Genomic DNA, 57,671 nt, shown 5'->3' with positions numbered 1-57,671 from the left:
ATTTGTCTTTCTCGTCCCCTGCCTTCTGGCGGCGTAGCCAGTCACGTACGTCGTTGTAGGTCGAGCGGTAGTCCTGAATTTTCCGCTCTGGCGGGAGCTTGATCGCTTGCAGTGCGGTCAGATCTTCATCGTTCAAGTAATGCTTGGCCTTGAACGCTTCTACTGCGGCGGGGTCCGTCAGATCGACGCTCTGCAACGCCTTCAGACTGGCAAATTCGTCATAGTTCTGCAGCACGTTCTCGACGCGCAGATACTCGCCGAACAGTTTGACGAAGGCCTTCTTGTCCGCCTCCTTCTCAATGGCAGCAGGGTCGGGGAAGCGTTCTTCCAGTTCCCGCACCACATCCATGAAGCCCCGGCGCGCCTCTCCGGTGGCCGCATCGGTGAAGCCTTCCATGTACTCCTTGTAGCTCTTCTCCAGCACCACATTCCTGGTGTTCTTGTCACCAAACAGGGTGATGGCATCGATGGTCGCCTGCTCCAGGTCGCGGAAGGTGACGATGTTGCCGAAGGTCTTGGTGGCGTCATAAATGCGGTTGGTGCGCGAATAGGCCTGCATCAGCCCGTGGTAGCGCAGGTTCTTGTCGACAAACAAGGTGTTCAGCGTGGGCGCATCAAAACCGGTCAGGAACATGCCGACCACAATCAGCAGATCGACATCCTGTTCTTTGACGCGCTTGGCCAGGTCGCGGTAATAGTTCTGGAAGCCATTGCTGTCCACACTGAAGTTGGTCTTGAACAGCGCGTTGTAGTCGGCGATGGCCGCGCTCAGGAACTCCTTGGCGCTGCTGTTCATGGCCGACACATCAAAGCTCTCGTCCTGGATATCGCCAATCGCATCCTGCTCCTCGTTGGCAGCAAACGAGAAGATGGTGGCCACCTTCAGCGGCTTGTCGCTGTTCTTCTGCAACTCCCGGAAGCACTCGTAATACAGCTTGGCCGCATCCACGCTGCTGACGGCGAACATGGCATTGAAGCCCTTGTTGCCCGGTTGCAGGCGGTGGGTCTTCTGCCGGAAGTTGTTCAGGATGTACTGGGTGATCTCGCGGATGCGATCCGGGTGCAGCAGGGCTTGCCGGTTCTCCGCCGCACTCAGCTTCTTCTCGTCCTGTTCGGTCTCGATGGCCTTGAATTGCGGGCGCACATCGTTGTAGTCCACCTTGAACTTGAGCACCTTTTCGTCGCGGATCGCATCGGTGATCACGTACGCGTGCAGCTCACGGCCAAACACGCTGGCCGTGGTTTCGGCGCCCAGTGCGTTCTGCGGGAAAATGGGCGTGCCGGTGAAACCAAACTGGTAGAACCTCTTGAACTTTTTCTTCAGGTTCTTCTGGGCCTCGCCAAACTGGCTGCGGTGGCACTCATCGAAGATGAACACCACCTGCTTGCCGTAAATGGGCAAGTCGGCCTCGCTCTTCATCAGGTTGTTGAGCTTCTGGATGGTGGTAACAACGATCTTGTTGTCGTCCTTGTCCAGGTTGCGCTTCAGGCCCGCCGTGCTGTCCGAGCCGTTGACGCTGTCCGGCGAGAAACGCTGGTATTCCTTCATGGTCTGGTAGTCCAGATCCTTGCGGTCCACCACGAAGAACACCTTATCGATGAAGTCCAGCTCCGTGGCCAGGCGCGCTGCCTTGAAGCTGGTCAAGGTCTTGCCGCTGCCGGTGGTGTGCCAGATATAGCCGCCGCTTTCCGTGTTGCTCCAGTTCCTGGCCTGATAGCTGCTCCTGATCTTCCACAGAATGCGTTCCGTGGCGGCGATCTGATAAGGCCGCATTACCAGCAGCGTATTGCTGACATCGAACACCGAGTAATGCAGCAGCACATTGAGCAAGGTGTGCTTCTGGAAGAAGGTGGCCGTGAAGTCCTTCAGGTCCTTGATCAGCGTGTTGTCCGCCTTCGCCCAGTTCATGGTGAAGTCGAAACTGTTCTTGTTGCGTTGCGTGGTATTGGCAAAGTAACGGGTGTCGGTGCCGTTGGAGATCACGAACAGCTGCAGATACCTGAACAAGGAATGTTCGCTGTTGAAGCTCTCCTTGCTGTAGCGATGCACCTGGTTGAAGGCTTCCCGGATCGCCACGCCGCGCTTCTTCAGCTCCACCTGCACCAGCGGCAGACCATTGACCAGAATCGTCACGTCATAGCGGTTGGCATGACTGCCCGTCTGCTCGAACTGCTTGATCACCTGCACCTTGTTGCGGGCGATGTTCTTCTTGTCCAGCAGGTAAATGTTCTGGATGCGCCCATCGTCAAAGATAAAGTCGTGGATGTAGTCGTCGTGAACCTTGCGGGTCTTTTCAACGATGCCCTCGCTGGGCTTGTCCAGCCAGGTTTCCACAAAGCGCAACCATTCGCCCTCGGTGAACTGAACGGCGTTGAGTGCCTGCAGCTGCACGCGCACGTTGGCCAGCAAGGCTTCGGGCGTCTTGATGGACGAGGCGAACTCGTATCCCTGATTGACCAGATCCTGGATCAGTTCGCGCTCCAGGTCGCTTTCGCTCTGGTAGCCCTCGGCAACCTTCCATTCCCGCTCGTATTTGTCCAGAACAATGAAATTCCGGGACTCGGCGATGGTCTTGTAGTCACTCATTCTTCGGCGCCCTTCCTTTGCAGCAGCTTTTTCACGGTGCGATCGAAATCAGATTCGATGCGATACTGCATTCGGCAAAAATGTCGGTGATCTGCTGATAAATCCGCCGCTCGCTGGGACGGATCGAACGCACCCGCTCCAGCAGTTCGCGGAAATAGTCCTTGCCAAAGTAACGGCCATTCTTCAGCCGCTCATCATCCATGGCAAAACCCTTGATGATGTATTCCTTGATCAAGGCCGTAGCCCAGATGCGGAACTGCGTTGCCTGCGCCGAATTGACACGGTAGCCCACCGAGATCACCGCATCGAGGTTGTAGTACTGGGTCTGGTACTTTTTGCCGTCTCCGGCAGTTGTTTCCAAAATGGAAATAACTGAATCCGGGTTTAGCTCATTGCTTTCAAAGATGTTTTTCAGGTGCTTGGATATGGCGGGGACACCTACGCCAAACAACTCCGCCATGCGCTTCTGGGTCAGCCAAATGGTCTCGTCGGCGAGCAGAACCTCCACCTTGATCGCGCCATTCGGCGCGGTGTAGAGCAGGAATTCCGTGGTTTGGTCGCGCAGTGTGAGCGGGTGTCTTGGCATGGGGCGTATCCCTTTACGCACTGGCGGCTGAAGCGGTTTCTGGTTTGGGAAAGTTGAACAGCAAGTCGCGGTAATACGCGTATTGCTTCTGGCGCAACTCGATTTCGCGCGGCAAGCCTTCGGTGATGGAGTTGGTTAGCGTATCGAATTTGTCGAGGATGGCGACGATGCGAGCTTGTTCGGTTAGTAATGGAACAGGCACCTCATATGACTCGAACTCTTTCACGCGCACATGAGGAACACCTGCTCCTTTCTTCATGGCGTGAATGTGCTCCTGTTTATTTTGGAGCACGTGATAAACAAACTTTGGCATGAGGATGTTCACGTTCGGATGAACGCTAAAGGCATCGGTCAGAAATATAGGCTGATTCCAAAAGCTCACATAACCCGCATAGGCGCCTGATCTAGCAATGACGATGGTTTCACCTTCCCTGTTACTTTCTCCGTGGAAGTATGTCGACGTCGGTCCGTTTGCAACCACCGGTATTTCACCCGGTGTTGTTTGCTTCTGTGTAATTGCCGTACCTCGGCGAAACTCCGCCACCTCTCCCAACGTCTTCCATTCCACTTCCCCTTCCTCAAAACTCAACAACTTGTCGCGATAGTAGTTGTACTGTTTTTTGCGGGCGGTCAGCTCGGCGGTCAGCTCGGCGGTCAGCTCGGTGAAGCTGTCCAGTATGCGAACGATTTCGGCCTGGATTTCAAGCGATTTTTTGGGGTTATCCGGGCAGGGGATGGGGATTTCGAACCTATCAGTATCTGGCGTTGCAATCTGCGGCATTTGCATTTTGCTGCCGATGTTCTGGAAGTGCGGTTCGTTTAGCTTGAGGAAGTAATAAACATACTTAATGTTGATCGCTTTCCCTCTAGCGTTGTAAGACCACATCTCATTTTTGTGTGAGAACGGCTGATCGCAATACTCGAATTCGATCACGCCGCGAGACTTAACAATGATTGAAGGCTCTCGGTTTACGTCCTTTTCTGGGATATCTCCGAAGTCTACAAATGCTACCGTCTTTCCGCCGGCAAATACCTTGACTGGTGCTCCGTCTTTGTGGAGCTCCCTCATCTGACCTGCAGTGATCTTTGTGCCCTTGGTGCGAACAAGCACTTCCCCCAGCGCCTTCCACTCCACCGCAACGCCATCCAGCAGCGTCTCCAGATAGTTCTTGCCGCTCATGCCTCCAACTCCCCGCCTTCAATCTCCGCCACAATGGCATCAATGTCCTTGCGCAGCTGATCGATCCTGGCAACCGTGGTTTTCAGTTCGGCGTTGAGCTGGGCGATGTCCACCACTTCTCGGTTGTCCTTGGCCTCGACATAGCTGCTGACCGACAGGTTGTAGTCGTTGGCCGCCACCTGCTCGAACGGCACGGACCGGGCAAAGTGATCGACGTTGGCCTTGCTGTCGAACACGGCCATGATTTGTTCGATATGCTCATCCAGCAGCAGGTTGTTATTGGTGCCCTTCTTGAACAAGTCGCTGGCGTCGATGAACTGGATGTCGGTATCGGTCTTGTGCTTGGACAGCACCAGGATATTCACCGCGATGGTGGTGCCGTAGAACAGGTTGGGCGCCAGCGATATCACGGTTTCGACGTAGTTGTTATCCACCAGATACTGGCGGATTTTCTGCTCGGCACCGCCCCGGTAAAAGATGCCGGGGAAGCAGACGATAGCAGCGCGCCCCTTGCTGGAAAGGTAGCTGAGCGCGTGCAGCACAAAGGCAAAGTCGGCCTTGGACTTGGGCGCAAGCACACCGGCCGGGGCGAAGCGTTCGTCGTTGATCAGTGTCGGGTCGTCGCTGCCGATCCACTTCACCGAATACGGCGGGTTGGAGACGATGGCGTCAAAGGGTTTTTCGTCGCCGAAGTGCGGTTCGGTCAGGGTGTTGCCGAGCTGGATGTTGAATTTGTCGTAGTTGATGTTGTGCAGGAACATGTTCATCCGCGCCAGGTTGTACGTGGTGTGGTTGATTTCCTGCCCAAAGAAGCCGTCTTCGATGATGTGTTCGTCAAACTGCTTCTTGGCTTGCAAGAGCAGCGAGCCGGAACCGCAGGCCGGGTCGTAGATCTTGTTGATACTGGTTTGCCCGTGCATCGCCAACCGGGCAATCAGCTTGGAGACCTGCTGCGGGGTGAAGAACTCGCCGCCGGATTTCCCCGCATTGGCCGCGTAGTTGGAAATCAGGAACTCGTAGGCGTCGCCGAACAGGTCGATGTGGCTGGCGTCGAAGCCGCCGAAATCCAGTTCCGCCACCCGTTTGAGCACCTTGGCCAAGCGCTCGTTCTTGTCTTTGACGGTATTGCCCAGGCGGTTGCTGGTGGTGTCGAAATCAGCAAACAAGCCTTTGATGTCATGCTCGGAGGGATAGCCGCTGGCCGACGCTTCGATGGCCTTGAAGATGTTGGCCAGGTCCGTGTTCAGGCTTTCGTTGGTGTTGGCATTGGCCGCAACGTTGACGAAGAGCTGGCTGGGGTAGATGAAATAGCCCTTGGTCTTGATGGCGTCATCCTTGGCGGCCGCGATCCTCGGATCATCGTCCGCCATGGCGGCGTAATTGACAGCAGGGTCACCGCCGGTGATGTAGTCGGTGAAGTTCTCACTGATGAAGCGATAGAACAGGGTGCCCAGCACGTATTGCTTGAAGTCCCAACCATCGACGGCACCGCGCACGTCATTGGCGATATCCCAGATCTTGCGCTGCAGCGCGGCGCGTTGTTCGTTGCTTGTCATTTTTAAAATCCAGTTTCGATTCGTTGAGCCCTGCTCAGGCGGGATGCTTGAGCAGGAGGAAATGGGTTGTTGCGGCTATTGGGCCGCGTTCTATCTCCCGGCTTTCTTCGCCTTGGATCGATAGAAATCCTTGCGTCTTCAGGTGGTTGCCGACGTATCGCCCAGCATCTATCACCCATCTATCGACGATAAAACTCAGTTTGTCCGATAGGCTGCTCATGTCACCGCCCAGTACCGCCGCCAGCGGTTGCGGCCTTCAAAGCGGACTTCCCCGCGCTTGATCAATTCTTCCAGCGCACGCTTGACCTGCTTGGGATGGATTTCGCCGCCAACGCGCTGGTGAATGTCGCTGATGGCCGACCTGGGGTAGCGTTGCAGGTCTTCCAACACCAGTGCGGCCAGGCGATGCGGCTCGATGCGCTTGAGAGTGGTCCCGCCGGTGAACTGGAGACTGCGCAGCAGGCCTGGATCAACAAAGTAACGCGTGGCCTGGGTACGCCCAGCGCTTTGCACCAGTTGCCAGTCCAGCAGGCGCTTGAGCCAGGGTTGCAATGCTTCAACCGATGGCAGCTCAAGCGACGTTGCCAGCTCGCGTGCCGTCAGCGCATCGTGCTGCGCTAACAGGCTCAATGCGATCCGCTCGCGCTGCGTGAGCTGATAGGTCTGGTCTGCTTTCGCGATGAAGTCGATGACCTCGGGCTTGAGGATGCGGCGCCGCACCGTCACCTGCACGCGGTCGTGGGTCTCGATCAATTCGGGAGCCGGGCGACCTTGCGAGAGCAGAACCTCGTAGATCTTGTCGAAGCCGCTGCCTTCCCGCTCCATCAGCTTCAAGTCATGGAACAGCCGTGCCAGGTGTTCATTACGGCGTACCGTGGTGTGGAGGATGTTCCGCGGCGAGACGCCCAGCGGCAAAGGTCCGGGGTTGACCACTTCCAGCCGGTCCGAATGTAGGTTCAGGAAGATGTCGCCGCGCTGGGTGTAGGGGCGGTGTACCAACGCGTTGACCAATAGTTCGCGCACCACGATCTCATCGAAAGCGGGCACATTCTGACGGTACAGGCCATCAGGAAGCTCGTAGCGCTCGCGGAAGTCAGGCACCTCCTGCCAGACCGCTTCGATCAATTCCATCGGGCTTTGCGTGTGGTCGTCCCAGACCAGCTTGTTGACCTTCTGTCCGTGCTCGTCGTACTTGATGAACTGGATGACCGGAGCGGTGGTCAGTTGAGCACGATGATGCTGGCGACCGAGACTGAGCACGCCCAGATTGGTGAGGTTCGGCCCTTGTGCGAGCTGATAGTGATCGAGCAACTCATCGTCAGACTTCTCTTTCACGGACGGCTTGACGCGATCCGATGCGCGCAAGGCTGCGAGCAGCCTGTCGCGTTTGGCGACATCAATCTCGGTACGTGGAACATGCAGGGTGGTTTGCGTTTCCCACGGCAAGGCGGAACGCTCGCTGGCCAGGCGCATCACGTCATCGCCCGTCACGGGCTTGCTTTGATCGGCCACGCGCAGGAAGTAGCGGCCGTCCGTGGTGGACGCAACGGCCATGGCGCGCGGAATTCGCAATTCGATGTATTGGCCACCATTTGGGGCGGTAGTGATATCCGGCAGCACCGTCACGTTGACGGTGCGCTCTGCCAGCTTGCGGCGCAATGTGTCAGGCAGGTCTGGAGGGACACGCTGATCGGCGGGAGGCTCGCTCTGGCCATCCTCGATCCCCAGCAGTAGGCGGCCACCGGTTGCATTGGCAAAGGCAATGCAATCCTTAGCAATTTCGTTCCAGTCCGCCGTCTTGCCAGTCACGGCCCGCAAGGACTTTTGGTCAAGGAGTTGCCCTTCCAAGCTCACGCGTCACCTTCCCCTGCTGGATTCATTTTTGTTCGCTCCCATCGCCCGATTCTTCATCGGCACCTCCCGCTCGTACCCACTCATCCACTTCCGAGAGCTGGAACTTCCACAGCCGCCCTACGCGGTGCGCGGGCAGACCCTTGCGCTCGCGCCAGCGGTACACGGTGTCCTTGGCCACGCCCAAGTGCTGGGCGACGTGCTCGGCGGTAACCCACGGTTCTGTGCTCATGTCGATGGCGCTCGGAGGTTGCGATTGAAAGTCGTCTTAAATCGTCTGAAGTCTACCATTTAGGTGCTGTGGAAGCATCCCGATTGCCTTTGACTGCGTTCGCTGTAAGTTGAATGTGGTAACAAAGGGCGCAGCACCACACTGTCACCACCATGGCTACACACTGTCGCCATAGGGTGACCACATTGTCGCCACCATCCTTGCCACCCATTCAACACATTGTTCGCACAAGGTTGCCACGTTGTTGCCAGCATGCCGCCACACTGTTTACACAGTTAGCCGGCAGCCCGACCTGATCGCACAGATAATTTTTGCTGGTCACAAAGCGCCATGCCACGTTACTCCCTCGCCTGGGCACAAGATAAGCAATAACAGTCAAGGGATTTGGAATGCACGCCCGCCGATGTTGGTATGTACGCAATCGGAAATAGGACTTCTGGTGCCTGACCATGTGCCCGAACAGCAGAGCGTTGGAAAGAACGCAATGCACAATCAGTATGTACGCAAGCCTAAATAGGGAGTAACGGGGCATGTGACCAGCTAAAAGTCATTGCGATCAGCGCCGCAGGATTTGGAAACCCGATGGCTGGAAACAGCGCATTTTTTGTCTACTCAGTTGGCGGCATGTCCGCATTGCCGCCGCTGCGGAAATGGGCGTCAACTACGCGGGCGATGTCAGCAGGTTGTGCTCCTGCGTTGAATGCAAAGCGCAGCGCCTGCTCCAATCGTTGCCAACCTTGCGGGGAAGCAATATTGCTATCAACAGTTTCGCTCAGACGGAACATCAGCCCTTCCAGCAGCTCTTCGTCCCCCACGTCCGCAGCAGCCTGCTCCGCCAGTGCCAAAAGTGCGCTACGTGCTGACTCAAGTGATTCACTTGGCACCCCGGCCAATGCCGTAGGTGTGGTGATGACACGATCCACCCTGACGACTGTCACCAGATCAAGGGCCTGATCGACGCCCGGCTCGATCTCCATGCGGATCAGCACATCGCCAGCCAACAGAAAGCGCGTCTTGATCAGCCCCGGCTGCTCATCCTGAAACAACCACACCGGCTGCGTGTTGGCCTGCAGCAGGCTTAGCACGAGCCTGCTGTCATCCAGCGCCCCGCGATCCTGCCACGGGTGCAACACATCAGTACGCAGGCGACCGCCTTCCATACCGAGGTGATGTAACAGGCCGACCAAACGTTTGGCGGAGATCACCTGTTCCTTGCCACGCAGCCAGACCGAGAGGTTGGCGGCGCGGATACCGGTGGCTTCGGCGATCCGCCCCAGCGTTTCCCCGCGCAGTCGTATCAAGGCGGCGGCAAGGGCTGGCAATTGTTCGTTGGCAAGGGTTGGCATGTCGGGCTCTGTGAATTCACTGTAAATCACTATAAGACTTATTGGCCGACAAGACGAGCGTGCGGAGTTTGGCGATTCGCGCAAACCGCTATTATAGTAATTTATAGTTAGGCTATTTGGGAGGCCATCATGCGTAAGCCAAAGCAAGCCCGTCCGTTGCGCCTGCGGGAATACGAAGCAGCCATTGCTGCACTCAAGGCGCAGCATCTCTGGCTTGTCCGGCAGATCGTCGAACCTGCGCCAGGGCATCTGGCCGTGGTGGCACATCTGTTTGCCCAAGTGGAATACCTGCTGCCACCCGCAGTGCTCGCACGCAAGGGCTCACTGTCGGTGAGCTGCAACCGGGATCGCCTGGCCATTCATTACCAGCCGCCGCGACGCCACAGCGAACGTGCAGCGGCCGTGCTCGATTTGATTGCCCAGACCAAGCACCTTTCGCTGCAAAAATGCCCCGTTTGCGGTGTACAGGTTGTCGGGGACGGCATCCGTCCGCAACGCTGCCCGCAACATGACGGCATCCAAGGATTGTTTGCCGAAGAAGTGCGCCGCAGCCGCCAGCTCATCGTCGAACAGGGGGTACAGCAGGTGGTGCACGATCTGGGCAAGGTGACGACCGAAGATGTACGCGCCGCCATAGCGGTTGAAGATGAGCCCGTCCCAAGTGAGGCCAAACCGGAGCAGGTTCAGGAGCAGCCGACAGAAACCGCTAAATCAATGCCCTTGCCGAGCATCGTCTTTCTCGATGAAGCTGGGCTGGAGGCGTTCGTGGATCGCCACCGACCGAAAGGCGACGACAAGTTCAAGCGCGCGCAGGCGATGGCGGAGCGGATAAAGCGAGCGGGACATGGTAGCCGCCAGCTGGGCCTGCTGCCCTCGGACTGGAAAACCCTTCTGGATGAGTTCGCGCTGGCTTTTCCAAACTTCCATGAACTGGCCGAGCTGATGCGTGATCACTTCGCCTTGTCCAGTCTCGGCGATGGCCGGGTGTCCTGGCCTGCCGTGTTGCTGGTCGGCCCGGCGGGCATTGGTAAAACCGAGGCGGCACGCTGGCTGGCCGATCAGCTCGTGCTGCCGTTTCGGGTCTTCGATATGGCGAGCACGCAATCGAGTTCGCCGCTCGCAGGTTCCGAATCGTTCTGGAGCAATTCCGAGCCAGGCCAGCTTTTCGAGCTGCTGGCCTACCAGCCGCTGGCTAACCCGGTGGTGGTGCTCGATGAGCTGGATAAGGCCAGCAACGGGCGACCGCAATACGATCCGCTGGCGGCGCTCTATACCTTGCTGGAACCGCGCAGTGCGCGGAATTTCATCGACCTGTCGATCCGTGATTTCTCCATCGACGCCAGTCATGTCAATTGGATGGCGACCGCGAATGAGCTGGAAGCGATTCCAGGGCCGCTGCGCTCACGGCTGACAGTGCTGCACATTCAACCGCCCAAGCCGGAGCAGGTCAGAAGCATTGCGCAGTCGATCTACAACCGGCTCCGCGACGAGTCGAGCTGGGGCAACGCCTTTGCCGAGAGGCTGGATGATGATGTCCTGTCCCGTCTGCAAGCCTTGCCGCCGCGCAGTGTGCGTCTGGTTCTGCAGCGGGCCTTGGGCTCGGCAGCTCGTGATGACCGAGGAGTCGTCCAGGTGCAAGACATCAGGCCGCTGGTGGAGATCAGCCGCCGTGGCGTTGGCTTTGTCAGCGAGGGATGGAATTGAGGTTGCTCAGCGTTGTCCGGATAGCCAGGCCGCACCGGCGGCCAGTGCATCGGCCTCGCTGGGGTAAGTGGTCGATGGGCCGCTGATGATGCAGGGCTTGGTTTCGCCGTCGCCTTCCACCGTCCACAGCTCCCAGGTTCCGTCATTTTTCCAGCTAGGGATGGCGGTGTAGGGTTTGTCTTTCAGCGCAGCCAGCGCGGCATCCACTTCGGGACGGATCTGCAACTCACCCGAGTAGATATAGGGTGTCGCGCAGCGGGCATCAGATCGGCTCATGTTCCTTGCTCCAAAAAAGCTCCAGTAGTGCGCTCGCCTGCAGGTAGATACCGGGGTTGCGTGCTTCACTCGGGCCAGCAATGTTGAGAATAGCGACGGGATGGCTAAGCAACCAGTCTTGCCATGCCGCCAACAGCTCTTCTGCAGGGTCATGCAAATCGCACAGCAGTAGCGGCTTGCCGTGTCCCGTCGCCAGATCGCGAGTGAGCAGGCTGCCACCTTCGATCCTGTCCCGGTAAATGATCAGTGTGGCATCAGCGTCCAGCACATTGCGTTTGGTGCGCTGGCGATAACCGCTGGATTCGGTCTCCATCAACTGGTAGCGAGCATCCAGTACGCCATCAGCGGCCCGTCGGCCTGCCGGGCACCAGCCGCCGTGCGGAATCTGCCGGGCAATGGCGAAATCCAGCGCCGCCCGGTCTACGCCGGTCTGGCCGCCGGAGAGGATGCGCTGAATGCTCACCCTTGCCCCGTTGCGGCGACCGTGCAAGTCACTTGAACCTCTGCGCTGGGCTGATCTGCCGAGAGCTGGCCGATGCGCCCGCGCTGGCTGGCAAGCTTCAGTTGCTTGCGCACCTGTTCCAGGCTGCGCTTTTCGATCACTGCGGTATAGCTCGCACCCAATTCACCATCCGGGTCGATGAACAGCTCGATACGCGTCACCGGCAACCCGAACACTGTGAAGCTGCGTGCCGGTGTCAGCGACCAACTGCCGGGAGCATTGGGCGCAATGCCGTCCAGTACGTGCAACGGCAAGGCTTGACGGCATTCCACGGCGGCGACGATGGCTGGCTCGATCCGCAACCAGTGGTTGAGGTCTGGGGCAGTGCCATCCATCAGCATCACTGGCATGGCCGCCAGCAGCAACGCTTTCATCCCTTGATGTTCCTGATCCAGAAGCGGCGGTCATCGACCGTGAAGTTGGGGTCATAGCCGACCAGCGTCAACAGTGAACCGACATAGTAAAGGCCGAACTGATTCATCAGCCAGCGCTCCATCGCCGGGTCGCTGGGCAGCTTGCTGTACGGTGGGATCGGTCCATCGCTACGAACCTGACCACTGGTTTTTCCGGAGATGGAAAAGCTCTTCCAGGTCAGCACGAAATTGTTCGACTGTTTCGGCAACTCCGGTGCGCAAAGCGACAGATTGCTGAAGCGCTCGGGGCGCTTGGCGTCGTACCAGAGCACTGCGTCAAAGCGAATGCAATCACTGGCTTTGAGCGTGAGGCTACGGGTCAGGGTCATCTGATCCGCCGGAATTTGCAGATTGCTGATCACCACCTTGGGCCACTCCGGGGCGCGACCGTCGGTAGAAAGATTCTGGCGCAAGGCGTTATGCAGTGGAGTGCCCAGCAGGCTGTTGCGGTTTGCCGCGCTTGCGGGCGTAGCCGCTTGCGACAGACTGGTCCCAATGGATTGTCCCAGTCCGCTCAGTGAATCCAGCGCCCCCTGCATGTCGGTTGTGGCGCAGCCCGTCAATACAAAAGGCAGAAGCAGCAAGCTCCGGTAGTGTTTCATCGCAGTTCCTCGCGAGCTTATCCGTTGAAGATGGCATTGAGCCGGGCACACCAGGTTTCCGCCGCCCGACGGCTCATGGGAAAACTGAGCACTGGTCGTTGCGGATCGGCGGTTTGCAGCTCGATGGCGAAGTCTTTCGCGCGTACCGTGCGCTCGAAGGTCGGCACGCTCATGCCGCTGGCGTTGACCTGACGGCTACCGCCGTTCATCTCCATGCTCTCGACCTCGCGCCAGGTCATCCGCCAACCAAGCAGCCAGGAGAAGTCGTGCAGTTTGTATGCGTCATTGACCACATCACAGGCCGCGATCTTGCGATTCTGAGAGTCAAAAACAAGGAATGCCGGTGCGGGATAACCCAGGAGATGTCCAGCATCGAATGACAGTCCCTGCTGGGCGTTGATCCTGGCGACAAGGGCCTGACAGCGGGCCTGCAAGCGCGCCAGAAAGCGGAAGGACAGCGTGAAGATCGCCAGCGAAATCAGTAGATAGAGCATCAGCTCACTGGTCAACAGCCCCCAAAGCGATGCCTGTGACAGGCGCGCAGGCCCCACGCCGATCATCGCCAGTACAAGAATCAGCGTAAGACCAGCGGCAGCAAGACCTGAAAGCCCAGCCACCGGAACTGCCAGCCCCGCCGCCGCTCCCACCCCCGCAGTCTTCCAGACGCTTGCCATACGTCATTTCCCCCATTTTGTTACTCATAGAGGCCATTTTATGGGGCCTGCATTCAATTGTCACTCATAGTGCGGGTACTTATCGGGCGTAGCCCTATAGAGGGGGTACTCATAGAGTCATTTCTCTTTAAAGAAGAGAGAAATATGGCCCTTGATCCCCGACTACGCTTCGGCCTGAAGCTGATAGAAATCAGAAAGACCAGAGGGTGGTCGCAAGAACGCCTAGCACTGGAAAGTGGCTTGGCACGCAGCTATCTGGGGGGTGTTGAGCGTGGGCAGCGCAACATCGCATTGCTCAACATCTTCAAGCTGGCCGAGGCGCTGGGGGTGGAGCCTTCAGTACTGCTGGAGGCGCCGGCGGCTGGACAGGAGGCTGCACCGTAACATCGTAACGCTACGTTATCGTAACGTTACGATGTCGTCTGAAAGGAGCGAGTGGGCAAGACCACTGGGCAGGCCCACCGAAGGCATATTGGAAACAGCCGACGCCAAGTAGCCCTGCTATTTTTAAATGGGTATCCGGATTAAGTGGTTGATGGGCCTTCCAGCCCCATCCAACCCTTAGTCCTTCCAGAAGGTTGATAGATCGACACCGAAGTTCTTCTCAGGCTCGGGGAGTCCCATGTTGTAGGTCATGGTGGCTCTGCCCAGAAACGGGGATTCCTTGACTTGTGGCGCCTTCTTCTTGTGCTTGGTGGTATAGAGCATCCGGGCTCGCATTACCTCGAACGAATAGCCCCGGCCATCACGGTTTTTGTCCTTGGCTAGGCGGTTTATCGACTACGTGAAAGCGTTGGTGATCGGGATGTCGGTCTCAAAGTAGGTCAGCATCTCTTCACGCCAGCCACTGACGGCGCTGACGAGATCCTTCCAAACCTCCTTCTGCCCCTGAGGGATGTTGTCAATCCAGGTGGCGAGAGCCTGTTCGGCACCACGCCGATTGGTACAGTCCCAGATATGGTAGAAGCGCTCCTTGTGCTCGTAAGCCGCCAAGAGCTGGGGGGAATGCTCCTGTCCAGGTCTCCATGATGAGCCGTTCGCGGTCTGAAACGTCGTGAGCGCGCTTCAGCAGGATTTTCCGGTCACCTTTGAGGGTCCGGCGCTGATTGGGCTTCAACTCCTTCCTTAGGCCTTTGCGGATCTTCTCTAAGGCCTCGTTGGCCATGCGCACGACGTGGAACTTATCGACCACGATACGGGCCTGTGGCAGCACCGTCTGGAAGGCGCGGCGGTAGGGCTTCCACATGTCCATGCTGACGATCTCGACCTGGTGGCGGTTGGCCATGCTCATGAGGCGTCTTGTCACCCTCTCTTGCTGACGACCGGGTAGCAGGTCCAGCAGGGTGCGCTCTTCCAGATTGGTTAGGATGCAGCAGAGCCCTTGGCAGCAGTCGTGCATCAGGAACGTACAGCTGGCTCATGAAGGCGTGCCGCCTTATCAAGGCCCAGGACGCGCCTATTCCGGAAGTCAAGCATGCGATAGCGAAGACGCTAGGCGATTCAGCGGCGGCGGCTGCCTGGTTGATGTCGTATTTCCGCCCAAATAAAGAGGGCGACACCGAGGAAGATCCATACGTCCGCTAGGTTGAACGATGGCCAGTGCCACTGGGCATAGTGAAAATCGAGAAAATCCTCTACGTAGCCTAACCGCAAGCGATCTGCGACATTGCCCAACGCGCCGCCGAGGATCGCACTGAGGGCGAGCCGATAACTCAGTACGCGTGGTGAACGCCAAAGCCAGTACACCAGTAATATCGAGATAACCAGGGCCAGTCCGATGAAAAGCGGCTGCTGCCAACCGCCGACATCCGCGAGAAAGCTGAAGGCCGCCCCCGTATTGTGGCGGTGGACCCAATTGAAGAAGGGTGCGGCAGGCACGCTTTCACCATGCGCTAGCATGGTGCTGGCAAGGTACTTGCTTGCCTGATCGACAAACAGTAACAGGAGCGAGAGCCACAGCCAGCGCATCGCCTTTCCCGGCTCGTGGGCTTTCTCTGCGAGCCGACTGCCATAAGTAGACATATCCCCTTCCTCCTGACCCAATCTAGAATTTGCTCGCTGCTAAATAACAAGCGTCATGTACCCAACCGATGATGCCGACGAATTCGACGGAGCAGGAGCAGGCCGAGTCCGAGTGCGGTCAGGCCAAGGACAGGCCAATCCCGCCAGCGCACATAAGGGGGCGCGCCAGTTCGCGGTGTCACTTCGGCGCTGAGGGTGGCCACTTCGAACTGCGGAGCACGCTTGAGCACTTTGCCCTCATGATTGATGGCTGCTGTGATACCGGTGTTCGTGGCTCGAAGAAGGTCACGTCCGGTTTCGATGGCACGCATGCGTGCCATCTGGAAATGCTGGAGGGGGCCGAGCGAGCTGCCGAACCAGGCATCGTTGCTGACATTCACCAGTAACTGCGCTTCGGGCAGAAGCTCAGTGACTTCGGCACCAAAGACCGCCTCGTAGCAGATGAGTGCCCCTACGGGCACCCCTGCTGCATTCAGGACGTGCGCTTCCCGTCCCGGTGTGAAGTCGGACATGGGCGCCCCGAGCACGTCGAGGGCCGACCCCAAAAGATCCCGAAACGGAACATATTCACCGAAGGGCACCAGGTGGCGTTTGTAGTAGAAGCCTGAGGGATCGGAGAGGCTTACCACGGCGTTGTAGGTACGGCCCTCCGCCTCGCGTACCGGGACGCCAATCATTAACGATGTGCCTGCCTGATCGGCTAACGCCTCAAGCTCAGCAAGATATGCTTTGGCCTGGTCATGCCACATCGGGATTGCCGCTTCTGGCCAGATCACGATATCGGCTCCGAGATGCTGCGCGGTAAGCGCCTGATAGCGCTCAAGTGTGATGTCCCGGTATCTCGGGTCCCATTTCTTGTCTTGCGCGATGTTTCCTTGCAAGAGGACGACATCGATCGGGTCAGCGGCTGGCTGCGTCCATTCACGATCCAGCAGTTGCAAGCCGGCGAGGGTAGCGACTAACACGGCACCGACTACCGCAGCACGGCGCAGGCTTGGCCCCTGGACAACCCAGGCAAGCCCGCCAGCGAGAAGTGCCACCAGTAAACTCACGCCAAGCACGCCAAAGACGGGAGCGATAGTGGCAAGTGTGGTGTCGGTCTGGCTGTAGCCAATGAAGAGCCAGGGAAAGCCGGTCAAGAACCAGGTGCGCATCCATTCACTCAGCACCCATGCCGCAGGTAGCCCTAGCCAGAGTGCCATTGCATCCATCTCAGGGCGCAGGCAGCGCACGAGGTACGCGACGCCCCATGGAAAGAGGGCGAGCAGCGAGACAAAGGCCGCCGTGACTAACACCGCCACCACGGGGCCATTGCCGTACTGGCTAATGCTGATAAAGACCCAGGAGACACCCACGCCGAAGTAGCCAAGGCCAAAGAGGTAGGCCGACCACAGCGCCTGACGCCTTGAAGACTGCGCGGTCAGGACAAAAAATGTTGCCAGAGCGATCACCGCAAGCCATGCCCAGCCCACAGGGGCAAAGGCAAGCGGCATGGCGCCTCCAGCAAGTAGAGCCATCCCCCCTGTCAGAAGCGGCTTATAGCGCACGCCCGTGTATAGGCTAGAGGGTAGCGCGCACTTATCACCCAATGCTCTCTCGCCTCCGAATCCAGGATCAACCCTGTGGCTCATGCTTTCTTGCTCCGCTTAATCAAGCTGCGTCAATTCATTCGGCCGGCTGGCCAGGGTGGCAAAGTGAATGTTTCTGGACTCGACTAGGTGCGCCGTAAGCTGGGAGCTGCTTCGTATTCGGCCAGCACGACAGTGGCTGTGTTGGGGAGCAGTACGTTAGCTTTGCGATACCACCCCTTCCAAGCCCGCTGATACCAGAACGAACAGGACGAAGCCGCCTATGAAAGCCAGCGGTGAGATGTGCGTATCGTCACCGCTCTCGTGAGCCTCGGAGACCATATCTTCGATGGCAGCGACCGTGAGAAGGCCTGCCGTGAACGTCAGTGCCGCTAGCTTAAATGCCTCCGGCTGGTTCCTGAGTACGAAGTAAGCAAAGACGGCTGCCGAGAGCACAGGAATCGCGAAGGAAGCAGAGAGCAGTATCCGCTTGCTACGAGGGATTCCTTTATCTTTCATGGTGGCGATCGTCGCAAAGCCCTCAGGAACATCGGCGAGAACCTGACCCGCCGCCAGGATTATCGCGACCGACGGTGAGACCGCCGACCCCGCCCCGATCAGGAGGCCATCGCTGAACAGGTCGATGGATACGGCGATATAGATCATCCAGACACTCGTCTGACCGCCTTCTCCCTGCTGGCCTTGTCGCTTCTGGAGACTCTCAACGAGCTTCTCGATACCTACGTAAGCAATGCCGCCCAGCGCGAAAGCGAGGGCGATTACCCAGGCTGAGAGGTTCTCTAGCACGCGCGGCATGATTTCAACCGCCACCACCGCAATGACGAGGCCGGCAGCGCCGTGAAGGGCGTAATTGAGACGGCGCCCGGTAGTTCGGGAGGCCTCCGCAGCGAGCCCACCACTAAAATTGCCTAAGGCGGGCAACAGCGCCAGGCCGAGTACCAGCCAGATACTATCCATCATCTTCCTTCCTTGGTTGATTCCTAGATACGCTACCTTGCTGGCTCCGAGCCTTCGCGCTATATGCTGTCGTTCAGGCCTAGCGCGCTTGTACAGCCACTTCGATCAAGTGTCCCAGGCATCGATAGCTGCGTACCGTGCAGCCTCACCCCTTGAGCGCCAGGATGCGCCGAGCGCCGTTGAGGACGATCAGGCCCACGATGGTACCGATAATCAGGTCAGGGTAGCTGGACCCCGTCCAGGCGACCAAGGCACCGGCGGCGATGACGCCCATGTTGATCACCACATCATTGGCCGAGAATATCCAGCTTGCCTTCATATGCGCGCCGCCTTCGCGGTGCTTGGATATCAACAGCAGGCAACCGGTATTGGCGATCAACGCGACGAAGGCGATCGCCATCATCATCAGCGATTCAGGCTCACTACCGAAAACAAAGCGTCGCACCACCTCGACGAGTACGCCGATAGCCAAAATCAGTTGCAGTACCCCTGCCAGATGCGCGGCACGTACCTGCATTTTCGCACTGCGCCCTACGGCATAGAGAGCCAGGCCATAGACGGCTGCATCGGCAAACATATCCAGGGAATCAGCGATCAGGCCGGTAGACTGGGCGATCAGGCCAGCAGTCATTTCCACCACGAACATGATCGCATTGATACCGAGCAACACGCGCAGAGTGCCTGACTCCTGCGTAGCAGAGACTGCCGAGCTCTCAGCGGCCTTGATCGTCTCTGGGTCGGCAATGACGGTTTCCTGAAGAGAGGCGCCTAGCCCCAAGGTCGCCAGTTTCGCGGTGATGGGCTCAGCCTCGCCGTCATGCACGACCTCCAATCGGCGGTTCGACAAGTCGAAGGACAGCGTTCGAATCTCATCAAAGCCGTTCAGCGCCAAGCGGATCATCCGTTCTTCTGAGGGACAATCCATCTTCGGCACAGCATACACGCTGACCCATTCCCCTGACGCTTCGGAGGAGACCGGCATATCGGTATCCGCTGCAGGCGTTGCATCGCAGCTACATGGGCCACCACAGGCTTTACTCACGATACGGCTCCAGTTAACCAACATAGATTGCTAGTATTAAAAACTATATAGCTACTATAAGGTCAATGGGACAGATGATCCGTTGAGGAGTAAGCCTGATGCGCATTGGTCAGTTAGCCCAGATAGCGGGTATCGACACGCAGACGATCCGCTTCTATGAGCAGCAGGGCCTGTTGCCGCCGCCAGAACGGCAGGAGAATGGTTACCGTGTCTATACCGAGAAGCATGGCGAGTGGCTTGCCTTTATCCGCCGCTGCCGAATTCTGGACCTGTCACTGACAGAGATTCGCGAGCTACAGAGCTATCAGGACGACCCTCGCCAGCCCTGTACCGCCGTCAACGCCATGCTCGATGACCACATCTCTCATGTGCGGTCGCAGATAACTGCTCTGCAAGCGCTTGAGCAACAACTCGTTTCACTGAGGGCGAGTTGCAACGAGGGTCGGGAGATCAATGCCTGCGGCATCCTGACGGGGATCAGCGAGGAGAGCAAACAACAGCTGTATAGGGCTAGCTCAGGCCGTAAGGACTGAGCAGAGACATGCCGGACCTTGCAGTGACATTGTGAATGCATGGTGTGTTGATCGCGAAGCCTCACTGCGTATCTCGGCATGCGAACCTGGGCGTTGCTGCAAACTTGCAGGGGCCGTGAAGAAGAGTCGTCATCAACCAGGTAATCCGCTGAGCTGATGGTTGGTTCCGTCATCATGATATGAGCCAATCAACCAAAAAATCCGGATACCCTTTTAAATAACGAGTAGCCGCGCAGCGACCGGAGGGTGCGAAGGATTGCCCACAGCCGAAGAGCGGCAGCTACTAGGTTTTCTATAAATACTAGAAAAGCCTAAAAGCAGAACTACTAGGGGCGGTCTCTCCATTTCGCTGAATCCCCGTCCCAGTGGGGTTTACAGGCGATTCCGCACGTCGGCCGTGACTAGCGATGTCACGTAAAACGGCTAGCGATGTCACGTACCGATGACTAGCAATGTCACGTGGACAACTTGCAGAAATGGCACCAAAGCCAGCTCTGGCAAGGGTTTCAGCCTTACTAGTGATGTCACGTGGACAACCCGAAAAGCCCGCAGGCTTATCCTCTCCTCTTGGTCGCTGCGATATGTAGGCGTGCAGGGGTGAGGATCAGGTGGTCTTTCGTTTCCTCGATGTGGTTCCGAGCCTCGGGATAGAACAGCAGCGCTTCATTTAGCCGGAGGCGGAAATTGGTCTTGAAGTTGGCCAGCCCCTTAGGAGTATTCGCATAGCCAGAGCCGAACTGCCTCATCAAGCCAGCCCAAGGCACCTGAGCAAGCCGCTTGCCGCCCTTGATTGTCGCCACGTTCAGACTGAACATGCGGTAGACCAGCCATGTGTAGATATCCATCGCCAGAGGCGACTTCTTGAGCGCTTGAAGCGCCTCCATTCTGATCGGCACCGGAGCATGGGTCAGGCTCTCGAAGAAGTCCGTACTGAGGGTGATTGAGCTGTCCCACAGTGCGGGCTGCTCAGTGTCGCGGGCGTTCCAGAAGAGAAATGCCCGTTTGGCGATCAGGATGTTTTCGATACCCAGTGCATCCCCGTCCGCGCCGCTGACGGAGATCAGCGAGCGGACTAGCCGCAAGCTCTGGTCACGCACTCTGGCGATGTACCGGCCATCGTTGTACAGGTCGAGCTTTTCCAGAAATTCCGCCTGTGAGCGCCCCAGCGATAGCTCCGGACTGCCTGTGCGGACGGCCTCGGTACACATCCACGCCAACAGCAGGCGCGGCAGACCGCCATAGGGCACGCCATGTTTGGGGTTAGCTGTGATGGAGAGGGTCAGCTTGCCTGTGCCGCGTTCAAAGTAGTTGCTCTTGGGGTCTGTATGAGGAAGCGTGGCCTGCGCCAGAAAGTGCGCGATGTAGCCTGTCGCGCCTGCGCTGCGGGCCTGCTCGACCTCCAGCTCCACGGCTTCGTCGATCAGGTGGCGTACCCGCGGAGTCAATACTTGGGCGGCGTCGTGCTGCTCCGCCTGCTTCGCCACCTCGGCGGCATTCTGCCTGATCCGCTCCAGCGGATCGCGCTTGAGCGTGGCTTTTGCCACACCAGCGTCCAGCAAATTGCCCACGCTGCGCATCGTCAAATCCTGACCCTCGACCGGCGGGATCGCAGCGATCAGGGATGGACAGCGTTGTTGTTGGCGGTGCGGGCGGCAGCGGCCTTCTGTCCGAGCCAGGTATCAATCTCGTGTTCCAGCCATCCGACAACCCGCTTGTTGATCTGGATGCATACCGGGAATGTCGGATCATCGCGTGTGATCCGCCAGAGCGTTACGTCATTGATGCCGCCAAGCTTTTCGCAGACGGCCTTGCGGCGTAGAATTTTCATCGTCCCCACCTCCTGCACATTGAAAGTCGATGCAGGAAGTTTCAGGCGGCGACCCGGCAGCGGTCACGGATTCCCAGAAGGGAATTTTTGCAGCAAAAAATCCGACAGCAGCGATGCGGGCCAGGCAAGCGATGCGCGGGCTTCGCTCCGGGTAGCAGCGGCCAAAGTGTATATGGAAGTGACTACAAGATGAGTGACAACAGGGGTAATTCCGCATCCATAAACGCTTTACGGACAGATTTCTGGTTTAACGTCTGATCCCCTGCCCGCTTCACCAAGGCCCCGCGCGCTCGAAACGCCGGGGCCTTCGCGTTTGTGGAGGCATCACGCCGGCGGCAGATAGCGCTGGTGGAATTCCAGCGCCGCCAGGTTCTTGTCCTTCGCCTCGAGCATGATGTCGAAGCGATCGAGAAAAGCCAGCGCATAACGGTTGCTGCACTCGTTCCACATGCGCTTGCTGTGTGCATAGAGGTCGCGCTTGTTCACTTGCGTCAGCAGCTCGGGAATCTGTAGCGGGCGGTCGGCGGCGAAGCCCAGCGTCATGAGCGATTCGGGCGGCTGAGAGTAGTGCATGGTGGGTCGCTCGCCGCGCCAGCTGTCGATCACCTGCGCCACGCGCACATCCTCGGGGTCGATATAGCGCTCCTCATGAATCCAGCAGTGATGGATGTCGAGGACCACCGGAGCCAGGTCAGCCAGGCCCAGGCAGTCATCGAGGCCGTAGGTCTTTTCGTCGTTCTCGAAGGTGATGCAGTTGCGCGCCACCTCCGACAGCTTCGGCCAGACGCTGCGGATGCCTTCGGCCCCCAGCTTGCCGGCGATGTGGATGTTGCACTTGAAGTCCTGGAAGCGCTGGCCAAAGCCCATCATGCGAATCATATCGGCGTGGTATTCGAACTCGGCCAGACTGTTGGCCACCACCTCGGGGCGGTCCGAGCCGAGCACGCAGTACTGCCCCGGATGCATGGACAGGCGGATACCGGCAGCACGCGCGGCTTCGCCGATCGCCGCGAAGCCGGCAATCAGGCGATCCTGGATTTCGGGCCGGCGATAGAAGCCCGCTACCTGCTCATGGCTGTAGAACGGCAAGAGGTCACTGGACAGGCGCAGCATGCGCAACGCCTCCGGTAGCGTGGCGACATAGTCGAGCAGCAGGCGCTGCGCCGTCAGGTTGTGCTCGACGATCTCCAGCAGCCGCTGTTCGGCCGCCTCACGGCCAACCGAGGCCATCCAGCGCAGGGTGGTCGTGCGCGGGTTGAAGGTCCGCTCGATGCGCTCGAGCTCCTTGAGCGACTCGCTCTGCTGCGGATGGCGGTACTGACAGGCAAAGCCGATTCGGGGCATGGGACGTCACGACCTCTTTTGAATGAGCGCCGCTCCTCGCGGCGCCAGGAAAACTCAGCAAGCTCGAGATTGGACGAACAGCAACGCCAGGTGTTCGTCGCCTCCGCGGCACGCAGATTACCGGCCAGCCGAAGGGTTTGACAGTCGCCGGAAGCAGCATTACGTTAACGTAAAGGTCACCCGGCAAGCACCGCATGAATACTCGAACCCGGTGCGACCACTCATGACAACAACTACAAGACAGAGTACGCCCCATGCCCTACTCCAGCCTCAACTTCGCCCTTGGCGAAACCATCGACATGCTGCGCGACCAGGTGCGCGCCTTCGTGGACGCCGAGCTGGCGCCGCGCGCCGCCGAAATCGACGCCACCAACACCTTCCCGATGGACATGTGGAAGAAGTTCGGCGAGATGGGCCTGCTCGGCGTCACCGTGCCGGAGGAGTATGGCGGTGCAGGCCTGGGCTACCTGGCCCACGTGGTGGCCATGGAGGAGATCAGCCGGGCCTCGGCCTCGGTGGCGCTGTCCTACGGCGCCCACTCGAACCTGTGCGTCAACCAGATCAACCGCAACGGCAGCGAGGCGCAGAAGCAGAAGTACCTGCCCAGGCTGATCAGCGGCGAGCACGTTGGCGCGCTGGCGATGAGCGAGCCGAACGCCGGCTCCGACGTGGTCTCCATGAAGCTGCGCGCCGAGAAGCGCGGCGACCGCTACGTGCTCAACGGCAGCAAGACCTGGATCACCAACGGCCCGGACGCCAACACCTACGTGATCTACGCCAAGACCGACCTGGACAAGGGCCCGCACGGCATCACCGCGTTCATCGTCGAGCGTGACTGGAAAGGTTTCTCCCGCGGCAACAAGTTCGACAAGCTCGGCATGCGCGGCTCCAACACCTGCGAGCTGTTCTTCGACGACGTCGAGGTGCCGGAGGAGAACGTGCTGGGCCAGCTCAACGGCGGCGTGCGCGTGCTGATGAGCGGCCTCGACTACGAGCGCGTGGTCCTCGCCGGCGGCCCGACCGGCATCATGCAGGCCTGCCTGGACGTGGTGGTGCCCTACATCCACGACCGCAAGCAGTTCGGTCAAAGCATCGGCGAGTTCCAGTTCATCCAGGGCAAGGTCGCCGACATGTATACCCAGCTCAACGCCAGCCGCGCCTATCTCTACGCCGTCGCCCAGGCCTGCGACCGTGGCGAAACCACCCGCAAGGATGCCGCCGGGGTCATCCTCTACACCGCCGAAGCCGCGACGCAGATGGCCCTGCAGGCCATCCAGATCCTCGGCGGCAACGGCTACATCAACGAATTTCCCACCGGCCGCCTGCTGCGCGACGCCAAGCTCTACGAGATCGGCGCCGGCACCAGCGAGATCCGCCGCATGCTGATCGGCCGTGAGCTGTTTAACGAATCCAAATAATCCGTAGGGTGGAAAACGGCCAGAGGCCTTTTCCACCGCATTTACGACAAGGTGGAAATCGCTTCGCGGATTTCCACCCTACGGGAGCCCGTCCATGGCCATCCTGCATACCCAGCTCAATACCCGCTCGCCGGAGTTCGCCGCCAACAGCGCGGCCATGCTCGAACAGGTGAACGACCTGCGCGCCCTGCTCGGCCGTATCAGCGAGGGCGGCGGCGCTATCGCCCAGCAGCGTCATACCGCGCGCGGCAAGCTCCTGGTGCGCGAGCGCATCAACGCCCTGCTCGACCCCGGCTCGGCCTTTCTCGAGGTCTCGGCCCTGGCCGCCCACGAGGTCTACGGCGAGGACGTGCCGGCCGCCGGCGTGGTCGCCGGCATCGGCCGCGTCGAAGGCGTCGAGTGCATGATCATCGGCAACGACGCCACCGTGAAGGGCGGCAGCTACTACCCGCTGACGGTGAAGAAGCACATCCGCGCCCAGACCATCGCCCAGCAGAATCGCCTGCCGTGCATCTACCTGGTCGACTCCGGCGGCGCCAACCTGCCGCGCCAGGACGAGGTGTTCCCCGACCGCGAACACTTCGGCCGCATCTTCTTCAACCAGGCCAACATGAGCGCCCAGGGCATCCCGCAGATCGCCGTGGTGATGGGCTCGTGCACCGCCGGCGGCGCCTACGTGCCGGCCATGGCCGACGAGACCATCATGGTGCGCAACCAGGCCACCATCTTCCTCGCCGGCCCGCCGCTGGTGAAGGCCGCCACCGGCGAGGTGGTCACCGCCGAGGAGCTGGGCGGCGCCGACGTGCACTGCAAGACCAGTGGGGTGGCCGATCACTACGCCGAGAATGACGCCCATGCCCTGGCCATCGCCCGCCGCTGCGTGGCCAACCTCAACTGGCGCAAGCAGGGCCGGGTGGAGAGCGCCGCGCCGCGCGCGCCGCTGTACGCCAGCGAGGAGCTGTACGGGGTGATCCCGGCCGACGCCAAGCAGCCGTTCGACGTGCGCGAGGTGATCGCACGACTGGTCGATGGCAGCGAGTTCGACGAGTTCAAGGCACTGTTCGGCACCACCCTGGTGTGCGGCTTCGCCCGCCTGCACGGCTATCCGGTGGCCATCCTCGCCAACAACGGCATCCTCTTCGCCGAGGCGGCGCAGAAGGGCGCGCACTTCATCGAGCTGGCCTGCCAGCGCGGCATCCCGCTGCTGTTCCTGCAGAACATCACCGGCTTCATGGTCGGCCAGAAGTACGAGGCCGGCGGCATCGCCAAGCACGGCGCCAAGCTGGTCACCGCGGTGGCCTGCGCCAAGGTGCCGAAGTTCACCGTGATCATCGGCGGCAGCTTCGGCGCCGGCAACTACGGCATGTGCGGCCGTGCCTACGATCCGCGCTTCCTGTGGATGTGGCCGAACGCGCGGATCGGCGTCATGGGCGCGGCCCAGGCCGCCGGCGTGCTCACCCAGGTCAAGCGCGAGCAGGCCGAGCGCAGCGGCAAGACCTTCTCCGCCGAGGAGGAGGAAGCCATCCGCCAGCCGATCCTCGAGCAGTACGAGCGCCAGGGCCACCCCTACTATTCCAGCGCGCGGCTGTGGGATGACGGCGTGATCGACCCGGCGCAGACTCGTGAGGTACTCGCCCTGGCCCTGTCGGCCAGCCTGAACGCCCCGATCGAGCCGACCCCGTTCGGCGTGTTCCGGATGTAAGCCCAGCGCGACCGGCACCCAGCGCCTGCCTGTAGGAGCCAGCTTGCTGGCGATCCCGGGCAGGCCGCGAGGCCGGAAGATCGCGAGCAAGCGCGCTCCTACAGGAAGCAGCAGATGACCGATTTCCAGACAGTACGACTCGAACTAGATGCGCGCGGCTTCGCCACCCTGTGGCTGGACCGCGCCGACAAGAACAACGCCTTCAACGGCGCGATGATCAGGGAACTGATCCAGGCCCTCGACCAGGTCAAGGACCGGCCCGAGCTGCGCTTCCTCATCCTGCGCGGCCGCGGCCGGCACTTCTCCGCCGGCGCCGACCTGGCCTGGATGCGCGAGGCCGCCGAGCTGGACTACGACGCCAACCTGGCTGACGCCCACGAACTGGGCGAGCTGATGTACAACCTCTACCACCTGCCACTGCCGACCCTGGCCGTGGTACAGGGCGCCGCCTTCGGCGGCGCGGTGGGCCTGGCCGCCTGCTGCGACATCGCCATCGGTGCCGAGGATGCGCTGTTCTCGCTGTCCGAGGTGCGCATCGGACTGGCTCCGGCGGTGATCAGCCCGTTCGTGGTCCAGGCCATCGGCGAGCGCGCCGCGCGCCGCTATGCCCTCTCCGCCGAACGCTTCGACGGCTTGCGCGCCCGCGAGCTGGGCCTGCTCGCCGAAACCTACCCGGCCGCCGAGCTGGACGCCGCCCTCGAGCAATGGATCGCCAACCTGCAGTTGAACAGCCCGCAGGCGATGAAGGCGACCAAGGACCTGCTCGAGGAAGTCGGCAGCGGGGCCCTCGGCCCGGACCTGCGCCGCTACACCGAAAGCGCCATCGCCCGCCTGCGCGTCAGCCAGGAAGGCCAGGAAGGCCTGCGCGCCTTCCTCGAGAAACGCAGCCCCGCCTGGCAGGAGAAGCAAGCATGAGCCGACACATCGACACCCTGCTGGTGGCCAACCGCGGCGAGATCGCCTGCCGGGTGATGCGCACCGCCAAGGCCCTGGGCCTGACCACCGTGGCCGTGCACAGCGCCATCGACGCCGAAGCGCGCCACGCCCGCGAGGCCGACATCCGCGTCGACCTCGGTGGCGCCAAGCCGGCCGACAGCTACCTGCTGGTCGACAAGCTGATCAAGGCAGCCAAGGCCAGCGGCGCCCAGGCCATCCACCCCGGCTATGGCTTCCTCTCCGAGAATGCCGGCTTCGCCCGCGCCTGTGATGCAGCCGGGCTGATCTTCCTCGGCCCGCCGGCCAGCGCCATCGACGCCATGGGCAGCAAGTCGGCGGCCAAGGCGCTGATGGAAACCGCCGGCGTGCCGCTGGTGCCCGGCTACCACGGCGAGGCCCAGGACTACGAGACCTTCCGCGCCGCCTCCGCCGTGATCGGCTACCCGGTACTGCTCAAGGCGGCCGCCGGTGGCGGCGGCAAGGGCATGAAGGTGGTCGAGCGCGAGAGCGAGCTGGCCGAGGCACTGGCCTCCGCGCAGCGCGAGGCCCAGGCTGCCTTCGGCGACGCGCGCATGCTGGTCGAGAAGTACGTGCTCAAGCCGCGCCACGTGGAGATCCAGGTGTTCGCCGACGGGCACGGCAACTGCCTGTACCTCAACGAGCGCGACTGCTCGATCCAGCGCCGCCACCAGAAGGTGGTCGAGGAGGCCCCGGCCCCAGGCCTGTCCCCCGAACTGCGCCGTGCCATGGGCGAAGCCGCGGTCAAGGCGGCCAAGGCCATCGGCTACGTCGGCGCCGGCACCGTGGAGTTCCTTCTCGATGCGCGCGGCGAATTCTTCTTCATGGAGATGAACACCCGCCTGCAGGTCGAGCACCCGGTCACCGAGGCGATCACCGGCCTTGATCTGGTCGCCTGGCAGATTCGCGTCGCCCGTGGCGAGCCGCTGCCGATCAGCCAGAACGAGGTGCCGCTGCACGGCCACGCCATCGAGGTACGCCTGTATGCCGAGGACCCGGACAACGATTTCCTCCCTGCAACCGGCACTCTCGATCTCTACCGTGAAGCCGCGGATGGCCCGGGCCGGCGCGTCGACAGCGGCGTGGCCGAGGGCGACACCGTGTCGCCGTTCTACGACCCGATGCTCGGCAAGCTGATCGCCTGGGGCGAGAACCGCGAGCAGGCCCGTCAGCGCCTCTTGGCCATGCTCGCCGAGACCGCCGTCGGCGGAGTGAAGACCAACCTGGCCTTCCTGCGTCGCGTGCTGGCTCATCCGGCCTTCGCCAACGCCGAGCTGGACACCGGCTTCATCGCCCGCCACCAGGGCGAGCTGCTGCCGCCGCAGGGCGGACTGCCGGAGTCGTTCTGGCAACTGGCCGCCAGCGCCTTCGTTCAGGGCGAGGCCGAGCGCGAGCGCGGCGACGACCCGCACTCGCCGTGGCAGAGCAAGTCCGGCTGGCGTGCCGGCCTGCCGGCCGAGACCGACCTGGCCCTGAGTTGTGGCGAGGCCCAGCAGATGGTGCGCCTGCGCCCGGCCAGTGCGCCGAAGGCGCAGCTGACCGGCGAGCAGCTGGTGGTCGGGCAGGATGGGCTGCGCCGCCAGTACCGGGCGATCCGCCGCGGCGACAACCTGTATCTGGAATGGGATGGCGAACTGCGCTGCGTCCAGCGCGTCGACCCGATCGCCGAGGCCGAAGCCAGCCACGCCCACCACGGCGGGCTGACCGCGCCGATGAACGGCAGCATCGTCCGCGTGCTGGTCGAGGCGGGCCAGCACGTCGAGGCCGGCACCGCCCTGGTGGTGCTGGAGGCGATGAAGATGGAGCACAGCATCCGTGCGCCCCAGGCCGGGGTGGTCAAGGGCCTGTACTGCAGCGAGGGCGAACTGGTCAGCGAAGGCACCGCGCTGGTGGAGCTGGAGGACGCCTGAGGCAGATAGGGTGCCCGGTGGGCAAGGCTGCGCCGTTGTCCACCTACACTGGCACCGTCCCCCGTAGGGTGGAAAACTCGCGCAGCGATTTTCCACCATGACCATCACCGTCGCGCCACAGAGTCCGAACCTCGACACGGAAACCATCGATGAACACAACCGCCATTGCCCTGCCCCAGCATGTCCGCCTGGTCGAAGTCGGCCCGCGCGACGGCCTGCAGAACGAGAAACAGCCGATCAGCGTCGCCGACAAGGTGCGCCTGATCGACGACCTGAGCGCCGCCGGCCTCGAATACGTCGAGGTCGGCAGCTTCGTCTCGCCCAAGTGGGTGCCGCAGATGGCCGGCTCCGCCGAGGTGTTCGCCCAGATCCGGCAGAAGGCCGGTGTTACCTACGCCGCGCTGACTCCCAACCTGAAGGGCTTCGAGGCGGCCATGCTCGCCGGGGTGAAGGAAGTCGCGGTGTTCGCCGCCGCCAGCGAGGCCTTCTCGCAGAAGAACATCAACTGCTCAATCGCCGAGAGCCTCGAACGCTTCGTGCCGGTGATGGAAGCCGCCCGCGCGCAGGGCGTGCGCGTACGTGGCTACGTGTCCTGCGTGCTCGGCTGCCCCTACGAGGGCGAAGTGGCGCCGCAGCAGGTCGCCGCGGTGGCCCGCGAGCTGTTCGAGATGGGCTGCTACGAGGTCTCTCTCGGCGACACCATCGGCACCGGCACCGCCGGCAAGACCCGTACCCTGTTCGAGGTGGTCGGCCGCGACATCCCGCGCGACAAGCTGGCCGGGCACTTCCACGACACCTACGGCCAGGCGCTGGCGAACGTCTACGCGAGCCTGCTGGAAGGTATCCAGGTGTTCGACAGCTCGGTGGCCGGCCTTGGCGGCTGCCCGTACGCCAAGGGCGCCAGCGGCAACGTGGCCAGCGAGGATGTGCTCTACCTGCTGGACGGCCTGGGCATCCACACCGGCATCGACCTCGACGCGTTGATCGCCGCTGGCGAGCGCATCTGCGCCGTACTCGGCCGCGACAACGGCTCGCGCGTGACGCGCGCCCGGCGTGCCAGCGCCTAGCGGCAGGACTCGCCAGTCATGTTCCTGTCCCTATACTGCGTTTCCGTTTCCATCCGCCATGCATAAACCAGTCAACCGCCGCCCAGCCCGCATGGCTGGCGCGGCGACCACCGGAAGAATCTGGAGCCCCACATGCAAGACGTCGTCATCGTAGCTGCAACTCGCACCGCCATCGGCAGTTTCCAGGGTGCACTGGCCACCATCCCAGCCGTCGAGCTGGGCGCGACCGTCATCCGCAGCCTGCTGGAGAAGACCGGGCTCGACCCGGCCGAGGTCGATGAGGTGATTCTCGGCCAGGTGCTGACTGCCGGCGCCGGGCAGAACCCCGCCCGCCAGGCCGCGATCAATGCCGGCCTGCCACACGCCGTGCCGGCAATGACCCTCAACAAGGTCTGCGGCTCCGGGCTCAAGGCGCTGCACCTGGCTGCCCAGGCGATTCGCTGCGGCGACGCCGAAGTCGTCATCGCCGGCGGCATGGAGAACATGAGCCTGGCCCCCTACGTCATGCCCGGGGCACGTACGGGCCTGCGCATGGGCCACGCGCAGATGATCGACAGCATGATCACCGACGGCCTCTGGGATGCCTTCAACGACTATCACATGGGCGTCACCGCCGAGAATCTGGCAGCCAAGTACGACATCGACCGCGAGCAGCAGGACGCCTTCGCCGCGCGCTCGCAACAACGCGCCAGCGCCGCGCTAGAAGCCGGCCGCTTCGCCGACGAAATCACCCCGGTAATGATTTCCCAGCGCAAGGGCGACCCCGTCGCCTTTACCCGCGACGAGCAGCCGCGCGCAGGCACTACCGCCGAGGCGCTGGCCAAACTGCGGCCAGCCTTCAAGAAGGATGGCAGCGTCACCGCCGGCAACGCCTCGAGCCTCAACGACGGTGCGGCCGCGGTCATCCTGATGAGCGCCGCCAAGGCGCAGGCGCTGAAATTGCCGGTGCTGGCCCGCATCGCCGGCTACGCCAACGCTGGGGTCGACCCGGCGATCATGGGCATCGCCCCGGTTTCGGCTACCCGCCGCTGCCTGGAAAAGGCCGGCTGGACGCTGGAACAGCTGGATCTCATCGAAGCCAACGAAGCCTTTGCCGTGCAGGCATTGTCGGTGGGCAAGGAACTGGGCTGGGACGATGAAAAGGTCAACGTCAACGGCGGCGCCATAGCCCTCGGCCACCCGATCGGCGCCTCGGGCTGCCGCATTCTGGTCACCCTGCTGCATGAGATGCAGCGTCGCGACGCGAAGAAGGGCCTGGCTACCCTCTGCATCGGCGGCGGCCAGGGCGTGGCGCTGGCCATCGAGCGCTAAGCCACTCTTCCCGGCCGCCCGAACCCAGCGGCGGCCGGGCTTACCAACGGACGAACAGATGTCGACACAGACCTACAGCATTTCCGACCTCGCCGCGGAACTGGACATCACTACCCGGGCGATCCGCTTCTACGAAGAACAGGGCATGCTCTCGCCAACCCGCCGCGGCCAGGAGCGCATCTACTCGCCCAAAGACCGGGTCACCCTCAAGCTGATCCTGCGCGGCAAGCGCCTCGGCTTTTCGCTAGCCGAATGCAAGACCCTGATCGAACTCTACGACCCCAAGGCCGGTAACAGGAAACAGCTGAACATCATGCTCGAGATGATCACCGAGCGCCGCCGGCAGCTGGAGCAGCAAATGCTCGATATCCGCCAGATGCAACTGGAACTGGATACCGCCGAAGAACGTTGCCGTACCGCACTCGAGCACACGGAACGAGAAGTTGGCCGTTGAGGGACCAGGCGCTTACCGCTAGCCGTGAGACTCGACCTCATGGCCCGCTCCGACAAGCGCTGCGCGCAAGGCCAACAGTTGAGCAAAAGAGAAAGGGGGTTAGCTTTCGCTAACCCCCTTTCTATATATGGTGGCTACACCGGGACTTGAACCTGGGACATCAGCGTTATGAATCGCCTAGGCACTCACCTAGTCCCCATAAATGGCCGGTTCCAGCATCGCCACTGCCCCAGTCAACCTAGGTATTACAGAGACCTGGCCGATGTAGTCACAAGCAAATCAGTCAGTCGCAGCGGTGCGGTCCCGCCCGCTGCGTTTAGCGGAGGGTCTTTTCCGTAGCTTTTTTTCAGCCCCCAAAAATTGACTAATTTCCAACACCCATCCCGGTGGTGGCGTATCACCTGACAAACCAATATAGCGATTAGCAAACATAACCTTAAATCTAGGAACAGAAAAAATTTTCTCCAAAACTTGCTTATCAGTGTCCCTCATATTCAATGCGAGTCCAGATGCCTGCGATTCGACAAGCACAGAAGGAGGCTCGGAAAACTGGGAATAAAGTTCGGCCTGCTCCTCTTGAAAACTCTGAAGCGTAGAGATGAAGATATCTGGCAGCAGGCAATCCTCAATTTCTGTTGGCGGATAAAATATATCACTACCAGGAACAACCAATTCTGTTTTCCCAGTTGCGGGATTATTTATCAATCTCCGCATTCTTATGTTCTTTATTGAGTCAGGAGCCTCAAAGGCTGAGTATTTCTTATCGGTATCGACAACAAAGTAGACCTTTCCCTGTATGCAATCCCTATCATTATCCAGCGCCATGGTCACATAATTAAAGACCCGCTTAACATTGGCACTACCACCAACTGCGAGAACATAAGGCCGTACTGGCAAATTCCTAAAGAAATGATCAAGGTAGATTTTATCCGACGACCCCTCACACACCACCCAATTGCAATCAGAAGCAGTAACCGACGCGATTATTGACTGAACAAGATCATTGATCCCTTTCAATTCTATATTGGTAGGAAGAATTCCGCCCGTTCTTTCCTTTAACCTCTTAATATCCTCTCTAAAACAACGAAGATCAATTAACGGAACGTCAGATCGATCATCTTTGGGTATGTATACAGCAACACCACTAGAGATAACCGGCATAAACCCATACCAATGGGTTGTCACCAATGACTGCACCCCGGATGTAGATATCTCTTTTACCTTTTCAAACTGCTCGAAGCATGCAGAAACATGCAAGGACAGCTCCGGCTCATCAATTGCTAGTACTACTTGTTGACCACCTACAGAAGCCCCCTTCAAAAGGAAGCCTCGTGCGACATCGATTATTGCCCTTCGCTTTTCACCAGAGCTCAAATTGTTAACTGGCGTGGACTCTTCGCCGTTCTTTCTAGATAAAACCTTAGACTCAAAAAAAGCTTCAATCACCTTCTCGGTGAAATGTGACTGATTAAAAAGATTCTGTTTTTTGGCTGGTTTCTTGTATTCGTACCCTTCAAGAGTTTCAGCAATTTCGGTTAAGAAAGCATTCAGGTTCCGATTTATGCCTCTAACTGTCTCACCATCAATAAACTCACGAACAATATCGTTCAGCTTCCGCCCCAGCAAAGCCTGTATTGTTCTCCCTTCAATTTTTGTATAAGCATGAAAATCTATTTCGGATGGAAGATAAACGTAATTGTAAGCCGATGACAGATTCTCATATATTTCCGAAGCAATTTTTTGCTCAACAACAAAAGGCTTCTCTCCGATTATATTTTCCAATGGCTCAAAAATAGAAAAATAAACCTCTGCAGATCCGTTTGCACTTTGCTTTCGCAAACCCAACGGAAGAAGGTAGTACTCCTCAGGACCAAATCCTTCTTGTATCAAAACATCTCGATGTCGACAAAATTGGTCTGAGAGCTTCCTATGTGCGGAATTAAATTCTGCTCTAGGAGCGCACCAAGCCATAGAGCTCAGCTCTTCAACAATTTCTTTATGCTTTGAAAAAATCGCTTTCTGCTTGTCAATCAAAAAAATCGGACATATAAACGGCTCACGAGTATCAAAGCTATTCATAGTGATTGTGTGGTTGTAATTCCAATCAACACCATTAAAAAAACTGTTTAAAGCCTCTAGAACAGAGCTCTTACCGGCACCATTCTCACCAACCAAAGCCGAAAACATTTTTCCGTTGGATATCGGAAGAAAATTAATATTTTGATATATCTTGAAATTTCGAACTAATAACGCAACAATCATCACACACCCCATAATTACCAAGTCTTAATACGTCGCCCGTCCATACACTCCTTGACGTCATCGTCGATTACGTTCCCAGGCTTAATGCATTCCTTCATGGTGCGCCGAACCCCGCGACTGGCTTCGCGTTCGCGTTGATCCTGGGCTTTGAGGTTGGCTCGGGCGGCTTCGCCCATCACGCCTTTGGAGCCAGCGAAGAACTCGTTGATTAGGCGGATCATGGTGTTGCCATAGGCTTCGGCAGCAGGTCGCATTGCGTCACCGACTTGGGTGGCAATGGGTTTGGATTCTTCAGCGAGGATGGGGCTTGCGATGAGCGCCAGTGCCAAAATCCGTTTCATTGGTCTTCTCCATTCCTTCGGGCGTACCAGCGCCTAGCTACTTCCTGTGTGATCGCTATCCCGCGTTTGGATTGGCCAAGTTTCGGTTGGCCTCGTCGTAGTCCGGGCTCGTCTGGCGATTGTCTGGTAGCACTTCGCCAGTAAGCAACCACCACTTATAGGTGGGGAAGACCCTGGCGAGGGTTTCTATCTCGTCCGCGCCAACCCGCGCGCGTCCTCGCTTGACGTTCATCCATCGCGGATAGTCGGTCTCACCGGCTTTTCGAAAGCTCAGCCAAGCTCGCGGCATTGGGCTCTGTCTGCTGGTCCGGACGAGAAATGGCGAACCCCGCGTCTTCCCCCGCTCAATGCGGTATGCGCATCTCTCGCCGGACCATCTGGAATCTGCCCTTCGCCTATCTTCCTTCACTTATCCAAAGCGGCCATGCGGTGGTATTCGCTTAAGGTTCGTGCAGATATGCTAGCAATGATTGCACTGGATTCACTTGGAGACTCTATGGCCAGCATTACGATCCGAAACCTTGATGACGACCTGAAGGCGAAGTTGCGCGTTTTAGCAGCTAGCCATGGGCGCTCGATGGAAGAAGAAGCCCGAATCATCATTCGGCAAGCGTTGTCGCGGCAGGAAAAGCGTGGCGGGCTGGGTACTCGCATTCACTCCCGTTTTGCTTCGGTCGGCGGTGTGGATCTCGCCTTGCCTGAGCGAAAAGACAAGGCCCGAGCAGCGAGATTCGATGAATGATCCTGCTTGATACCAATGTGCTGTCTGAACTGATGCGAGCCAAGCCAGCGCCGCAGGTAATCGAGTGGGTCGACGCCCAGCCGGCGAGCGAGTTAGCGATCAGTGCGATCACCGTCGCGGAGATTCTTTACGGCATTGGCAGAATGCTGGACGGCAAGCGCAAACAAGGGCTGCTCGACATAGCCTCGGCCATGTTTGAGGAAGATTTCGCCGGCAATATTCTGCCGTTCGATGCAGACGCCGCCGTTCACTATGCAGAGATTGCCGCGGCAACCGAAGCGAAGGGGCGGATAGTAGATATGGCAGACGCGCAGATCGCTGCGATTGGACGGCTACACGATGCAGTCATCGCGACTCGTACTACCCGTCATTTCGAGCCACTGGGGGTGGCTTTGGTCGATCCCTGGAGGGGCGGGGGTAACAGGATTTCGTCTGTAGACAGGATGTAGTCACTGCGTAGTCAGCGGCACAAACAAAAAAGGGGCTAGCTTTCGCTAACCCCTTGTTTTGTATGGTGGCTACACCGGGACTTGAACCTGGGACATCAGCATTATGAATGCTGCGCTCTAACCGACTGAGCTATGTAGCCAAGTGGCGCGCATTATTCTCCTGCGGTTCCTGGCTGTCAACCCCACGCCCGTAAATTTCTAATCCTTTTCAACTGCTTACCTGCCGAGCGCCGGCTTGGCTCTAGCTGTGCTGGCGCAGGTTCGGGCGGGTGGCCATGAGCAGGCCGGCGAAGATCAGGCCGCCGCCGATCCAGTGGTAGTGCCTCAGTGCCTCGCCAAGCAGCAGCCAGCCGAGCAGCGCGGTAAAAACCGGCATCAGATAGCTGGCCAACGCCGCCCGAGCGGCACCGACGCGGGCGACGCCATTGTTCCAGGCGAGATAGGCGACCAGCGAGGCGAACACGGCGGTGTAAGCGATGGCAGCGAGGTTTGCCGGGGTGGCGGTGAATCCGCCTACCTGATGGAGCTCGTAGAGATAGAACGGCAGGATCAGCGGGATGCCGATATAGATCAGCGTAGCCAGCAGCACCAGCGGTGGCACTGCGAGCCGCGTTGCCCAGCGACGCAGCAGCAGCGTGTAGAGCGCCCAGGCGACTACCGCGACAAGCATCAGCAGGTCGCCGCGGCGAAAATCGAGGTTGGAGAGCGCGCTCCAGCTGCCCTGGCTGATGAGGTAGACAAGGCCGCCAGCCGCCACGGCCATCCCGGCCCAGGCACGGCGCAGCGGCCATTCGCCGAGCAGCAGGCCGGCGCCGATGAAGGTGGCCAGTGGCAGGCAGGTGTTGACCAGCGTGAGATTGATCGCCTCGGTGCTCTGCGCCGCCGAATAGAGCAGCGAGTTGTAGCTGGCGATGCCCACTGCGGCGAGCGCCGGCAGTCGCCAGCCGGCGGCACGCAGGGTGCGCCGGTGCGCCAGGATCGGGCGCGCGACGAAGGGCAGCAACAATGCGCCAGCGAGCATCCAGCGCCAGAACGACAGGCTCAACGGCGGTATCTCGCCGTGATAGGCGCGCGCGACCAGCGCGTTGCCGCTCCAGCAAAGCACGGCCACCAGCAGCCCGAGCAACGCCCAGGCCTGACTGCGGTTGGCTACAGCGGTTTGCGCGGCTGCAGGCGGTATTGTGTCGGCAGTTGTTCCGCGCTGCTGATGGTGACGTCTAGGTCTTTCCACAAACCATCCTTGATTCCATAGATACAGCCGTGAATCGACAGCGGTTGGCCGCGGTGCCAGGCATTCTGGACGATATTGGTATGGCTGACGTTAGCGACCTGCTGTATCACGTTGAGTTCGCACATCCGGTCGACCCTCGCCTCCTCGTCCGGCAGCGCTGCGATGGCCTCGTAATAGTCGTGATACAGGTCGCGAATGCCGCGCAGCCAGCCATCGATCAGGCCGAGCTGATCGTCGCGCATGGCCGCACGCACACCACCGCACCCGTAATGGCCGGTCACCAGGATGTGCCGCACCTTCAGCACGTCCACCGCATACTGGATGACCGACAGGCAGTTGAGATCGGTCTGCAGCACGACGTTGGCCACGTTACGGTGTACGAACAGCTCACCGGGCAACAAGCCGACGATTTCGTTTGCCGGCACTCGCGCATCGGAGCAACCGATCCACAAGTACTCGGGCACCTGCTGCCCGGCGAGTTTCTCGAAGAAGGCCGGATCCTCCTGCTTGATGGCTTCGGCCCAGCTCCGGTTGTTCTGCAACAGCTGATCAAGGTCGTTCATCGTCGCCCCCTGGCAAATTACCTGGCGTCACTTTACCGAGCGCCATCGAAGCACAGCAGGGGCGTACCTCTTCAGGGCTAGGCGTCTACTTGCCCGGCCCCGTCGGTCTCGAGACGAACGAGCGCAGGTCACGCAGGAAGTTGTCACGCCAGGCGTCGAGATCGGCGGCGCGAATCGCGCACATCATATGCTCATAACGATCCTTGCGCTCGGCCAATGGCATGCGCAGTGCCCGATCGAGCGCTTCGGCCATGCCGATGCAATCGTAAGGATTGACGATCAGCGCCGAGGTCAGCTCGCGCGCCGCACCGGCGAAGCGTGAGAGCACCAGCACGCCGGGATCCTCCGGATTCTGTGCCGCCACGTACTCCTTGGCCACCAGGTTCATGCCGTCGCGCAGCGGCGTGACGAACCCGATATCGGCCTGGCGAAACAGCCCCATCAGCACCCGGCGGTCGTAGCTCTTGTTCAGATAGTGCAGCGGTGTCCAGTCGAGATCGGAAAGACGGCCGTTGAGGTGCCCGGCCTGCGATTCGAGCTGTTCGCGAATGTGCTGATAGGTCCGCACGTCGGAGCGCGAAGTCGGCGCGATCTGCAGGAACTCCACGTTGTTGCGGTGCTCGGGGTACTTGTCGAGAAAACTCTCGTAGGCCTTGAAACGTTCCACCAGGCCCTTGGAATAGTCGAGCCGATCGACGGCGACGATGGTCTGGCGCCGCTGATCGCTGGCGCGCCGCATCGGATGCGTTCGCCCCTTGTAGCCCTCGGCCAGCTGCGCGATCTCGTCCGGGACCACCCCGATCGGGTAGACCCCGGCCCGGAAGTTCTGCCCGTACGCCGTCAGGCTGCCGTCCTCCTCGATCCGCCCGCGCACCTCACGCGTGACGTAATCCTGGAATGCCAGCCGGTCGGTTTCGGTCTGAAAGCCGATGAGGTCGTAGTAGCACAGCGTCTTGAGCAACTCGTTGTGCGGCGGGATGACGGTGAGAATTTCCGGCGGTGGAAACGGGATGTGCAGAAAAAAGCCGATGCGGTTGCGAATGCCCAGCTGCCGACAGGCCTCGGCGAAGGGGATCAGATGGTAGTCGTGGATCCAGATGATGTCGTCGGGCTCGAGCAGCGGCTTCAGCTTTTCGGCAAGCATCGCATTGACCCGGCGATAGCCGTCGTATTCCTCGCGGTTGTAGCGCGCCAGGTCGATGCGGTAATGGAAGATCGGCCACAGCGTGGCATTGGAGAAGCCCCGGTAGTACTGATCGTAATCGCGCTTGGTCAGGCCCAGGGTCACATAGGTGATATTGCCGACGGTTTCACTCTGGACGCGGGGCGATGCGCTCACGTCGCCATTCCAGCCGAACCAGATCCCGCCGGACTGGCGCAACGCATCGTAGACCCCGACCGCCAATCCGCCGGCCGCTACCTTGCCGGGGCGGATCGGCGCGACGCGGTTGGACACCACAACTAGACGGCTCATTGCGTTTCTCGCTTCTGTTCCGGTTGAAAGAGGGGCGCCGTGGGCAGGCCTGTCACCAGGCGCTGCAGCCAGGCGGCGACCGCTGCGACATCGTGCAGGCGCAGCTGGGCGCAGGTCGGGCCTTCGCCGACCTTGATCGAGATGCCGCCCAGCTCGTTGACCGCCTCGAAGCCGGCCTCGTCGGTCAGGTCATCGCCGACGAACACGGGCAATCGGCCGGCAAACGGCGCCTCGTCCATGAATGCACGTATCACCTCGCCCTTGCTCGCCCCGCGCGGCTTGAGTTCGTACACGCACTTGCCCGGCTGCAGCGTCAGCGCGTGCCCATAACGGGCCACGAAGTCGCCCGCCAGTGCCTCGGCCTGTGGCCCCAGCTCAGGCGCACCACGATAGTGCAGCGCAAAGGCGATGCCCTTGCTCTCCAGCCGCAACCCGGGGTGTTCGGCGCAGGCGATAGCCAGCTCTTGCTCGATCTCCGCCATCAGCTCGAGATCCAGCGCCGCCTGGGCCATGGCGCCATCCGCGCTGCGCCGCTCGGCACCATGAATGCCAGCAGCCGGCAGGCGCAGCGGAAACAGCAGACCGTCAAGCTGGGCCAACGGTCGCCCGGAAATCACCGCGACGGGCACACCCTGCCGATGCAGGTCGGCCAGCGAAATCAGTATTGGGGGTGGGATGAATACGTCGTCGGGACGGGGCTGGATATCTGCAAGCGTGCCGTCGACGTCGAAGAAAAAGGCGCAACGCTCGGGGCATTGCGCTAGCTGCCAAGAGGATTCGTTCATGTTCATTACGACTCCTGTCTGCGTGCTGTGGTTCTGGCGCTGTTGCACCGCGCTCACCGAAGCCTGCGACCACAGGGCGGCAGGCCTGAATCTTAACCGTGCCCGCCGGTCACAACTGCATCACCGCAATTGCCTGCAGGAGGTGTTCCATGAGCGAGCAGAAGCCCTATACACCGCGCGAAATCGATGACACCGAAGACCGCATGGGCTCGGTACCGCCCCTGGACTTCAGCGCTCGCAAGGACGAGCGCAAGGGACGAATCGGCGACCCGGTGCCGGAACGCGAGGCAGAAGAGACCTACCCGCCCGAGCGCGTCGCCGAAGCCGGGATGACCGAGGGCGAAGTCCCCGACGGCGATACCACCCTGGATGACCTGGCCCCCGAGACGCTGATTCCCGAGGATGGCGCGCGGTCACCGGAGGACCGTGGCCCGAGCGAGCCGGCCGATCGTGATCTGAGTGTAGTGTCCGAGCACCGCATCGGCGCCGACGTCGACCTCGACGAGGCCGAACAGGCGCGTTACGAGCCGCTGGATGGCAAACCCTGGGACGGCCCGGCCGATGGCGATGCCGATACGGGATTGAGTGGCGGTAGTGCCGTGCTGCAAAGCGACGACAGCGTGCTCGAGGAAGACGATTCGGTGCTCTCGGATGACGAGCTCGAAGGCGATGCCCCGCTGGACTCCAGCCGCGACAAGCGTCCGGGCGAGTGACCGAGCCGCTTGCCGCGCCCGAACGTCGGGTGGGGTCTGGTCGTAGGGTGGATGTCGCTTTTACATCCGCCTTCCCCGAAGCACGGTGGATCGGTGAAGCGTGATCCAACCTACGAGGCCGGCCACAGCTTGAGATCGGGAACCGCGAGAGGTGGAGCCCGCTAGTTTCCAGCCCAAGCGCCGCAGTCTCGGGCCGCGCAGCAATCAGTCCAGGGGGCGTAGGGTGGATGTCGATTTTTACATCCACCTTCCCCGAAGCACGGTGGATCGGTGAAGCGTGATCCACCCTACACTGGCAGTTGTAGGGTCGGCTTTAGCCCACCGGGGAACGCCGCCTCATGGGCCAGCGGACTGAGCCACCGTCCGCCGGGCGGAACACGCCATCAATCCAGCAGCGTACAGGCCATGACCAGGGCGTCTTCGCGCCCATCGGCCGCCGGGTAATAGCCGCGCCGACGGCCAACCTCGTTGAAACCGTAGCGTTCGTAAAGACGATAGGCCGCGACATTGCTCTCGCGCACCTCGAGGAAGCACTCGCGCCCGCCCCGCGCCTGGGCGCGCGCCATCAAGTGCTCGAGCAGGCGCAGCCCCAGACCGCGCCCCTGGCTTTGCGGTTTGACGGTGATGTTGAGCAGGTGCGCCTCGTCGAGGATCACGTTGATCACACCGTGCCCGACCTGCTGCTCGCCCTCGAACATCACCCAGCACTCGTAGGCGCTCAGCGCGTCGGTGAAGATGCCGCGGGTCCAGGGGTGGCTGAAGGCGGCGTATTCGATTTTCAGCACCGCGTCGAGATCCGCCGCGGTCATCGGGCGGAAATTGATGGTTTCACTCATGGGACTGCCCAGCACCTATCGTCCAGCGCGCCTTGCTGCGGCGCAGGGCGCGCCACAGCTGCGCCTTGCTCGCCGGTTCTTCAATCAGCTGTTCGAGCCCGGGCAGCGCCAGCGCCTGCCCGATCCCCTCGATCGCCAGTTCACGATACAAGGCCGTGTCATCCACCTCGCCGGCGTAGCGCAACGCCGGCAGCCCGACGAGCCATATGCAGTCACAGCCCATCTGCTCGAGCTCGCCCATCAGCACACCCTGCACGTAGTCGCGCGCGGCAGCCCCGCCCTGGTCAAGGCTGCCACGGTGCAGCAGCGGCCAGCGGATCGGCTCACCGTCACCGACCTGCTGCGGGCTGTCGGGCAGTTGCGCCGCACGCAGCAGGTCCTTGAGCAGGATGTAGGCTGGGTCACGGCTCTGAAAGGGTTCGCCGGTAGGCAGTTCGATCAGCAGCAGCACATTACCGGCGCGCAGCAACTGCAAGGCAAAGCGTGGCGGTGGTTCGACGGCCCTGGCCGGCTCGACCGTGCTCGCTTCCACCTCTGCCACCACCGCTGGCGCCGCCTGCTTCGGCTCGGGCATGGCGATGCGCGGGCGGGGCGGCTGCGGCGCGGCGGGCGGAGGCACGAGTGGCTTGACCTGCTCGACGATTTCCGGCTCCGCAACCGCCGGCTCTGGCTCGGCAGGCAAACGCAGCAGCTCGGCACGCGAAGGCGCCGCGAAGGGCAGTTCTGTGCGCGGCAGCCAGACAGCGACCTGCATGGCGTCGAGGTAGGCCCGACGCCGGGTTTCGGCGATCAAACCCCTTCCACCTGCGGATGCGCCTTGGCGCCGACCTGCATCAGGTTGAGCGCGTTGAGATACGCCTTGGCCGAGGCGACGACGATGTCGGTATCGGCACCGTTGCCGTTGACGATGCGCCCGCCCTTCTCCAGCCGCACGGTCACCTCGCCCTGGGAATCGGTGCCCTGGGTGATGGCGTTGACCGAATACAGCTGCAGCGTGGCACCGGAGCCGGCGATGGCCTCGATGGCCTTGAAGGTAGCGTCCACCGGGCCGGAGCCTTCGGCCTCGGCGCTGCGCTCCGCGCCATCGACGCTGAGCACCAGTTTCGCTTCGGGGGTGGTCCCGGTCTTGCTGGCGACTTCCAGGCTGCTCAGCTTGAAGTGCTCCGGCGCCTCGTCGGCGAGGGTGTCGGAGACCAGCGCCTGCAGGTCTTCGTCGAAGATTTCGTGCTTCTTGTCCGCCAGTTCCTTGAAGCGGGCGAAGGCAGCGTTCAGCTCCTCGCCCTCCAGGGCGATGCCGAGTTCCTCCAGGCGCGAACGGAACGCGGCACGGCCGGAGTGCTTGCCCATGACCATCTTGTTGGCGTTCCAGCCCACCGACTGCGCGGACATGATCTCGTAGGTCTCGCGGTGCTTGAGCACGCCGTCCTGGTGGATGCCCGACTCGTGGGCGAAGGCGTTGGCGCCGACGATGGCCTTGTTCGGCTGCACCGGAAAACCGGTGATGCCCGAAACCAGGCGCGAAGCGGCGAGGATGTGCTCGGTCTCGATGCGGGTATGCACGCCGAGCAGGTCCTGACGGGTCTTGATCGCCATGACGATCTCTTCCAGCGCGGCATTGCCGGCACGCTCGCCGAGGCCGTTGATGGTGCATTCCACCTGGCGCGCACCAGCCACCACCGCGGCCAGGGAGTTGGCTACGGCCAGACCGAGGTCGTTATGGCAATGCACGGAGAACACCGCCTTGTCGGCATTGGGGATGCGCTCGAGCAGCTGGCGGATGGTGTCGGCGTACTGGTGCGGAATCGCATAGCCGACGGTGTCCGGGATATTGATGGTGCGTGCGCCGGCGTCGATGGCAGCCTCGATGATTCGGCAGAGGAAATCGATCTCCGAGCGCCCGGCGTCCTCACAGGAAAACTCCACGTCGGCGCACAGGCTGCGTGCCTTCTTCACCGCGCGCACGGCCTGCTCGACCACCTGGTCCGGCTGCATGCGCAGTTTGTACTGCATGTGGATCGGGCTGGTGGCGATAAAGGTGTGGATGCGCCCGGAGTTGGCGCCGGCCAGCGCTTCGGCAGCGCGTTCGATGTCGGCATCGACGGCGCGCGCCAGGCTGCACACGGTGCTGTCCTTGATGTTGTCGGCGACCAGCTTCACCGCGGCGAAATCGCCGGGGCTGGCGATGGCGAAGCCTGCCTCGATCACGTCTACCTTCAGCCGCTCCAGCGCCCGGGCGATGCGCAGCTTTTCCTCACCGGTCATGGACGCGCCGGGGCTCTGCTCGCCGTCGCGCAGGGTGGTGTCGAAGATGATGACGCGATCGTTGCTGCTCATAGGACTGTCCTCACGGCTGCCAGGCGCCTCTGACAGGGCGCTGTAGTGGGCGGATTGTCGCGTGAAATGGACGGGGCGGGAAGGCGCAGCTGCGTTTGGCTTGGGTTGTCGTCGCGTAGGGTGGAAAACGCCGAAGGCTTTTCCTCCGCGGGGGAACGCTGGTGGAAAACGCTTCGCGGTTTTCCACCCTACGAAGGCCAGCCCAACGTAGGGTGGATGTCGCTTTTTACATCCACCGCTGCGCCGCGGACAAAGTAAAAGGCCCCGCTACCAGAGCAGCGGGGCCTTTCGTTCTCACGTGCAGCTCGTAGCTGGGTTACTGATCCCAGGGACGATCGCCATGCTCGTCCTTGATGCGAGTGGGCAGGCCCATCACATCGAGCAGCTTGAGGAACGGCTGCGCCGGCAGCTCTTCGACGTTGACCATGCGCCTTGCATCCCACTCGCCACGGGCGATCAGCAGCGCGGCGGCGACCGGCGGCACGCCGGCGGTGTAGGAGATGCCCTGGCTGTCCGTCTCGGCGTAGGCCTCTTCGTGGTCGGCCACGTTGTAGATGAACAGCTCGCGCGGCTGGCCATCCTTGGTGCCCTTGACCAGGTCGCCGATGCAGGTCTTGCCGGTGTAGCCCGGCGCCAGCGAGGCGGGATCAGGCAGCACGGCCTTGACCACCTTGAGCGGGACCACTTCCAGGCCTTCGGCGGTGCGCACCGGCTGCTCGGAGAGCAGGCCGAGGTTCTTCAGCACGGTGAAGACGTTGATGTAATGCTCGCCGAAGCTCATCCAGAAACGGATGTTCGGCACGTCGAGGTGCTTGGAAAGCGAGTGCACCTCGTCATGACCGGTCAGGTAGAGGCTCTGTTCGCCCACGACCGGCAGGTCGTCGGTGCGTTTGACCTCGAACATGCGGTTGGTCGTCCACTGGCTGTTCTGCCAGCTGTAAACCTGACCGGTGAATTCGCGGAAATTGATTTCCGGGTCGAAATTGGTGGCGAAATACTTGCCGTGCGAACCGGCGTTGACGTCGAGGATGTCGATCGACTCGATCTTGTCGAAGTATTCCTGCTGAGCCAGGGCGGCATAGGCGTTGACTACGCCCGGGTCGAAGCCGGCACCGAGGATGGCGGTGATGCCCTTTTCCTGGCATTCGGCCAGGTGCTTCCACTCGTAGTTGCCGTACCACGGCGGCGTTTCGCAGATCTTGCCCGGCTCTTCGTGGATTGCGGTATCGAGATATGCGGCGCCGGTGTCGATGCAGGCGCGCAGCACGGACATGTTGAGGAAGGCAGAGCCGACATTGATGACGATCCGCGATTCGGTTTCACGAATCAGTGCCTTGGTCGCTTCCACGTCCATGGCGTCCAGCGCATAGGCCTTGATCTCGCCGGGCTGTTTGAGCCCGCCCTTGGCCTGCACGCTGTCGATGATGGCCTGGCATTTGGAGATGCTGCGCGACGCGATAGCAATACGACCGAGTTCGTCGTTGTGCTGCGCGCACTTGTGGGCCACCACCTTGGCAACACCTCCTGCACCAATGATAAGAACGTTTTTCTTCAATTCCGGGATCACTCCTTAATCTGCCGGCCTCAGGAGAGGCTGGACAGGTAGTCGTTAAAGTCGAACTCACGAACCACCTCGACGCTGCCGTCGAGCTGCTTTACCACGATGGACGGCATTTTCAGGCCGTTGAACCAGTTTTTCTTGACCATGGTGTAGCCTGCCGCGTCGATGAACGACAGCCGATCGCCGATGGCCAGCGGGCGATCGAATTGGTACTCGCCAAAGATGTCGCCGGCCAGGCAGCTCTTTCCGCACACCATGTAGCTGTGCTCGCCGTCGTTGGGCGCCATCTTGGCGTTGAGGCGGTAGATCAGCAGGTCGAGCATGTGCGCTTCGATCGAGCTGTCGACCACCGCGAGATTCTTGCCGTTGTACAGGGTGTCGAGCACCGTGACTTCCAGCGAGGCGCTCATGGTGATCGCCGCCTCGCCGGGCTCCAGGTAGACCTGCACGCCGAACTTTTCCGAGAACGCCTTCAGCCGCGCACAGAAGGCATCCAGCGGATAGCCTTCGCCGGTGAAGTGGATGCCACCGCCGAGGCTGACCCACTCGACCTGTTGCAGCAGATGACCGAAGCGCTCCTCGATGGTGGTCAGCATCTGGTCGAACAGCTCGAAGCTCGAGTTCTCGCAGTTGTTGTGGAACATGAAGCCACTGATCTTGCCGATCACCGCCTCGATCTTCGCCGGGTCGTGCTCGCCCAGGCGACTGAACGGCCGCGCCGGGTCGGCCAGCAGATAGTCCGAGCTGCTCACCTGCGGATTGACGCGCAGGCCGCGGATGGTGCCCTCGGTGCGTTCAGCAAAGCGCTCCAGCTGGCCGATGGAGTTGAAGATGATCTTGTCGCAGTTGGCGACCATCTCTTCGATCTCGTCGTCGGCCCAGGCCACGCTGTAGGCGTGGGTCTCGCCGGCGAACTTCTGCCGGCCGAGCTTGAGCTCATACAGCGATGACGAAGTGGTGCCGTCCATGTACTGCTGCATGAGGTCGAACACCGACCAGGTGGCGAAGCACTTGAGTGCCAGCAGCGCCTTGGCGCCGGACTGCTCACGCACGTAGGCGATCTTCTCGAGATTGCCCAGGAGCTTCTGTTTGTCGATGAGGTAATACGGCGTCTTGATCATCTGTTCGTGCCCCGAGGGAGTTGCCGGCTGAACCGGCAGCCCGCATTCGCAAAAAGGGCGAATTGTGCCGTTAACCGACGGAGATCGAAATAGCACTTCGACACTTCGTCATCTTTGGTGACGTTCGGCGCGCTCTGCCAGCCCGCCGACCCCGGCCAGCCTAACCTGGCGGTGATGACGCAAAGGTGACCTTCGCGACGCGCTTGGGCAAAACGCCCGATTGTCTGCCCAGCCATCACAGGGGTGTCGATGCAGTACAATCGGCGCTTTTTCATTGGCTGGACTGGCGCCACGATGATCGAACCCAAGCGCGTACTGCGTGCCCTCGCCGAACACTGGACGTTGCTCGAGCCGCTGTGCGAGCGTTTCGACGCCGGCACCCTGAGCCTGGTGGAGTTGCGCCATCAGCTCGCCGCACAGCTGCCCGAAGGCACGCCCACCGACATCACCGCCCTGCTCGACCAGTGGATCCGCCTGGACATCCTGGTGCCGGTGGCCAAGAGCCCCAATCGCTTCGAGCTGAACGCGCAGATCCACGACTTTCTCGCCTACCTGCGCCGCGAACACCGCCTCGGCCTGTGCCTGGAAATCGAAGCCTACCTGCGCCACCTCGAGCGCCTGGCCGGGCATATCCTCGATGCCTTCGAGATTCGCGACGGCAACGACCTGGCGCGCCAGCTGCGCCTGCTCGACATGCGCGTGCGCGATGTATTGAAGAAGCTCGACAATGACGAGCAGGCGCTGGTCGCCGTGGCCGACCGGGCCAAGACCAGCGACCGCCAGATCCCGCTGCGCCAGCGCTATGCCGAGGTGCTGGCGACCTGGGACGAGTACGTCGAGCCGATGATCCAGCTGGTTTCCGCCGACGGCGCCTTCGAGCAGGGCGTGCACCGCGTCGAGCAGGTGCTGATGAAGCTGCTCGGCGAACAGCAGCGCCTCGGCCAGCTGGTCGATGACGACCTCCTGCTGCGCACTCATGCCCGCATCCTGGAAATGCAGACCACCGCCCAGCTGACCCTGCGCAAGGCCCGCGAGCTCTTGCTGCCGCTACGCGAGGAAGCGCGTCGGCACAACGCCGTGACCCGCGGCGCAGCGCTGGCACTGTCGGCTATCCGCAAGAAGGGCCTGGACGCCGTACCACAGGCCTCGCTGCCGCTGTTCACCCGTCCCCAGAGCACCTTTCTCGGCACTGCCAGCCAGGTCGAGGCCTACGTCTACGCCCTGGCCCGCTTCGAGCCGAAACCGGCGCAGTTCCCGCGGGCCAGCGGCAAGCGCAAGGGCGAGCAGCCGCGCGCGCCGCGCACCGCCCGCGAAATGGTCGAGCGCTGCCAGCAGGCGCTGCCGCTGCCGGACCTGATGGCCTGGCTGCTGGAACAGGAACCCGAGGGCGCCACCGACGAGCTGCTCTACTGGTTCTCGCGCCTGTCCCGCGACAGCCGCTTCCAGCGCGATCGCCTGGAACGTCGCGAGTACCTGACCCGCGAACACCGGGTCAGCCTCAGCTCCTTTGCGCTGGTGGCCAATGCCAATGATTGAGCTATTCGACCGGCCGGAGGGATCGTCCGGTGGAAAAGGCTTCGCCGTTTTCCACCCTACGCCCACCCCTCTCGCGAAACCCGCCGTGGATTGGACAACGCGAAGCTTGTCCACCTTTGCCAACGCCAAACTTACCAGTGGAAAAGGCTTCGCCGTTTTCCACGCTACGACAGAGCCACATCTATGAACATCGACCTCAAGGAAATGACCCAGCTGGCGCCGATCTTCCGCGAGCTGTTCAAGGGCTATCACCTGTCGCGCAGCGAGCCGGAGCCCTACGCGCAGCTGTCGAACATGCAGGATCAGTACCGCGCACTGTTCAAGGCGCTCGGCTTCGAGCTGGTCTGCGATCCGCGCGGCTTCTACTACTTCGTCCCCGAGCAGATGGGCGCGCAGGTGAACAAGACCGCCCAGCGCCTGGCGCTGTTCACCTTCATCCTCGTCGAGCACCTGGCCGACCAGGGCCGCGACCCGCTGGCCGTGCTCGACGGTGGCAGCCTCGGTCGCGATGAACTGCCGGCGTTGCTGGACAAGTACCGCGACCTGTTCCTGCAGGCCGAAGTCACCACCCAGGAAGAACTGGAAGAAAAGGTCATCCGCCGCCTGACGCAGCTGGGCTTCGCCGAGGACAGCAACGGCGTCTACCGCTTCCTGCCGCCGATGCACCGTTTCCTCGACGTCTGCCTGTCGGTGCAGCAGGACCGCGATCTCGCCACCAGCCTGCACAGCAGCGACCTGCCGCTGCCCGCCCCGGAGCTGATCGCCGAGGACGAGGGCGAGGACGACATCATCCTCATCGAGGAAACAGCCGAAGAATCGGAAGAAGAAGCCCTGGCGCGCGCCATCGCCGAAGAAAAGGAGCTTGAAGCATGAGCCAGGAACGCTACGGCATCCGCCGCTTCGCCCTGCTGAACACCGCCGGCTACAGCCTCGGCATCTTTCCGCTGGAAAACCCGCTGTCGGTCTACGGCGCCAACAACCTCGGCAAGTCCGCGTCGATCAACGCGCTGCAGTTCCCGATCCTGGCGCGCATGTCGGACATGAGCTTCGGCAAGTACAGCCTCGAGCAGTCGCGCAAGTTCTACTTCGCCTCGGACACCAGCTACATCCTCGTCGAAGTCATGCTGCCCCACGGCCCGCATGTGATCGGCGTGGCCGGCCGCGGGCCAGGCGGCGGCTTCGGTCATCAGTTCTTCGTCTACCAGGGCTCGCTGGACCTCGACCATTACCAGCAGAACGGCACCTGCCTGCGCCAGCGCGAGCTGTTCGCCAACCTCGAACGCGCCGGCATCAAGGCCTACGAGGCCAAGCCGGATGAGCTGCGCCGGCTACTGGTCGGCGGGCATACCTCGATCCCGCTGGACATGACGCTGATCCCGCTGCGCTCGACCAGCGAGCAGAGCCTGAAGACCTTCCGCGCACTGTTCATCAACCTGCTGCATATGCGCGAGATCACCGCAGCGAAATTGAAGCAGCTGTTCCTCGATGCCTTCGAGCACAGCCTGCGCTCAGGCAGCGTCGACTATATCGCCGCCACCGAAGAAGCCTTCCGCGACGTGCGCCGCATGGAGCAGGACTACCAGGCGCTGGTCGCCGCCGGCCCGCTGGTCGAGGCGCTGGCCGCCGGTGTCGCCCAGCGCGAGCTGCTGCGCGGCAAGCTGCATCGCCTGTCGCCGCTACTCGACAACCTGCTCGGCACCTGGCACGACTACGCCGATGCACGCAAGGAAGAGCTGGTGATCCAGGCCGAGCACTATCGCCGCGAGCAGGACGGCCTGCAGAACGAACAGCGCGGTTCGACCGGCGAGCTGATGCGCCTGGAGCGCGAGATCAGCGAAATCCAGCGCTGGCTGGGCGAGCTGGCGGTGCTGAAGAACCGCTTTGCCCTGATCGAGGACGCCCATGTGTTGGAGCAGCAGCTGCTCGCCGCCAAGGACGCCCACGACGAGCTGGCCGGTGCGCTGGCGCAGTCCCGTCAGTTCTCCAGCGAGGACCTGGACGAGCGCCTGCGTGATCTGGAGAAACGCCTGAAGTCGGTCCGGCAACAGCTCGACCATGCCGACAACAACAGCTACTCGCGTCTGCGCGAGGAGTTCTCCCAGGCCGATGTGGATCGCCTGATGCGCCTGTTCAATGGCCAGCTGTTCAGCCTGCCGCTGGGTGAAAAAGGCATCAGCGCCGAGGGCGACGACTGGGTCAAGGCCGTGGAAGCGGTGCTGGATCGTTTCAAGGGCGACACCTTCTCGGTGCCGGGCCTGTCCATCGACCTCTCGCATATCGAGCCACCGGCGCTGCAGGCCCTGGCCGACCGTGCCGCCCTGCGCGACCAGAAGGATCGCCTGGAGCGCGAACTCAAGCAGCTCAAGACCCAGCATGCGGTGGCCGTCGACCGCGCGGCGAGCAAGGCCCAGGCCGAGGCGCTGTATCAGGCCGTGCTGGATGCGCAGAAAGCGCTGGAAGACTTCCGCCGCAGCCAGACCCTGGCCGCCGAGGAGCCGGCGAAGCTGGAACAGCTGGCCCAGGCCGAGGCCGCCCAGGAAGAACTCAAGCGCACCAGTGACGCCTTCGCCGAGCGCGTACAGCACCTGTCCGCCAAGCTGCAGCTGGTCGGCCGTCAGCTGGCGGATCTGGAAGCCAAGGAGCGGACGCTGGAAGACGCTCTGCGGCGTCGCCAGCTGCTACCAGCGGATCTGCCGTTTGGTACGCCTTACATGGACCCGGTGGACGACTCGCTGGACAACCTGCTGCCGCTGCTCAACGACTACCAAGACAGCTGGCAGGCGCTGCAGCGCGTCGACGGTCAGATCGAGGCGCTGTATGCCCAGGTGCGCCTGAAGGGCGTGGCCAAGTTCGACAGCGAGGAAGATCCCGAGCGTCGCCTGCAGCTCTTGGTCAACGCCTACGCCCACCGTCAGGACGAGGCGCTGACCCTGGCCAAGGCCCGCCGTGCCGCGGTCACCGACATCGCCCGGACGCTGCGCAACATCCGCAGCGACTACGAGAGCCTGGAACACCAGCTCGCGCTGTTCAACCGCGAGATCAACAAGCGCCAGGTGTCCAACCTGGCGAGCTTCCGCATCGTGCTGGCGCCGAACAAGGATGCGCTCAAGCACATCGACCAGATCATCCACAGCGCCGGGCAGTACGAGGAAGGCGAGACGCTGTCGGTGTTCGATCTGTCCCAGTCCGCCGATCAGGACGCGAAGAACGAGGAAGCCAAGGAGTACCTGGCTCGGCTGGTGGCGGCGAACAACAACCAGCTGGGCCTGAAGGACCTGTTCGAGCTGGCGTTCGAGATCACCAAGGTCGGCGGCCAGCCGGTGATTCATACCGACATCGACGGTGCGGCGTCCAACGGCACCACCATGACCATCAAGGCGCTGACCAACATGTACCTGTTGCTGCACCTGATGGACCGCGAGCAGGCTGGGCGCATCCGCCTGCCCTACTACCTCGACGAGGCGGCGGACATCGACGAGCGCAACCAGCAGGCGCTGATCGAAACCAGCCTGCAGCTGGGCTTCGTGCCGATCCTCGCGTCGGTGAAGCCGCAGGTCTCGGCCCATGTCGCCATCGACCTTGAGGGCGGCAGCGGGCCGGCCGGCATCTACATCGACGAGGCGGACTGGAAATACATCAGCCGCCGCGAACCGGTCGCTAGCCAGACCACTGCTTCAGCCCAACGGACCGAAGAGCCGGCCTGATCTACCGCAACGAAAAAGGGCCCCGAGGGGCCCTTTTCATGCGTGCGTAGGGTGGGCTTCAGCCCACCAGTAATGATCGGTCGACCGTCACTTGTCGCCGGCGGCTCGCCCCAGTTCGATCTTCGGTGCCCAGCCGAACCACTCGTCCTGCGGCTCCTTGAACAGCGCGAAGGTCTGTCCCGGCAGCGCCCGGCGTCCCATCTGCTCGCCCTCCGGTGTGGCGAAGGCGACGCCGCCCTCGATCAGCGACTCCAGCGAATCAGTGCGCAGGCTGGCGCCCTTGAACAGGCTGAAGTCCATCCCGAAGCCGCTGGTTTCCCAGAAGCGACTCCCGGTACGCACCAGGGGCGCATAACGTGGCTCGATCAACACCTTGATCAGTACCCGATCGGCATTGGCGCCAAGCTCGTAATCCACCACCTCGCCTACCTTAACCTCGCGGTAGGTCACCGCGTTTCCGGGTTTGATCGAGCCCAGACGCGCGGCGCTGAGGGTCAGGAAAAGCCCCTTGGCCGCCTCCGCTCGTGGTGCGTGCTCAAGCGCAGTGAATCGAGTCTGCCTCGGCGCCCCGGCCGCGGCCGGTGCGACTTCCAGATACGGGCCGGTGACCAGCGTCTCCAGGTTGGCCGTGCGCACGATGCCCAGCTCCGGCCGCACCACCCAGAACTGGCTACCCGCACGGGCGATCCGTTCGGCGCCAGTGGTGATCTGCGCCTCTACCACAACCCCGGTCAGATCGTCGGTAAGGGTTACCGATCGCACCGTACCCACCTCCAGGCCCTTGTAACGAACCGGTGTCCCGGCAGCCAGCCCATCGGCACGACGAAGCAGCACCTCGACGGCCTCGCCCTTGGCCAGAGCGGCCTCGCGGTCGGCATGCAGCACGAACCTCGGGATACGCTGCGTCAACGCTGCCTGGGGATCGGGCGTATCGAATGCGATACCGCCTGCGAGCAGGCTCTGCAGCGACTCACTGCGCACCTGAATGCCGGACAGCCCCCCATTCACCGTGACCCCACTGGCGTTCCAGAACCGAGTCGAAGCGTTGACCAGATCAGCGTAGGGCGGCTCGATGTGCACTCCGACGACCACGCTCCGCTTGTCGCGCGAGAACTGGTAACTCTGTACCGACCCTACCTTGACCTGGCGGTAAAGCACCGGGCTGCCGACATCCAGCGAGCCGAGCTGGTCAGCAGTGAGCACCAGATGCAGCCCAGGGGCACGCACATCCAACGGAGGTGCCTTGGCACGCGCCTCGAAGCTGCGCTTCATCGCACCGCCCTTTTCACCGGGGCGCACGGCGATGTAGTTGCCCTTGACCAGTGCTTCCAGGCCAGTGATACCGCCGAGCGAAATGGAAGGCTTGACCACCCAGAACTCGGTGTCCTCCACGAGATAGTCTTCGAGCAGCGGGTCAATGGTAAGCGTGGCCTCGGCACGAGAAAGATCCGGCTCGACAGCGAGTGCCTTCAGCGTGCCCACCTGCATGCCCTTGTAGATCAGGGGAGTCCGCCCGGCCTGCAGCCCCTCGAAATCGGTGAGGGTCAAGGTGGCCTTTATCCCGGCCTGGGCCGCGTCGAAGTCTTCATACAGACGGAAGGGCAGGCTGGGGTCGGTCGGTGGGCTATCCTGCCGATGCTCCGGCGTCGCAAAAGCAATGCCCCCGGCGACGATACTGGCGAGCGACTCGGTACGAAACTTGACCCCAGTCAGCCCCGCATCAACGGTGATTCCGCTGGCGTTCCAGAAACGGGTGTGTTTACGCACCAGGTGAGCAAATTCAGGCTGGATGAACAGCTTTATCTCAACGGTCGAGTTGTCTTGGGCCAATACATAGTTCTTGACCTGTCCAACCTGGATCTGGCGATAAAAGACCGGGCTGCCGCGGTTCAGCGAGCCGAGCCGTTCGGCCTTTAGCGTCAAGTGCAGCCCGGCGCGCGCATCGGGAATTGGCGGTTCCTCCGCCAAGGCGATGAATCGCCGGGCCGGCTCGCCGCTCGCCGGACTGATACCGATATAGTTGCCAGATACAAGCGTCTCCAGGCCGGTGATACCTGCGAGCGTCACGCTCGGCTTCACCAGCCAGAAGCGGGTCTCACTGCGGAGATATTCGCTGACGTCCTTGTGCATCTCGACCTCAGCAACGACATGCTGCTGCGCATCTTGCTGATCGAGGCGCAAGTCACGCACGGTACCGATCGTCATCCCCTTGTAGATCACATGCGTCTTGCCAATCTCGATTCCTTCGGCGCTATCGAAAACGATCTGAATGGCAATGCCTCTCTGCGTATAGGCCTGCCAGGCAAGCCAGCCACCTATTAGCAATGCGATGATCGGCAACACCCAGATAGCCGACCAACTGGATGCCGGGCGCACTTTTGCTGCGGGAAGGTCTGTCATGAGTCGTGTTCCGAATACGAATCCCAGATAAGGCGAGGGTCGAAGGTCACGGCAGCCAGCATCGTCAGAATGACGACGCTGGCGAAAGCCACCGCTCCCAGGCCAGCATCGACGCGGGCCAGGCTACCGAAATTGACGATGGCGACGAGAATGGCGATGACGAAGATATCCAGCATCGACCAGCGCCCAATCCATTCAATGAAGCGAAAGACCAGAATGCGTTGCCGTGCCGACAAACGCTGACGACGCTGCACCGAGAGCAAGAGCATAGCGATGCCGACCAGCTTGAACGTGGGCACGAGGATGCTGGCAACGAAAACCACGGCGGCGATCGGCAGCATTCCATGCTTGGCCAGCGTCACCACGCCAGACATGATGGTGTCTGGCGATCCGCTGCCGAAGGTGCTCACCGTCATGATTGGCAGGAGGTTAGCAGGCAGATAAAGCAAAGCGGCCGTGATCAGCAAAGCCCAAGTCCTGCGGATGCTGTGCGGGCGCCGCAGGTGGATGGTGGCTCCGCAACGCGCGCAATGCTGCGGCCCGTGGTCGGTCCGGGCCACGTTCAACTGGTGACATTCGAGGCAAACCATCAGACCGGCATCAGCGGCGCGCATCAGAGTTCTCCGAAAGGGCCTGCCACACCTGCTGCGGCGACATGACGAGCTCAAGCCAAACCTGGACCAGCAAGAGCGCCACGAAGCAGCCGAGCCCAACCCCTACGCTGAGTTCAGCCATATCACGAAGCTTGATCATGGCGACCAGTATGCCAAGCAGGTAGACCTCGAGCATTCCCCATTCTCGGAGGTGGTGATAAGCCCGATACAGGAACAAGCCGAGACGACGAGCCCGACCGGTTGCCACACTGACCAACACCAGCAACTGGCAAAGCAGTTTCATTAGCGGAACCGCCATGCTGCAAAGGAAAACCAGCGCAGCGACGCCCTGCATTCCGGTGTGGAACAGGCCTAGAACCCCGCTCCAGATCGTATCGGACGTGGTGCGCCCCAGTAGATCCAGCCGCATGATCGGCAGGAAGTTGGCCGGAAAGTACAACAGCAATGCCGTGACAACGAGAGCGAGCCCTGGCCGTACAACGGAACGGCGCAAGCGCAACAGCTCATATCCACAACGGGGGCAGTTCGCGACCTGCCCGTAGACCATCTCTGGCTTGCGCATGAGCAGATCGCACTCGGGACAAGCCACGAGCCGGTCGATGGATAACTCGCGCAAAGCAGAAGGCTGACTCCTCGACATAGGCCCCCAAAGCATGGCTAAGCTTCACAACTTATCATCTGGCCAATAAATCGACGCCGGCGCAACGCCCAGGCCGGAATACATGACCACCGCATAGGCAATGGAGCGCTTTGATTTTCCCGTTGCGCAAAGACAAACCCCCGACCAGCGAGTGCGGGTCGGGGGTTTGGTATAGGTGCTTGACGATGACCTACTCTCACATGGGGAAGCCCCACACTACCATCGGCGATGCGTCGTTTCACTGCTGAGTTCGGGATGGGATCAGGTGGTTCCAACGCTCTATGGTCGTCAAGCAATTCGGTTGCTGTATCGGTGTTGAGTCGTTACAGCGAATTGGGTATGTGATGTCTGGCTTTGCAGTTCAATTCGAATTTTCGGCTGTTGTCGGCTTCGACCGACCCACAATCGTCAGATTGTTTGGGTGTTATATGGTCAAGCCTCACGGGCAATTAGTACAGGTTAGCTCAACGCCTCACAACGCTTACACACCCTGCCTATCAACGTCGTAGTCTTCGACGGCCCTTCAGGGAGCTCGAGGCTCCAGTGAGATCTCATCTTGAGGCAAGTTTCCCGCTTAGATGCTTTCAGCGGTTATCTCTTCCGAACATAGCTACCCGGCAGTGCCACTGGCGTGACAACCGGAACACCAGAGGTTCGTCCACTCCGGTCCTCTCGTACTAGGAGCAGCCCCTCTCAAATCTCAAACGTCCACGGCAGATAGGGACCGAACTGTCTCACGACGTTCTAAACCCAGCTCGCGTACCACTTTAAATGGCGAACAGCCATACCCTTGGGACCGGCTTCAGCCCCAGGATGTGATGAGCCGACATCGAGGTGCCAAACACCGCCGTCGATATGAACTCTTGGGCGGTATCAGCCTGTTATCCCCGGAGTACCTTTTATCCGTTGAGCGATGGCCCTTCCATACAGAACCACCGGATCACTAAGACCTACTTTCGTACCTGCTCGACGTGTCTGTCTCGCAGTCAAGCGCGCTTTTGCCTTTATACTCTGCGACCGATTTCCGACCGGTCTGAGCGCACCTTCGTACTCCTCCGTTACTCTTTAGGAGGAGACCGCCCCAGTCAAACTGCCCACCATACACTGTCCTCGATCCGGATGACGGACCAGAGTTAGAACCTCAAGCATGCCAGGGTGGTATTTCAAGGATGGCTCCACGCGAACTGGCGTCCACGCTTCAAAGCCTCCCACCTATCCTACACAAGCAGGCTCAAAGTCCAGTGCAAAGCTACAGTAAAGGTTCACGGGGTCTTTCCGTCTAGCCGCGGATACACTGCATCTTCACAGCGATTTCAATTTCACTGAGTCTCGGGTGGAGACAGCGCCGCCATCGTTACGCCATTCGTGCAGGTCGGAACTTACCCGACAAGGAATTTCGCTACCTTAGGACCGTTATAGTTACGGCCGCCGTTTACCGGGGCTTCGATCAAGAGCTTCGCTTGCGCTAACCCCATCAATTAACCTTCCGGCACCGGGCAGGCGTCACACCCTATACGTCCACTTTCGTGTTTGCAGAGTGCTGTGTTTTTAATAAACAGTCGCAGCGGCCTGGTATCTTCGACCGGCATGAGCTTACTGAGCAAGTCATTCACCCTCACCGGCGCACCTTCTCCCGAAGTTACGGTGCCATTTTGCCTAGTTCCTTCACCCGAGTTCTCTCAAGCGCCTTGGTATTCTCTACCCGACCACCTGTGTCGGTTTGGGGTACGGTTCCTGATTACCTGAAGCTTAGAGGCTTTTCCTGGAAGCATGGCATCAACCACTTCGCTTTCTAAAAGAAAGCTCGTCATCAGCTCTCGACATTGAGATCCCGGATTTACCTAAGATCCCTGTCTACCGCCTTAAACTTGGACAACCAACGCCAAGCTGGCCTAGCCTTCTCCGTCCCCCCATCGCAGTAACCAGAAGTACGGGAATATTAACCCGTTTCCCATCGACTACGCTTTTCAGCCTCGCCTTAGGGACCGACTCACCCTGCGTCGATTAACGTTGCGCAGGAACCCTTGGTCTTTCGGCGTGCGAGTTTTTCACTCGCATTGTCGTTACTCATGTCAGCATTCGCACTTCTGATACCTCCAGCAAGCTTCTCAACTCACCTTCACAGGCTTACAGAACGCTCCTCTACCGCTCAACTTACGTTGAACCCGTAGCTTCGGTGCATGGTTTGAGCCCCGTTACATCTTCCGCGCAGGCCGACTCGACTAGTGAGCTATTACGCTTTCTTTAAAGGATGGCTGCTTCTAAGCCAACCTCCTAGCTGTCTAAGCCTTCCCACATCGTTTCCCACTTAACCATGACTTTGGGACCTTAGCTGACGGTCTGGGTTGTTTCCCTTTTCACGACGGACGTTAGCACCCGCCGTGTGTCTCCCGTGCTGACACTTGCTGGTATTCGGAGTTTGCATCGGTTTGGTAAGTCGGGATGACCCCCTAGCCGAAACAGTGCTCTACCCCCAGCAGTGATACACGAGGCGCTACCTAAATAGCTTTCGAGGAGAACCAGCTATCTCCGAGCTTGATTAGCCTTTCACTCCGATCCACAGGTCATCCGCTAACTTTTCAACGGTAGTCGGTTCGGTCCTCCAGTCAGTGTTACCTAACCTTCAACCTGCCCATGGATAGATCGCCCGGTTTCGGGTCTATTCCCAGCGACTAGACGCCCTATTAAGACTCGCTTTCGCTACGCCTCCCCTATTCGGTTAAGC

Annotated in this window: 49 protein-coding genes, 1 tRNA gene, 2 rRNA genes and 1 pseudogene (2 of these 53 cut by a window edge); 16 read left to right on the top strand and 37 right to left on the bottom strand. The window is 60.9% G+C overall.

Annotation, left to right across the window (positions count from 1 at the left end):
- The 7 genes from CL52_RS04980 to CL52_RS04950 all read right to left on the bottom strand — a co-directional run.
- Positions 1-2,587: the 5' portion of an HsdR family type I site-specific deoxyribonuclease gene (locus tag CL52_RS04980; protein WP_043218896.1), read on the bottom strand. 512 nt of this gene lie to the left of the window's left edge; only the first 2,587 of its 3,099 coding nucleotides appear in the window; it begins with the start codon at positions 2,585-2,587; the stop codon falls past the left edge of the window.
- Between the two features lie 31 nt (positions 2,588-2,618).
- The gene (locus tag CL52_RS04975) at positions 2,619-3,173 is read right to left on the bottom strand and encodes a virulence RhuM family protein (RefSeq protein ID WP_167650324.1); all 555 of its coding nucleotides are present in this window, start codon (positions 3,171-3,173) and stop codon (positions 2,619-2,621) included.
- A 13-nt stretch (positions 3,174-3,186) separates the two neighbouring features.
- On the bottom strand, positions 3,187-4,353 hold the full coding sequence (locus CL52_RS04970; RefSeq protein WP_043218895.1) for a restriction endonuclease subunit S: 1,167 nt from the start codon (positions 4,351-4,353) through the stop codon (positions 3,187-3,189).
- Positions 4,350-5,909, bottom strand: coding sequence for a type I restriction-modification system subunit M (locus CL52_RS04965; protein ID WP_043218894.1), 1,560 nt, complete (start codon positions 5,907-5,909; stop codon positions 4,350-4,352). Before CL52_RS04965 ends, CL52_RS04970 begins: the two co-directional genes overlap by 4 nt.
- A gap of 216 nt (positions 5,910-6,125) precedes the next feature.
- On the bottom strand, positions 6,126-7,757 hold the full coding sequence (locus CL52_RS04960) for an ATP-binding protein (RefSeq protein ID WP_200889409.1): 1,632 nt from the start codon (positions 7,755-7,757) through the stop codon (positions 6,126-6,128).
- A 28-nt stretch (positions 7,758-7,785) separates the two neighbouring features.
- Positions 7,786-7,992 (bottom strand): helix-turn-helix domain-containing protein, encoded by a 207-nt coding sequence (locus CL52_RS04955; protein WP_043218891.1) that lies wholly within the window; start codon positions 7,990-7,992, stop codon positions 7,786-7,788.
- A gap of 608 nt (positions 7,993-8,600) precedes the next feature.
- On the bottom strand, positions 8,601-9,338 hold the full coding sequence (locus tag CL52_RS04950; RefSeq protein WP_043218890.1) for a helix-turn-helix domain-containing protein: 738 nt from the start codon (positions 9,336-9,338) through the stop codon (positions 8,601-8,603).
- Positions 9,339-9,467: 129 nt separating this feature from the next.
- On the opposite strand from CL52_RS04950, the gene CL52_RS04945 reads away from it, so the two are divergent.
- Positions 9,468-11,042, top strand: a complete 1,575-nt coding sequence (locus CL52_RS04945) for an AAA family ATPase (protein WP_043218888.1) — start codon at positions 9,468-9,470, stop codon at positions 11,040-11,042.
- Positions 11,043-11,048: 6 nt separating this feature from the next.
- Here CL52_RS04945 and CL52_RS04940 read toward each other — a convergent pair whose 3' ends face one another.
- Genes CL52_RS04940 through CL52_RS04920 form a run of 5 tightly spaced genes read right to left on the bottom strand, consistent with a single transcriptional unit; the run spans position 11,049 to position 13,509 of the window.
- A complete protein-coding gene (locus tag CL52_RS04940) occupies positions 11,049-11,318 on the bottom strand; it encodes a hypothetical protein (protein ID WP_017936950.1) in 270 nt (89 codons plus the stop codon).
- Positions 11,305-11,781: a putative molybdenum carrier protein gene (locus CL52_RS04935; protein WP_023446985.1), complete on the bottom strand. Its 477-nt coding sequence runs from the start codon at positions 11,779-11,781 to the stop codon at positions 11,305-11,307. The genes CL52_RS04940 and CL52_RS04935 overlap by 14 nt, the downstream gene beginning before the upstream one ends.
- Positions 11,778-12,194 carry a hypothetical protein gene (locus tag CL52_RS04930; protein ID WP_043218884.1) on the bottom strand — a complete coding sequence of 139 codons (417 nt, stop codon included), beginning with the start codon at positions 12,192-12,194 and terminating at the stop codon, positions 11,778-11,780. Before CL52_RS04930 ends, CL52_RS04935 begins: the two co-directional genes overlap by 4 nt.
- Positions 12,191-12,835 carry a hypothetical protein gene (locus CL52_RS04925; RefSeq protein ID WP_023109371.1) on the bottom strand — a complete coding sequence of 215 codons (645 nt, stop codon included), beginning with the start codon at positions 12,833-12,835 and terminating at the stop codon, positions 12,191-12,193. Before CL52_RS04925 ends, CL52_RS04930 begins: the two co-directional genes overlap by 4 nt.
- Before the next feature lie 17 nt (positions 12,836-12,852).
- Positions 12,853-13,509 carry a hypothetical protein gene (locus CL52_RS04920; protein ID WP_031633676.1) on the bottom strand — a complete coding sequence of 219 codons (657 nt, stop codon included), beginning with the start codon at positions 13,507-13,509 and terminating at the stop codon, positions 12,853-12,855.
- 144 nt (positions 13,510-13,653) lie between these two features.
- Here CL52_RS04920 and CL52_RS04915 point away from each other — a divergent pair, with 144 nt between their 5' ends.
- Positions 13,654-13,893, top strand: coding sequence for a helix-turn-helix domain-containing protein (locus CL52_RS04915; RefSeq protein WP_043218883.1), 240 nt, complete (start codon positions 13,654-13,656; stop codon positions 13,891-13,893).
- A 177-nt stretch (positions 13,894-14,070) separates the two neighbouring features.
- Here the strand turns inward: CL52_RS04915 and CL52_RS20560 are convergent.
- The 5 genes and pseudogenes from CL52_RS20560 to CL52_RS04885 form a co-directional block, all read right to left on the bottom strand.
- Positions 14,071-14,881, bottom strand: a pseudogene (locus CL52_RS20560) (ISL3 family transposase); the annotation flags it as partial.
- A 128-nt stretch (positions 14,882-15,009) separates the two neighbouring features.
- Positions 15,010-15,531, bottom strand: a complete 522-nt coding sequence (gene lspA, locus CL52_RS04900; protein ID WP_008930575.1) for a signal peptidase II — start codon at positions 15,529-15,531, stop codon at positions 15,010-15,012.
- A 53-nt stretch (positions 15,532-15,584) separates the two neighbouring features.
- On the bottom strand, positions 15,585-17,024 hold the full coding sequence (lnt, locus tag CL52_RS04895) for an apolipoprotein N-acyltransferase (protein ID WP_009686176.1): 1,440 nt from the start codon (positions 17,022-17,024) through the stop codon (positions 15,585-15,587).
- A 294-nt stretch (positions 17,025-17,318) separates the two neighbouring features.
- Positions 17,319-18,080: a ZIP family metal transporter gene (locus CL52_RS04890; protein WP_009686175.1), complete on the bottom strand. Its 762-nt coding sequence runs from the start codon at positions 18,078-18,080 to the stop codon at positions 17,319-17,321.
- 142 nt (positions 18,081-18,222) lie between these two features.
- Complete coding sequence (locus tag CL52_RS04885) at positions 18,223-19,119, bottom strand: cation efflux transmembrane domain-containing protein (RefSeq protein WP_008928737.1); 897 nt, start codon at positions 19,117-19,119, stop codon at positions 18,223-18,225.
- Positions 19,120-19,217: 98 nt separating this feature from the next.
- Between CL52_RS04885 and cadR the strand changes: the two genes are divergently transcribed.
- Complete coding sequence (cadR, locus tag CL52_RS04880; RefSeq protein WP_008175821.1) at positions 19,218-19,652, top strand: Cd(II)/Pb(II)-responsive transcriptional regulator; 435 nt, start codon at positions 19,218-19,220, stop codon at positions 19,650-19,652.
- Positions 19,653-20,206: 554 nt separating this feature from the next.
- On the opposite strand, the gene CL52_RS04875 is transcribed toward cadR, so the two are convergent.
- From CL52_RS04875 to CL52_RS04865, 3 genes are all read right to left on the bottom strand, one after another.
- Positions 20,207-21,229 (bottom strand): replication protein RepA, encoded by a 1,023-nt coding sequence (locus CL52_RS04875; RefSeq protein WP_023109374.1) that lies wholly within the window; start codon positions 21,227-21,229, stop codon positions 20,207-20,209.
- Positions 21,230-21,267: 38 nt separating this feature from the next.
- The gene (locus CL52_RS04870) at positions 21,268-21,480 is read right to left on the bottom strand and encodes a helix-turn-helix transcriptional regulator (protein ID WP_021264081.1); all 213 of its coding nucleotides are present in this window, start codon (positions 21,478-21,480) and stop codon (positions 21,268-21,270) included.
- Positions 21,481-21,804: 324 nt separating this feature from the next.
- Positions 21,805-22,824: a UV damage endonuclease UvsE gene (locus CL52_RS04865; protein ID WP_043218872.1), complete on the bottom strand. Its 1,020-nt coding sequence runs from the start codon at positions 22,822-22,824 to the stop codon at positions 21,805-21,807.
- A 254-nt stretch (positions 22,825-23,078) separates the two neighbouring features.
- Here CL52_RS04865 and CL52_RS04860 point away from each other — a divergent pair, with 254 nt between their 5' ends.
- From CL52_RS04860 to CL52_RS04830, 7 genes are all read left to right on the top strand, one after another.
- On the top strand, positions 23,079-24,242 hold the full coding sequence (locus tag CL52_RS04860; protein ID WP_043218871.1) for an isovaleryl-CoA dehydrogenase: 1,164 nt from the start codon (positions 23,079-23,081) through the stop codon (positions 24,240-24,242).
- Positions 24,243-24,336: 94 nt separating this feature from the next.
- Complete coding sequence (locus CL52_RS04855) at positions 24,337-25,944, top strand: carboxyl transferase domain-containing protein (protein ID WP_043218869.1); 1,608 nt, start codon at positions 24,337-24,339, stop codon at positions 25,942-25,944.
- Between the two features lie 114 nt (positions 25,945-26,058).
- Positions 26,059-26,859 carry a gamma-carboxygeranoyl-CoA hydratase gene (locus CL52_RS04850; RefSeq protein WP_043218866.1) on the top strand — a complete coding sequence of 267 codons (801 nt, stop codon included), beginning with the start codon at positions 26,059-26,061 and terminating at the stop codon, positions 26,857-26,859.
- Positions 26,856-28,808 (top strand): acetyl/propionyl/methylcrotonyl-CoA carboxylase subunit alpha, encoded by a 1,953-nt coding sequence (locus CL52_RS04845; RefSeq protein WP_043218862.1) that lies wholly within the window; start codon positions 26,856-26,858, stop codon positions 28,806-28,808. Before CL52_RS04850 ends, CL52_RS04845 begins: the two co-directional genes overlap by 4 nt.
- Before the next feature lie 164 nt (positions 28,809-28,972).
- Complete coding sequence (locus tag CL52_RS04840; RefSeq protein WP_043222952.1) at positions 28,973-29,875, top strand: hydroxymethylglutaryl-CoA lyase; 903 nt, start codon at positions 28,973-28,975, stop codon at positions 29,873-29,875.
- Between the two features lie 132 nt (positions 29,876-30,007).
- The gene (locus CL52_RS04835) at positions 30,008-31,186 is read left to right on the top strand and encodes an acetyl-CoA C-acetyltransferase (protein ID WP_043218860.1); all 1,179 of its coding nucleotides are present in this window, start codon (positions 30,008-30,010) and stop codon (positions 31,184-31,186) included.
- A gap of 58 nt (positions 31,187-31,244) precedes the next feature.
- Positions 31,245-31,640: a MerR family transcriptional regulator gene (locus CL52_RS04830; protein ID WP_043218856.1), complete on the top strand. Its 396-nt coding sequence runs from the start codon at positions 31,245-31,247 to the stop codon at positions 31,638-31,640.
- Positions 31,641-31,919: 279 nt separating this feature from the next.
- Here the strand turns inward: CL52_RS04830 and CL52_RS20555 are convergent, their stop codons facing one another.
- Entirely contained in the window at positions 31,920-33,902 is a 1,983-nt protein-coding gene (locus CL52_RS20555; RefSeq protein WP_158485395.1) for an AAA family ATPase, read from the bottom strand.
- Between the two features lie 14 nt (positions 33,903-33,916).
- Positions 33,917-34,243: a hypothetical protein gene (locus CL52_RS04825; protein ID WP_043218855.1), complete on the bottom strand. Its 327-nt coding sequence runs from the start codon at positions 34,241-34,243 to the stop codon at positions 33,917-33,919.
- A 496-nt stretch (positions 34,244-34,739) separates the two neighbouring features.
- On the opposite strand from CL52_RS04825, the gene CL52_RS04820 reads away from it, so the two are divergent.
- Positions 34,740-34,985 carry a FitA-like ribbon-helix-helix domain-containing protein gene (locus CL52_RS04820; RefSeq protein WP_043218853.1) on the top strand — a complete coding sequence of 82 codons (246 nt, stop codon included), beginning with the start codon at positions 34,740-34,742 and terminating at the stop codon, positions 34,983-34,985.
- Complete coding sequence (locus tag CL52_RS04815) at positions 34,982-35,434, top strand: type II toxin-antitoxin system VapC family toxin (RefSeq protein ID WP_043218851.1); 453 nt, start codon at positions 34,982-34,984, stop codon at positions 35,432-35,434. Before CL52_RS04820 ends, CL52_RS04815 begins: the two co-directional genes overlap by 4 nt.
- Positions 35,435-35,497: 63 nt before the next feature.
- On the opposite strand, the gene CL52_RS04810 is transcribed toward CL52_RS04815, so the two are convergent.
- The 5 genes from CL52_RS04810 to otsB form a co-directional block, all read right to left on the bottom strand.
- Positions 35,498-35,574, bottom strand: a tRNA-Met gene (locus CL52_RS04810).
- 101 nt (positions 35,575-35,675) lie between these two features.
- Positions 35,676-36,560, bottom strand: coding sequence for a DMT family transporter (locus CL52_RS04805; protein ID WP_043218850.1), 885 nt, complete (start codon positions 36,558-36,560; stop codon positions 35,676-35,678).
- 23 nt (positions 36,561-36,583) lie between these two features.
- The gene (gene can, locus CL52_RS04800; RefSeq protein WP_041107521.1) at positions 36,584-37,228 is read right to left on the bottom strand and encodes a carbonate dehydratase; all 645 of its coding nucleotides are present in this window, start codon (positions 37,226-37,228) and stop codon (positions 36,584-36,586) included.
- 85 nt (positions 37,229-37,313) lie between these two features.
- The gene (gene otsA / locus CL52_RS04795) at positions 37,314-38,702 is read right to left on the bottom strand and encodes an alpha,alpha-trehalose-phosphate synthase (UDP-forming) (protein WP_043218848.1); all 1,389 of its coding nucleotides are present in this window, start codon (positions 38,700-38,702) and stop codon (positions 37,314-37,316) included.
- Positions 38,699-39,487 carry a trehalose-phosphatase gene (gene otsB, locus CL52_RS04790; protein ID WP_043222950.1) on the bottom strand — a complete coding sequence of 263 codons (789 nt, stop codon included), beginning with the start codon at positions 39,485-39,487 and terminating at the stop codon, positions 38,699-38,701. Before otsB ends, otsA begins: the two co-directional genes overlap by 4 nt.
- 149 nt (positions 39,488-39,636) lie before the next feature.
- Here otsB and CL52_RS04785 point away from each other — a divergent pair, with 149 nt between their 5' ends.
- Positions 39,637-40,200 carry a hypothetical protein gene (locus CL52_RS04785; RefSeq protein ID WP_043218847.1) on the top strand — a complete coding sequence of 188 codons (564 nt, stop codon included), beginning with the start codon at positions 39,637-39,639 and terminating at the stop codon, positions 40,198-40,200.
- Positions 40,201-40,583: 383 nt separating this feature from the next.
- On the opposite strand, the gene rimI is transcribed toward CL52_RS04785, so the two are convergent.
- The 5 genes from rimI to CL52_RS04760 form a co-directional block, all read right to left on the bottom strand.
- Positions 40,584-41,036, bottom strand: coding sequence for a ribosomal protein S18-alanine N-acetyltransferase (gene rimI / locus CL52_RS04780; RefSeq protein WP_043218846.1), 453 nt, complete (start codon positions 41,034-41,036; stop codon positions 40,584-40,586).
- Positions 41,029-41,829 (bottom strand): hypothetical protein, encoded by an 801-nt coding sequence (locus CL52_RS04775; protein WP_043218844.1) that lies wholly within the window; start codon positions 41,827-41,829, stop codon positions 41,029-41,031. The genes rimI and CL52_RS04775 overlap by 8 nt, the downstream gene beginning before the upstream one ends.
- Positions 41,826-43,370, bottom strand: coding sequence for a 2-isopropylmalate synthase (locus tag CL52_RS04770; protein ID WP_043218841.1), 1,545 nt, complete (start codon positions 43,368-43,370; stop codon positions 41,826-41,828). Before CL52_RS04770 ends, CL52_RS04775 begins: the two co-directional genes overlap by 4 nt.
- 316 nt (positions 43,371-43,686) lie before the next feature.
- Complete coding sequence (locus CL52_RS04765; RefSeq protein WP_043218840.1) at positions 43,687-44,925, bottom strand: saccharopine dehydrogenase family protein; 1,239 nt, start codon at positions 44,923-44,925, stop codon at positions 43,687-43,689.
- Between the two features lie 29 nt (positions 44,926-44,954).
- Positions 44,955-46,052, bottom strand: a complete 1,098-nt coding sequence (locus tag CL52_RS04760; protein WP_043218838.1) for a carboxynorspermidine decarboxylase — start codon at positions 46,050-46,052, stop codon at positions 44,955-44,957.
- Positions 46,053-46,346: 294 nt separating this feature from the next.
- On the opposite strand from CL52_RS04760, the gene mksB reads away from it, so the two are divergent.
- From mksB to mksF, 3 genes are all read left to right on the top strand, one after another.
- Positions 46,347-47,588 (top strand): Mks condensin complex protein MksB, encoded by a 1,242-nt coding sequence (mksB, locus tag CL52_RS04755; RefSeq protein ID WP_162483749.1) that lies wholly within the window; start codon positions 46,347-46,349, stop codon positions 47,586-47,588.
- Positions 47,589-47,771: 183 nt separating this feature from the next.
- The gene (gene mksE / locus CL52_RS04750) at positions 47,772-48,461 is read left to right on the top strand and encodes an Mks condensin complex protein MksE (RefSeq protein ID WP_043218834.1); all 690 of its coding nucleotides are present in this window, start codon (positions 47,772-47,774) and stop codon (positions 48,459-48,461) included.
- Entirely contained in the window at positions 48,458-51,292 is a 2,835-nt protein-coding gene (gene mksF / locus CL52_RS04745; protein WP_043218830.1) for an Mks condensin complex protein MksF, read from the top strand. The genes mksE and mksF overlap by 4 nt, the downstream gene beginning before the upstream one ends.
- 87 nt (positions 51,293-51,379) lie before the next feature.
- Here mksF and CL52_RS04740 read toward each other — a convergent pair whose 3' ends face one another.
- The 5 genes from CL52_RS04740 to CL52_RS04720 form a co-directional block, all read right to left on the bottom strand.
- Complete coding sequence (locus CL52_RS04740; protein WP_043218828.1) at positions 51,380-53,692, bottom strand: PqiB family protein; 2,313 nt, start codon at positions 53,690-53,692, stop codon at positions 51,380-51,382.
- Positions 53,689-54,306 (bottom strand): paraquat-inducible protein A, encoded by a 618-nt coding sequence (locus tag CL52_RS04735; protein ID WP_043218825.1) that lies wholly within the window; start codon positions 54,304-54,306, stop codon positions 53,689-53,691. The genes CL52_RS04740 and CL52_RS04735 overlap by 4 nt, the downstream gene beginning before the upstream one ends.
- Positions 54,293-54,946, bottom strand: a complete 654-nt coding sequence (locus CL52_RS04730; protein WP_043218823.1) for a paraquat-inducible protein A — start codon at positions 54,944-54,946, stop codon at positions 54,293-54,295. Before CL52_RS04730 ends, CL52_RS04735 begins: the two co-directional genes overlap by 14 nt.
- A gap of 177 nt (positions 54,947-55,123) precedes the next feature.
- A 5S ribosomal RNA gene (gene rrf, locus CL52_RS04725) occupies positions 55,124-55,239 on the bottom strand.
- 135 nt (positions 55,240-55,374) lie between these two features.
- A 23S ribosomal RNA gene (locus CL52_RS04720) occupies positions 55,375-57,671 on the bottom strand (it continues 594 nt past the right edge of the window).

The sequence above is a fragment of the Stutzerimonas balearica DSM 6083 genome, from assembly GCF_000818015.1.
Taxonomy (GTDB): Bacteria; Pseudomonadota; Gammaproteobacteria; order Pseudomonadales; family Pseudomonadaceae; genus Stutzerimonas; species Stutzerimonas balearica.
Note: the sequence above shows the minus strand (reverse complement) of the source record. Positions and strands in the feature narration are given on the sequence as shown.

Coding starts and splice junctions, on each gene's coding strand:
- CL52_RS04975 (WP_167650324.1), bottom strand. CDS start 3,173: ATGCCAAGACACCCGCTCACACTGCGCGACCAAACCACGGAATTCCTG.
- CL52_RS04970 (WP_043218895.1), bottom strand. CDS start 4,353: ATGAGCGGCAAGAACTATCTGGAGACGCTGCTGGATGGCGTTGCGGTG.
- CL52_RS04965 (WP_043218894.1), bottom strand. CDS start 5,909: ATGACAAGCAACGAACAACGCGCCGCGCTGCAGCGCAAGATCTGGGAT.
- CL52_RS04955 (WP_043218891.1), bottom strand. CDS start 7,992: ATGAGCACAGAACCGTGGGTTACCGCCGAGCACGTCGCCCAGCACTTG.
- CL52_RS04950 (WP_043218890.1), bottom strand. CDS start 9,338: ATGCCAACCCTTGCCAACGAACAATTGCCAGCCCTTGCCGCCGCCTTG.
- CL52_RS04945 (WP_043218888.1), top strand. CDS start 9,468: ATGCGTAAGCCAAAGCAAGCCCGTCCGTTGCGCCTGCGGGAATACGAA.
- CL52_RS04940 (WP_017936950.1), bottom strand. CDS start 11,318: ATGAGCCGATCTGATGCCCGCTGCGCGACACCCTATATCTACTCGGGT.
- CL52_RS04930 (WP_043218884.1), bottom strand. CDS start 12,194: ATGAAAGCGTTGCTGCTGGCGGCCATGCCAGTGATGCTGATGGATGGC.
- CL52_RS04925 (WP_023109371.1), bottom strand. CDS start 12,835: ATGAAACACTACCGGAGCTTGCTGCTTCTGCCTTTTGTATTGACGGGC.
- CL52_RS04920 (WP_031633676.1), bottom strand. CDS start 13,509: ATGGCAAGCGTCTGGAAGACTGCGGGGGTGGGAGCGGCGGCGGGGCTG.
- CL52_RS04915 (WP_043218883.1), top strand. CDS start 13,654: ATGGCCCTTGATCCCCGACTACGCTTCGGCCTGAAGCTGATAGAAATC.
- lspA (WP_008930575.1), bottom strand. CDS start 15,531: ATGTCTACTTATGGCAGTCGGCTCGCAGAGAAAGCCCACGAGCCGGGA.
- lnt (WP_009686176.1), bottom strand. CDS start 17,024: ATGCCGCTTGCCTTTGCCCCTGTGGGCTGGGCATGGCTTGCGGTGATC.
- CL52_RS04890 (WP_009686175.1), bottom strand. CDS start 18,080: ATGATGGATAGTATCTGGCTGGTACTCGGCCTGGCGCTGTTGCCCGCC.
- cadR (WP_008175821.1), top strand. CDS start 19,218: ATGCGCATTGGTCAGTTAGCCCAGATAGCGGGTATCGACACGCAGACG.
- CL52_RS04875 (WP_023109374.1), bottom strand. CDS start 21,229: ATGCGCAGCGTGGGCAATTTGCTGGACGCTGGTGTGGCAAAAGCCACG.
- CL52_RS04870 (WP_021264081.1), bottom strand. CDS start 21,480: ATGAAAATTCTACGCCGCAAGGCCGTCTGCGAAAAGCTTGGCGGCATC.
- CL52_RS04865 (WP_043218872.1), bottom strand. CDS start 22,824: ATGCCCCGAATCGGCTTTGCCTGTCAGTACCGCCATCCGCAGCAGAGC.
- CL52_RS04860 (WP_043218871.1), top strand. CDS start 23,079: ATGCCCTACTCCAGCCTCAACTTCGCCCTTGGCGAAACCATCGACATG.
- CL52_RS04855 (WP_043218869.1), top strand. CDS start 24,337: ATGGCCATCCTGCATACCCAGCTCAATACCCGCTCGCCGGAGTTCGCC.
- CL52_RS04850 (WP_043218866.1), top strand. CDS start 26,059: ATGACCGATTTCCAGACAGTACGACTCGAACTAGATGCGCGCGGCTTC.
- CL52_RS04845 (WP_043218862.1), top strand. CDS start 26,856: ATGAGCCGACACATCGACACCCTGCTGGTGGCCAACCGCGGCGAGATC.
- CL52_RS04835 (WP_043218860.1), top strand. CDS start 30,008: ATGCAAGACGTCGTCATCGTAGCTGCAACTCGCACCGCCATCGGCAGT.
- CL52_RS04830 (WP_043218856.1), top strand. CDS start 31,245: ATGTCGACACAGACCTACAGCATTTCCGACCTCGCCGCGGAACTGGAC.
- CL52_RS20555 (WP_158485395.1), bottom strand. CDS start 33,902: ATGATTGTTGCGTTATTAGTTCGAAATTTCAAGATATATCAAAATATT.
- CL52_RS04825 (WP_043218855.1), bottom strand. CDS start 34,243: ATGAAACGGATTTTGGCACTGGCGCTCATCGCAAGCCCCATCCTCGCT.
- CL52_RS04820 (WP_043218853.1), top strand. CDS start 34,740: ATGGCCAGCATTACGATCCGAAACCTTGATGACGACCTGAAGGCGAAG.
- CL52_RS04815 (WP_043218851.1), top strand. CDS start 34,982: ATGATCCTGCTTGATACCAATGTGCTGTCTGAACTGATGCGAGCCAAG.
- can (WP_041107521.1), bottom strand. CDS start 37,228: ATGAACGACCTTGATCAGCTGTTGCAGAACAACCGGAGCTGGGCCGAA.
- otsA (WP_043218848.1), bottom strand. CDS start 38,702: ATGAGCCGTCTAGTTGTGGTGTCCAACCGCGTCGCGCCGATCCGCCCC.
- otsB (WP_043222950.1), bottom strand. CDS start 39,487: ATGAACGAATCCTCTTGGCAGCTAGCGCAATGCCCCGAGCGTTGCGCC.
- CL52_RS04785 (WP_043218847.1), top strand. CDS start 39,637: ATGAGCGAGCAGAAGCCCTATACACCGCGCGAAATCGATGACACCGAA.
- rimI (WP_043218846.1), bottom strand. CDS start 41,036: ATGAGTGAAACCATCAATTTCCGCCCGATGACCGCGGCGGATCTCGAC.
- CL52_RS04770 (WP_043218841.1), bottom strand. CDS start 43,370: ATGAGCAGCAACGATCGCGTCATCATCTTCGACACCACCCTGCGCGAC.
- CL52_RS04760 (WP_043218838.1), bottom strand. CDS start 46,052: ATGATCAAGACGCCGTATTACCTCATCGACAAACAGAAGCTCCTGGGC.
- mksB (WP_162483749.1), top strand. CDS start 46,347: ATGATCGAACCCAAGCGCGTACTGCGTGCCCTCGCCGAACACTGGACG.
- mksE (WP_043218834.1), top strand. CDS start 47,772: ATGAACATCGACCTCAAGGAAATGACCCAGCTGGCGCCGATCTTCCGC.
- mksF (WP_043218830.1), top strand. CDS start 48,458: ATGAGCCAGGAACGCTACGGCATCCGCCGCTTCGCCCTGCTGAACACC.
- CL52_RS04740 (WP_043218828.1), bottom strand. CDS start 53,692: ATGACAGACCTTCCCGCAGCAAAAGTGCGCCCGGCATCCAGTTGGTCG.
- CL52_RS04735 (WP_043218825.1), bottom strand. CDS start 54,306: ATGCGCGCCGCTGATGCCGGTCTGATGGTTTGCCTCGAATGTCACCAG.
- CL52_RS04730 (WP_043218823.1), bottom strand. CDS start 54,946: ATGTCGAGGAGTCAGCCTTCTGCTTTGCGCGAGTTATCCATCGACCGG.